The organism is Paenibacillus ginsengarvi, from assembly GCF_003626695.1.
GTDB lineage: Bacteria > Bacillota > Bacilli > Paenibacillales > NBRC-103111 > Paenibacillus_AB > Paenibacillus_AB ginsengarvi.
This window is the reverse complement of record NZ_RBAH01000035.1, coordinates 1-57671: the sequence shown is the minus strand read 5'-3', so window position 1 is coordinate 57671 and position 57671 is coordinate 1. Positions and strand designations below refer to the sequence as shown.

General features: G+C 54.0%; 47 protein-coding genes (1 of these 47 running past the window's edge). 7 read left to right on the top strand and 40 right to left on the bottom strand.

The genetic code is table 11. From position 1 onward, the window contains the following. The 12 genes from D7M11_RS31795 to D7M11_RS31740 all read right to left on the bottom strand — a co-directional run. On the bottom strand, positions 1–1331 hold the 5' portion of the coding sequence (locus tag D7M11_RS31795) for a hypothetical protein (protein ID WP_120751315.1). 574 nt of this gene lie to the left of the window's left edge; only the first 1331 of its 1905 coding nucleotides appear in the window; its start codon is at positions 1329–1331; the stop codon falls past the left edge of the window. A gap of 320 nt (positions 1332–1651) precedes the next feature. Then, complete coding sequence (locus tag D7M11_RS31790; protein WP_120751314.1) at positions 1652–3025, bottom strand: hypothetical protein; 1374 nt, start codon at positions 3023–3025, stop codon at positions 1652–1654. Positions 3026–3194: 169 nt separating this feature from the next. After that, positions 3195–4013: a helix-turn-helix domain-containing protein gene (locus D7M11_RS31785; RefSeq protein WP_120751313.1), complete on the bottom strand. Its 819-nt coding sequence runs from the start codon at positions 4011–4013 to the stop codon at positions 3195–3197. Between the two features lie 67 nt (positions 4014–4080). Next, complete coding sequence (locus tag D7M11_RS31780) at positions 4081–6024, bottom strand: hypothetical protein (RefSeq protein WP_120751312.1); 1944 nt, start codon at positions 6022–6024, stop codon at positions 4081–4083. Between the two features lie 111 nt (positions 6025–6135). Beyond that, entirely contained in the window at positions 6136–6852 is a 717-nt protein-coding gene (locus tag D7M11_RS31775) for an SGNH/GDSL hydrolase family protein (protein ID WP_120751311.1), read from the bottom strand. After that, on the bottom strand, positions 6849–7304 hold the full coding sequence (locus D7M11_RS31770; protein WP_120751310.1) for a NanQ anomerase/TabA/YiaL family protein: 456 nt from the start codon (positions 7302–7304) through the stop codon (positions 6849–6851). Before D7M11_RS31770 ends, D7M11_RS31775 begins: the two co-directional genes overlap by 4 nt. A 37-nt stretch (positions 7305–7341) precedes the next feature. Further along, positions 7342–8559: a mandelate racemase/muconate lactonizing enzyme family protein gene (locus tag D7M11_RS31765; protein ID WP_158606951.1), complete on the bottom strand. Its 1218-nt coding sequence runs from the start codon at positions 8557–8559 to the stop codon at positions 7342–7344. 25 nt (positions 8560–8584) lie between these two features. After that, positions 8585–9595, bottom strand: a complete 1011-nt coding sequence (locus D7M11_RS31760; protein ID WP_120751308.1) for a D-2-hydroxyacid dehydrogenase — start codon at positions 9593–9595, stop codon at positions 8585–8587. Positions 9596–9664: 69 nt separating this feature from the next. After that, positions 9665–10441, bottom strand: a complete 777-nt coding sequence (locus tag D7M11_RS31755) for an alpha/beta hydrolase family protein (protein ID WP_120751307.1) — start codon at positions 10439–10441, stop codon at positions 9665–9667. Between the two features lie 15 nt (positions 10442–10456). Beyond that, the gene (locus D7M11_RS31750; protein WP_120751306.1) at positions 10457–11992 is read right to left on the bottom strand and encodes a glycoside hydrolase family protein; all 1536 of its coding nucleotides are present in this window, start codon (positions 11990–11992) and stop codon (positions 10457–10459) included. A 135-nt stretch (positions 11993–12127) separates the two neighbouring features. Beyond that, positions 12128–13663, bottom strand: coding sequence for a glycoside hydrolase family protein (locus D7M11_RS31745; RefSeq protein ID WP_120751305.1), 1536 nt, complete (start codon positions 13661–13663; stop codon positions 12128–12130). Between the two features lie 64 nt (positions 13664–13727). Then, positions 13728–15113 (bottom strand): ABC transporter substrate-binding protein, encoded by a 1386-nt coding sequence (locus D7M11_RS31740; protein ID WP_147433536.1) that lies wholly within the window; start codon positions 15111–15113, stop codon positions 13728–13730. A 134-nt stretch (positions 15114–15247) separates the two neighbouring features. On the opposite strand from D7M11_RS31740, the gene D7M11_RS31735 reads away from it, so the two are divergent. Beyond that, positions 15248–16186: a helix-turn-helix transcriptional regulator gene (locus D7M11_RS31735; protein ID WP_120751303.1), complete on the top strand. Its 939-nt coding sequence runs from the start codon at positions 15248–15250 to the stop codon at positions 16184–16186. A gap of 499 nt (positions 16187–16685) precedes the next feature. Here the strand turns inward: D7M11_RS31735 and D7M11_RS31730 are convergent, their stop codons facing one another. The 5 genes from D7M11_RS31730 to D7M11_RS31710 form a co-directional block, all read right to left on the bottom strand. Further along, the gene (locus D7M11_RS31730) at positions 16686–17072 is read right to left on the bottom strand and encodes a DoxX family protein (RefSeq protein WP_120751302.1); all 387 of its coding nucleotides are present in this window, start codon (positions 17070–17072) and stop codon (positions 16686–16688) included. A 106-nt stretch (positions 17073–17178) separates the two neighbouring features. Next, positions 17179–17937, bottom strand: a complete 759-nt coding sequence (locus D7M11_RS31725) for an SDR family NAD(P)-dependent oxidoreductase (protein ID WP_120751301.1) — start codon at positions 17935–17937, stop codon at positions 17179–17181. A gap of 41 nt (positions 17938–17978) precedes the next feature. Continuing rightward, the gene (locus tag D7M11_RS31720) at positions 17979–18476 is read right to left on the bottom strand and encodes a MarR family winged helix-turn-helix transcriptional regulator (RefSeq protein ID WP_120751300.1); all 498 of its coding nucleotides are present in this window, start codon (positions 18474–18476) and stop codon (positions 17979–17981) included. A 48-nt stretch (positions 18477–18524) separates the two neighbouring features. Continuing rightward, positions 18525–19547: a hypothetical protein gene (locus tag D7M11_RS31715; protein WP_120751299.1), complete on the bottom strand. Its 1023-nt coding sequence runs from the start codon at positions 19545–19547 to the stop codon at positions 18525–18527. 166 nt (positions 19548–19713) lie between these two features. Next, entirely contained in the window at positions 19714–20541 is an 828-nt protein-coding gene (locus tag D7M11_RS31710; RefSeq protein ID WP_120751298.1) for an AraC family transcriptional regulator, read from the bottom strand. A gap of 186 nt (positions 20542–20727) precedes the next feature. On the opposite strand from D7M11_RS31710, the gene D7M11_RS31705 reads away from it, so the two are divergent. After that, positions 20728–22077 (top strand): ABC transporter substrate-binding protein, encoded by a 1350-nt coding sequence (locus D7M11_RS31705; protein ID WP_120751297.1) that lies wholly within the window; start codon positions 20728–20730, stop codon positions 22075–22077. Between the two features lie 131 nt (positions 22078–22208). Here the strand turns inward: D7M11_RS31705 and D7M11_RS31700 are convergent, their stop codons facing one another. From D7M11_RS31700 to D7M11_RS31690, 3 genes are all read right to left on the bottom strand, one after another. Continuing rightward, a complete protein-coding gene (locus D7M11_RS31700; RefSeq protein WP_120751296.1) occupies positions 22209–24026 on the bottom strand; it encodes a stalk domain-containing protein in 1818 nt (605 codons plus the stop codon). Between the two features lie 337 nt (positions 24027–24363). Further along, entirely contained in the window at positions 24364–25005 is a 642-nt protein-coding gene (locus tag D7M11_RS31695; protein ID WP_120751295.1) for a response regulator, read from the bottom strand. Beyond that, positions 24990–27203: a sensor histidine kinase gene (locus tag D7M11_RS31690; RefSeq protein WP_120751294.1), complete on the bottom strand. Its 2214-nt coding sequence runs from the start codon at positions 27201–27203 to the stop codon at positions 24990–24992. Before D7M11_RS31690 ends, D7M11_RS31695 begins: the two co-directional genes overlap by 16 nt. 222 nt (positions 27204–27425) lie before the next feature. Here D7M11_RS31690 and D7M11_RS31685 point away from each other — a divergent pair, with 222 nt between their 5' ends. Beyond that, a complete protein-coding gene (locus tag D7M11_RS31685; RefSeq protein WP_120751293.1) occupies positions 27426–27974 on the top strand; it encodes a hypothetical protein in 549 nt (182 codons plus the stop codon). On the opposite strand, the gene D7M11_RS31680 is transcribed toward D7M11_RS31685, so the two are convergent. Next, positions 27971–29323 (bottom strand): sensor histidine kinase, encoded by a 1353-nt coding sequence (locus tag D7M11_RS31680; RefSeq protein WP_120751292.1) that lies wholly within the window; start codon positions 29321–29323, stop codon positions 27971–27973. The two genes, D7M11_RS31685 and D7M11_RS31680, sit on opposite strands and share 4 nt — an antisense overlap. After that, complete coding sequence (locus D7M11_RS31675) at positions 29320–30009, bottom strand: response regulator transcription factor (protein WP_120751291.1); 690 nt, start codon at positions 30007–30009, stop codon at positions 29320–29322. The genes D7M11_RS31680 and D7M11_RS31675 overlap by 4 nt, the downstream gene beginning before the upstream one ends. A 204-nt stretch (positions 30010–30213) precedes the next feature. On the opposite strand from D7M11_RS31675, the gene D7M11_RS31670 reads away from it, so the two are divergent. Together D7M11_RS31670 and D7M11_RS31665 are read left to right on the top strand one after the other, a co-directional pair. Continuing rightward, on the top strand, positions 30214–30633 hold the full coding sequence (locus D7M11_RS31670) for a DUF6220 domain-containing protein (RefSeq protein WP_120751290.1): 420 nt from the start codon (positions 30214–30216) through the stop codon (positions 30631–30633). A gap of 26 nt (positions 30634–30659) precedes the next feature. Next, positions 30660–31049 carry a hypothetical protein gene (locus D7M11_RS31665; RefSeq protein WP_120751289.1) on the top strand — a complete coding sequence of 130 codons (390 nt, stop codon included), beginning with the start codon at positions 30660–30662 and terminating at the stop codon, positions 31047–31049. A 213-nt stretch (positions 31050–31262) separates the two neighbouring features. Here the strand turns inward: D7M11_RS31665 and D7M11_RS36605 are convergent, their stop codons facing one another. From D7M11_RS36605 to D7M11_RS31580, 18 genes are all read right to left on the bottom strand, one after another. After that, positions 31263–31568 carry a ComEA family DNA-binding protein gene (locus D7M11_RS36605; protein ID WP_158606950.1) on the bottom strand — a complete coding sequence of 102 codons (306 nt, stop codon included), beginning with the start codon at positions 31566–31568 and terminating at the stop codon, positions 31263–31265. After that, complete coding sequence (locus D7M11_RS36600; protein WP_158606949.1) at positions 31562–31822, bottom strand: hypothetical protein; 261 nt, start codon at positions 31820–31822, stop codon at positions 31562–31564. The genes D7M11_RS36605 and D7M11_RS36600 overlap by 7 nt, the downstream gene beginning before the upstream one ends. A 34-nt stretch (positions 31823–31856) precedes the next feature. Beyond that, a complete protein-coding gene (locus tag D7M11_RS31655; protein WP_147433534.1) occupies positions 31857–32360 on the bottom strand; it encodes a hypothetical protein in 504 nt (167 codons plus the stop codon). A 52-nt stretch (positions 32361–32412) separates the two neighbouring features. Further along, positions 32413–33975, bottom strand: coding sequence for an AAA family ATPase (locus tag D7M11_RS31650; RefSeq protein WP_158606948.1), 1563 nt, complete (start codon positions 33973–33975; stop codon positions 32413–32415). 166 nt (positions 33976–34141) lie between these two features. Beyond that, positions 34142–34438, bottom strand: coding sequence for a YuzC family spore coat inner layer protein (locus D7M11_RS38275; RefSeq protein ID WP_476703840.1), 297 nt, complete (start codon positions 34436–34438; stop codon positions 34142–34144). 193 nt (positions 34439–34631) lie between these two features. Further along, positions 34632–35039 carry a cupredoxin domain-containing protein gene (locus tag D7M11_RS31640; protein ID WP_158606947.1) on the bottom strand — a complete coding sequence of 136 codons (408 nt, stop codon included), beginning with the start codon at positions 35037–35039 and terminating at the stop codon, positions 34632–34634. Positions 35040–35176: 137 nt separating this feature from the next. Continuing rightward, positions 35177–36427 carry a mechanosensitive ion channel family protein gene (locus D7M11_RS31635; RefSeq protein ID WP_120751283.1) on the bottom strand — a complete coding sequence of 417 codons (1251 nt, stop codon included), beginning with the start codon at positions 36425–36427 and terminating at the stop codon, positions 35177–35179. 242 nt (positions 36428–36669) lie between these two features. Further along, positions 36670–37587: an NAD(P)/FAD-dependent oxidoreductase gene (locus tag D7M11_RS31630; RefSeq protein ID WP_120751333.1), complete on the bottom strand. Its 918-nt coding sequence runs from the start codon at positions 37585–37587 to the stop codon at positions 36670–36672. Between the two features lie 81 nt (positions 37588–37668). After that, positions 37669–38130 (bottom strand): RrF2 family transcriptional regulator, encoded by a 462-nt coding sequence (locus tag D7M11_RS31625; protein WP_120751282.1) that lies wholly within the window; start codon positions 38128–38130, stop codon positions 37669–37671. A gap of 221 nt (positions 38131–38351) precedes the next feature. Next, the gene (locus D7M11_RS31620) at positions 38352–40112 is read right to left on the bottom strand and encodes a right-handed parallel beta-helix repeat-containing protein (protein ID WP_120751281.1); all 1761 of its coding nucleotides are present in this window, start codon (positions 40110–40112) and stop codon (positions 38352–38354) included. A 380-nt stretch (positions 40113–40492) separates the two neighbouring features. Beyond that, positions 40493–40705, bottom strand: a complete 213-nt coding sequence (locus D7M11_RS31615) for a DUF3006 domain-containing protein (protein WP_120751280.1) — start codon at positions 40703–40705, stop codon at positions 40493–40495. 24 nt (positions 40706–40729) lie between these two features. After that, on the bottom strand, positions 40730–41776 hold the full coding sequence (locus D7M11_RS31610) for a ComEC/Rec2 family competence protein (RefSeq protein ID WP_240041398.1): 1047 nt from the start codon (positions 41774–41776) through the stop codon (positions 40730–40732). Positions 41777–41880: 104 nt separating this feature from the next. Further along, positions 41881–42552: an HAD family hydrolase gene (locus tag D7M11_RS31605; RefSeq protein ID WP_120751279.1), complete on the bottom strand. Its 672-nt coding sequence runs from the start codon at positions 42550–42552 to the stop codon at positions 41881–41883. A gap of 247 nt (positions 42553–42799) precedes the next feature. Then, the gene (locus D7M11_RS31600) at positions 42800–51301 is read right to left on the bottom strand and encodes an S-layer homology domain-containing protein (protein ID WP_158606946.1); all 8502 of its coding nucleotides are present in this window, start codon (positions 51299–51301) and stop codon (positions 42800–42802) included. A gap of 23 nt (positions 51302–51324) precedes the next feature. After that, a complete protein-coding gene (locus D7M11_RS31595) occupies positions 51325–51690 on the bottom strand; it encodes a cytochrome-c oxidase (protein WP_120751277.1) in 366 nt (121 codons plus the stop codon). A 372-nt stretch (positions 51691–52062) separates the two neighbouring features. Then, positions 52063–54111 carry a helix-turn-helix transcriptional regulator gene (locus D7M11_RS37825; RefSeq protein ID WP_275671751.1) on the bottom strand — a complete coding sequence of 683 codons (2049 nt, stop codon included), beginning with the start codon at positions 54109–54111 and terminating at the stop codon, positions 52063–52065. A gap of 289 nt (positions 54112–54400) precedes the next feature. After that, on the bottom strand, positions 54401–55153 hold the full coding sequence (locus D7M11_RS31585; RefSeq protein ID WP_120751276.1) for an SDR family oxidoreductase: 753 nt from the start codon (positions 55151–55153) through the stop codon (positions 54401–54403). Between the two features lie 45 nt (positions 55154–55198). Then, entirely contained in the window at positions 55199–55687 is a 489-nt protein-coding gene (locus D7M11_RS31580) for a DUF2269 family protein (protein ID WP_240041397.1), read from the bottom strand. Between the two features lie 248 nt (positions 55688–55935). Here D7M11_RS31580 and D7M11_RS31575 point away from each other — a divergent pair, with 248 nt between their 5' ends. Continuing rightward, positions 55936–57138, top strand: a complete 1203-nt coding sequence (locus D7M11_RS31575; RefSeq protein WP_120751275.1) for a hypothetical protein — start codon at positions 55936–55938, stop codon at positions 57136–57138. A gap of 301 nt (positions 57139–57439) precedes the next feature. After that, positions 57440–57671: transposase (locus D7M11_RS31570; protein ID WP_120751274.1), on the top strand; the 232-nt coding region annotated here is incomplete at its 3' end.

The window sequence follows — 57671 nt, the reverse complement described above, 5'->3', positions numbered from 1 at the left end:
ACAGCCTTAGCATTAAGACTACGTCCACCGTTAACAACCAAACCGTCGCAATACTGAATAAAGAAATCTGTACCTCTATGCCGTTCTGTAGATGCTGTAATCGTACAACCTTTTACAAACTGTAAATTAAATGCAGGATACCCTGTGTTAGACGTTGTGTCCGTACCGCAACCATCAGCATGCACGGTAAGAGTGCTGTAAGTAAGACCGCGTAAATCAATGGCAATTTGCTCGCATCTGTCAGCATAGATGTTTGCACCTGTTACAGATGTTCCGCCTCTTATAGCAATTCCATTCTTACATGTAACGGCATAGATTTGATTGACTTGGCTCATCCAGCAATCATCTTGCCAGTAACCATATTCATGCCCCGTACAACCTATATCTCTACGAGTAGCGATTGGTGAGCCTTTCGCATAGTAACCGAAGCCCGTTTTATGGAGTGCAGCCGTTCTTGATAGCGTCATTCCTTGTATATGCTCACCGAATACCCCTGCCGAGCCCATCGCAGTTGTAGGATGGACGAAAACGACTGCATCAATCCCGCTGACAGGGTATTTGTTTGAGATAGGATTGTTGGTAGTCTTACGCAGCTCGGTATTAAAACGTCCTTTTCCAATAAGAGGAATAGCTCTCGAATTGATAACAGCGATCTCAATGGGGTCCGTTGTTTGAAAAAGTCCGCTTGGCAAAGTCACAGGTTTTGGAGTTGCCAAACCGTTTGAAACTATTGCCGCACGATTCTGAGCTTTCATGATAGCAGCACAGTTCCATACCATGGCCTGATCGTCGTTAAGCCCGTAATTTTCTGCTGCAACTTCCGAATCGTTGTTCAAACGAACCCACACGCCACCTGTTGTATTTTGGGCAGTATAGTAAGTATTGAAAGTAGCAAAACCAGGAACGAAAATTGAGGGGTCAATAAAGTAACCGCCGTCATGTAACGATTTACTAGTTGACTCAGACCACATAAAAAGGTCGCCGCCCATGTTCCTTCCATCGTGATAGGAAATAACTTCAAAAATCTGACCGTCAAACATGCCGGTTTGCTTAATTAATGCAGAGATAGAATTTACTTTTCTGATAACGGTTTCATTCAATCCATCCAAATATTGAGGAATACCGCCTATAGCTGTTCCGGGCTGGCCCCGCTCGCTCGCAGCCTCCAGCGAGTAGCCCGTCACCGCCATCGCCACACCGGCCATGCCCATCGAGGCAAGCAGCTTGCGGCGGCTGAGCGTCTTCTGCTCAGCCGGTGTTTGTCCCGGTTGCTTCAGCTCCTCCCCCCCTTCCACATACGCTTTTTCCTCGGAATGGATTCGATTATTCATTTCACACTTCCCCTATCGTTTTAGTAGGTAAAAACTACTGATCTCACCGTACAGCGTCCTGCACTAACCATCCGCTTTATATCTGCTTGCCGCTTTCTCGTTGTTCACGCAACACTTTTCGGTTTACCCGGCGTGTTCGCTAAAAACCCGACCTGTCCTATGCAGAACGCATCGTATATTAGTCCACATCCTTCTGTCGAATACGAAAGTGCGAGGCTAACGAATCGGGACGTCTGCATGGTCCGGCCGGGCTAGAACAGGCTGCTCGTTAATTTCAGTTTGCTCAAAAAATGACAAAGGTTGCTTTAAACGGACATCATTCACAAAGTCTTAAATTGCATGGAATAAATGTCGGCATCATGCAAGAGAAATCGGACTCTGACCGGTTTTTCGGCTAACGCGGATACGTTTTCGTCGTTTCGCCAACGCACGATGCCCTCCAGCTCGTCTCCGTACAGCGGCTCCATGTCGGAAGCCTCGTAGCCATCGAGCGGTCGCCCCGATTCATCCAACAATTCTACTTGAATCGAGCCGGCAGCCGACGTCGCATAGTTCAGCAATAGCCGATTTCCGGAGAAGATCAGCGGACGAGTCGTTACCTCACCTCCCCGGTAGCCTCCATGGATGGAAGCGAAACCGTGCTTCCTTACCGTCAACCGCCGCAAACTAATGTCGTCCCAGCGGTAATGCTCCGTGACGTACAGCGAGAATAGTTCTGGTTCGATCTGCACGATGCCGTGCGCGATCATGTTGCTGCGTTCCGTCCAATTTTTCCGGTCTTGGCCCGGGCGCAGCCAAGCTTCGAGAAACGTCCGGTCCCAATGGATCCCATCCCTGCTGGACATGAACATCGTATCCGAAAGCCCTGAGAACGGATGCTCGGGAACCTTTTTCCGAGACTCGATGAATCGTTTCGGAAACGACAAGTACATATGCTCGGCTCCCGGACATACAACGGTTGCATTCGTATAAAACTGTTCGATCGGAACGTCTGCGTCGTACGTATTGGGCGCAAACGGCTGCCACTCCCGAAAATCCGGGGAGATCGAGCTATGAACGGCCCGAACTTTACGGTCCGCCCAATATCGCGCATAACAGCGGTAAGCGCTTAAGTTCGGGTCCCATAAAACGACATTGTGCGAGTCGAATGGCTGGTCGGTGATGACCGGGTTCGCCTCCATTTTCGACCAGTGGATGCCATCCGGTGAATGCAAAGCATTGAGCATTCCTTCTTCCCATGGCGTTCCTCTCGGAGCAACACCGCCCACGGCCTTGAACAAGGATTCCTTGGCTGCTGACGGCGAAGCGTCTTTCATCGGCGCAAAGTTATGCGATTCTAGACCGCGCCATACGATGTTGTTGCTGCTCGAGCCTTCATACTCGTATAGTCCGAGAACCGGCCTCTCAAAATGGATGCCGTCCTCGCTTTCCGCATAACATGTCGCCTGTTGGTCATCGTGATCGTCCGTGGGCGCGTTTCCCCGGTAGTAAAGCCGGATTTTCCCCTCATCCTGAATGACGGTGAAGTAACAAGCGGCTTTTCCTTCCCACCGCTTATCGAGCTTCAGCACAACTTCGCGCCGCTCGGGCGGTGTCACCCGCAGTTCGATCCCTTGCTGCTCATCGATCAACCAGTGGTCAATAAACATCTCGACTCTGGAGCCGATTTGTGCGACATCTTTACTTCTTCTCATTACAAGTCCACCGCTTTCCTGCTATTTGAATACGATGACGACTATCTTTCCAATCATTCCCCATGACAAGCAGTCGTTCGCCTATACCGAATCGGTAGCCACAAGCCGCTCGATGTCACATTCTTGGCCACAGTCAGTAGTGTGGTATTCTACTGGGGCGCGGAGATGGTCAGCAATGGGGAGATTGATCCTTGATCAAGTGCGAGTTTTGACTATTTCTCCAAAAGGAAGGGGAGGTGCCTTCCATGCTTTTGAACCATAGAGAGAAGGAATGCAGCCGGTGGAACCCAACCTGTTCGGCGATTTCGATCATGTCTTTGTTTGTCGCGCTAAGCAGCCATTTCGATTCCTCCAATCGGCATTGCTGCTGGTACTGCTTGGGACTCATGCCGTATATTTTCTCGAACGCACGGCGAAAGCCGGCAACCGTTAGTCCGGTCAGCTCCGCTAAATCGATCATCTGGACATTCTCACGCAGAGAATCGCGAAGAAAGTCGGCTGCCTTCGCAACTGCCATCGCTTGCAAATCCGTCTGAGCATGCTCATGCAAGTACATCAACATCAGCTCGGCCCACACGACGAGCGTTCGCTGCGAATTTTTGAGCGGCGAGGCGAGGACATGGAGCCACTCGCGAAAAAGTTTCAAAAACCGGTCGCTGTCGATTCGGGACATTGCATAAATGCGAGGTTGTCCGAATCCGCACGCCAGCTGTCCCGCCGCTTCCTCCAGAGCAGGAGGCATATGCTGCAAATGAAGCACCCCGAGGCGGATTTTCGTTACGGCGGCAAAGCGGTGAAGGATGCCAGGCGGAATTACGACGATTTGGCCGGCTTCGACGAAAACTTTGCGTTCCGGCCATTCGAATAAACCGCGGCCCTCCAGCACAATTTCGATTTCCAGTGTCGAGTTATGGTGAAAGCCGACATCGTACCAGTCTTCATTGTATGTTCCGATCGAGCTGCGAATATAGAACGCAGGCTGTTCCATCCATGTTCCTCCTCCCCGTTTGCCGTCGCAAGAAAACCGCTGCGAATGTGGTTTTCGCACGTTCCCGCTATTTATTAACCACAAAACCAAACTCAAGGTTATTGCCAGCTGTTTGCACAGTTACAAGCAACCAGCCGTTTGCGTCAACATAGCCGTAAAGTGCATAGCGTTGCGATTCGGTAACACCGCCATCTGCGCTGTCAACGACTCCATTGATGTACAGACTTGTACTCAATTTAGTCGGGCTCGCGCTGTTCGCGGATATTGACGCTTTTGCTATCCCTATATCGGGGAAAATATACATTCGGTCATGAGCCGTATCCGTGCAAATGGCGGAAACAATCTTAATCCGCGCCGTATCTCCAACATACGCCAGCTTTTTGAACGAACCATTCTGCAATTTAACTTGTGACGAAATTACACGATTGATTTCTGAATAGGTGCTATATTGCAAATCACCCATAAATCTAAAATCAGCAACATAGACGGGGAAATCTTTGTATGCAGGGGACATCATGCATGCTCTGAAGGCAATATTCGTGCCAACCGCATCTTTTGTTAAAAGCTTGTATTTGTCGGCTTCCGCTTGCGATAGCTGATTAAGTGAATTTCTCCAACTGTACCCCTCAAATAAAACGGATGATGCGGAAGCTTCGATTTTAGGAATAACACCGGTTGCTATAGCCGCCGTTCCGTAGCTGCGGCCGGTGATGATTAAGCCCTCACATGATTTAAAGTAGAACTCTGTCCCCTTGTGAAATTCTGTGGACGCCAATAATCTTGTACCAATCGTGCGATCACATTTGATTGCATAAGTACCATTTACGCTGCCGCCGCCACAAAGATCGGCGTGAATACCGAGGTCGCTGTACGTTAAGTTTGTTAAATCAAAGCCAACGCCTTGACAAGTGTCCGCATATAGATTCCGGCCGGTGACAGACGTGCCGCCACGAATAGCAATTGCGGTTGTAATCGAGTTGGTAGCCTTAATGTTATTGACTTGACTCATCCAGCAATCATCCTGCCAGTACCCGATATTGCATTGAATGCAGTTCAAATCCGTACGCTCGCCGTAAATCGACTTATAACTGAAATATCCGTACCCCTGCCATTTTGCCACACTAATGCGCATGAGTTGAAAGCCTTTTACGACCTCGCCCATCAAGTTTTCAGAGGCGTTATCTAAACGTCCGGATGCAAAGATTACGGCGTCAATATTGTCGCCAGCGCGATAAATACCGCTTGGAATTGTGCTGTTTGCAACCTTCCATATTTCGGTGTTTAAACGCCCTGCCCCGATTAACTGAGGTACGCGAATAGTATTGCCGTAATTAGGGTATGTCGAAATGATGATAGGATTTGTTGTTTGATATACACCAACACCTACATGCACCTGTTTGGGCGTTGTAAATGCCGCTGCTTTGTGTAGCGCTTGTTGAATGGCTGCACAGTTCCAAACCATTGACGTTAGCGGAATGGCGCCGTAGTTTTCAGCATCAACATGGCTCTCGTTGTTCAAGCGAACAAATACGCCGCCGCCAGTATTTAGTGCGGTGTAGTAAGTGTTAAATACAGTGATACCAGGAAAAGGAATATTGGGGTCGATAATATAGCCGCCGTCATGCAATGATTTGTCTATCGTTGCGGACCACATGAATAAATCGCCGCCAATCTTTTGATCAGCATGAAAGGAAACAACTTCAAATATTTGACCATCGAACCTATCTGATTGCTGAATTAATGCAGATATAGAATTAACGGATCTGATTACGGTTTCATTCAATTCATCTAAAAATGGAGGAACACTGCCTATAGCCTTTCCGGGCAGGTCCCGCTCGCTCGCCGCCCCAAGCGAGCCCGTCACCGCCATCGCCACACCGGCCATGCCCATCGAGGCAAGCAGCTTGCGGCGGCTGAGCGTCTTCGGCTCAGCCGGTATTTGTCCCGAACGCTCCAACTCCTCCCGTTGATTTATATTAGCCTTTTCCCCGGAATAGATTCGATTTTTCATTTCATACTCTCCCTATCGTTATAGTGGGAAAATTAATGGAAACGAACTCACGGGTCGCACACTGACCGATACCGGTCGATAATTCCGGACGAATAGGCCCGCAAATCGGTTTCATTTTTCTGCTATCCGTCTTCCTTTTTTGTTCACTCGTCTATCAAGCGCCAAAGCGTCCCGCAAACATTGAAAAATCGTATCATGCCCTTGTTGCGTAAAGTGTATTGCGTCATAAAACCAACCGGATATTTCCGTTCCACTTTCCCATAATCTACGAATGACGCGTTCAGCATCCGCGAGGATAACACGATGCTCAGCCGCCAAGTTTCGCAGCGTATCGTTATATTCCTCAAAACGATGGGGAAACGAGCTATCCTGCATCGGGCTCTCGAATCCGTAGCTTTTTTCGCTTGCCGCCGCGACTGGTCCGCTCGTCCATACGACACATTGGCATCCAATCCGCTTCGCTTCCAGCATGATCTGATCCATCGCCGTTTTGTAAATGTGTAACGGAATTTTGTTCGTCCAGTCGTTAATGGCGAAATTGAGAATAAGCAAATCCGGATCGAGCGCCGCGACTCGTCGTTCGAAATGATCTCGCCCTTGGTAGCTTTTCCAACCCGGCATCCCTTGATTGTATATGACCGTTTCCGGATCCATTTGCATAAGCCATCGTCTTAGTTGAGAAAACCAGGAGCCGTGAATGAGCTCCCAATCGTACCCGGCTTCTTTCGCCTCATGCCAGCCGTTCGCGACGCTTCCGTAAGTCCAACTGTCGCCATAGGCGACGACGGTATATGCCTTTCGCTTCGGCTTCGCCGCCCTCTCCCTCACGGTTCGATCAACACCTTGATCACGATTTTTTTAACGGATTGAGCCGTTTCAAGCTGAATGCAGGGCATATGCACATCATGCGGGGCGAACAACGCGAAGTGCCCTTCCCGGAGCGTGAAAAAATCGCCCGCTGCCGCGAACAACGCATAATCGCCGTCTTTGTCATAGGGGCGAGTCACTTCCGTCCGATCGATCGGGATATAGCCCAGCATCTCGCTGCCTTCCGCCATATATTGCACGTCCAAATATTGCCGATGCGCTTCCCATAGCCCTTTCTCCTTCGACTTCGTTTCGTAATGCTGAACAAGCGCATACACGCGATCGCCGTCTATTTCGTATTTGCCCGGTTCCAATGTTTTGCAATCATGAGTTTCGAGAAATTGCGCAGCCAGCTTCAATCTGAAGCTCACGCTCGAATATTGTCCGATATGCAGTAACGAATCTGTAATCATGCAGCTTCTCTCCCTTAATGTGTGTCGTATAATTGGCTTACGTCGTCAACACTTTCCCGGGAACCGAATTAAATTCGCCGCTTCCCGGAACGAACGAATATTTATGTTTAATCTCATCGGTCAGTACAATGCCAAGGCCGGATCCCTCCGGAGGCCATATGTAGCCGCCTTCCATCCTGAACGAATCGCGGACAATGTCGCTATGAAGTCCTGCGAAATCTGGCGGAATTTCCAAGATGAGCGTATTGCCGCTTGCGAAGCCGCAATGAATGTTTTGCATCAGGCAGCCACCCGCCCCCCAAGCATGGGTCGCAATTTTGCGTCCGCTTCCTTCCAGCATCGCCGCCACTTTCATAAATTCGCCGAGTCCGCCGGTGAAGGCGGCATCCGGCTGCCCGACATCAAAACAGTTCAGGTCATCAAACATTTTCCATTCGCAGCTACCGGTCAAACATTCGCCGCCTGCGATCGGAATCGTCGTTTTTTTGCGCAGCTCCGCATAACCCGCAGCGTCCGTATAATGAAGCGGCTCTTCGAAAAACAACAGATCGTAAGGTTCGAGCGCCTGCAGCACCGTAACGGCCGTGTCAAGATCCCACGTATGGGTCGGGCTGTTTCCCATATGACCGTCGAGCATAAGGTGGACGTCGCCCCCGACGTGCTTACGGACGAATTCCAGCTTATCGGCTTCGAATTCGGCGATTTCCCCTTTCGACCTCGGCATATGCCAGCCGCCTCGGCTCGTATCGAGACATCCCGCGCCCAGCTTCACCCCGTTGAAGCCAAGCGATAAATAATGATCCAGCTTCGCCGCCAGCTTCTCCTTCGGATAGTTGCTCGGACCTCCTGTGGCATAACATGGGAGACGGTTGTGCTTTCTTCCGCCGAGCAATTCGTAGACCGGCAGCCCGTACATTTTCCCCTTCAAATCCCAAAGCGCGGCTTCGATACCGTTCAGTACGGAAAGACCCATGCCGACTCTGCACCAAAAGTTGCCGCTATGGTACATGCGCTGCCACAGCTCGGCGATGTTATCGACCGATTGTCCGAGCAAAATCGGTTTGAAAAAATCGACGATCGTCGGCACGCTTTCCGGAAAAAAGTAGCCGATGTAAGTCTCGCCGATGCCGACCAGCTCCGTATCGGTAATCACTTCAATAAATGCGGCGCTGCGCAGCTTGCGCGACTCGCTTAAAAATGGATCGTTCGTGCACGGTCCTGTCAGCAAAACCGTACGGACATCGATAATTTTCATATCGCTTGCGCTCCTCTCTACGGCGTTACTGCCCCGCCAGCTGGCTTGGCGACAATTCGTTCCATAACGGATCCCCGTCCATATGCCGGCGAACATTTTCTATAAAAATCGACCATATACGTCTTTTAAAATGCGTGCTTTGCGACGACCCAGAAATGTGCGGCGTCATAATCACATTCGGAAAATCCCATAGCGGATGTTCCGGCGGCATCGGGTAATGGTAGTGCGTATCCAATGCGGCGCCGGCGATCCATTGCTCGCGCAGCGCCCGAAGCAAAGCTTCCTCGCGGATGATCGGCCCGCGGGACGGATTGAGGACGAAAGCATGCGGCGGCAGCGCCCGCAGCTCCTTCTCCCCGATCATGCCTTCCGTCTGCTGGGTTAAAGGGACGGCCACGATCAGCGCATCCAAATCGCGCAGAAACTCCGTCTCCTGACCGCTAATGAATACCCGGTCCGGAAGCGCGCCTTGCGGGTCGCCGGTACCGGACACGCAGTACGTATGGCCGCGCTCCTTGACACGATCCCGCACGAGCGTCTGAACATACATGCCCATCGCCTTCGCCAGGCGTGCCGTCTCTCGTCCGATTCCGCCATAGCCCCAGAGTCCAATGTTCATGCCGCGTATTTCCGTCTGAAACTTTGCCGAGCGGTCCCATATTTTGTGCTCCTGGTTGCGAAACATCCCGCGCATATCTCGCGCAAGTTGGAATATCATCGCGATATTCCATTCTGCGATCGGAACGTCGAACACGCCCTGCGCGTTGCATGCCTGCACGCCTCTTTCCTGCAAACCGATATTGACGATCTGGTTATAACCGACGGAGCTGATCTGGATCATACGAAGCGCGGTGCAATCGTTTATGTTGGTTGGCGGAAACGTGCAAAACAACACGTTTACCTTTTTCGCCAGTTCGTCTGGCAAACGCTCCGGCTTTTCGCGCGGATCGATCTTTGTAACATGTACGCCGGGCAAGCTTTGAAGCTGCTGCAGCTTTTCGTCGTCTACCGGCATATCGATTACGATATTTAGCATTGAAATCTCCCTCGCCGGTCCCCCAAAAGCCTCATCTATTTGCTATTTTTGGGGACCCCTTACGTTTATTTACCCATTCAACAAAAATGTTGTTCCTTTGTCGTACCAGTAATCGCCCATCGTATGGCCGCGATCGTCCGTACAATAAAACTCGACCAACGACTCGGGGTAGCCGCGCGACAAATTATGTTCGGTCAACTCGGTGTACAGCTTGCAGCAGCTTAATGTGCTGACGCGACTGTCGTCGTTGCCGATCCCGATAAACAATCGTTTCCCGCTCAAGCGGTCAACATAGTTGTGGAGCTTGAGCGCCTCCACGTCAGGCCTCTCCTTAATCGAATCGAATTCGTTCAAAGCACGCCAGTCGGTTACCGGGGCGAATCCCGCCGCGCAAGCGACTCGCGAGTCGGCTACGAGCAGCCGGAAAGCCAAGTACGCACCCCTGGAAGCTCCGCAAATGACAATTTTGCCGGGGAACGCAAAGCCCAAACGAATACAGTCGTCGATGACTGCGGTGGCGTCGCGTACGAATCGTTCGAATGGATCGTCACCGGCTTGCCAGGCGTTACGAAACCCGTTAATGCCTTCCCCGTAAGGCTCGACGCGCTCCCCGTGACAAGGGATATCGAAGCTTAGCGCATAGTGGCCGTTGGCTAGAAAGCCGTCGGCTGTAGTGCGATATGGCTTAGTCAACAAAGGCGTTTTCCAGTCCGCCCCGACCGTAATGAGCAGGAGCGGCTTTTCATGTAAGCGGGCATTGTTTGGACTTCTCAGCACATATTTCAGGCTTTCGCCGCAGCTTTGAACCCAGTGCTCGGATAGGCGTTCTTCGTGCTTATCATTCATCGTTTTCGCTCCAAACTATTTCACAAGGTATACGGCATACACTCTGGGATCAACCTGATCCTTTTTCTCCAGCTTCAAGCGCATCCGGACCGTTTTCCCGGCCAGCTTGAGCAGTTGATTCGTCGGCCATTCGACGATTTGATCCAAGCCGTCCTTGGATACGATGCCGCTGTTCTCGCCCGAAAACTCGGGAATCGTACGGAAATGCTCGTCAGTGAACTCGACGCGTATTCCTTCGGCTCCATCGGCATTGATCGCGAGAGAGAAGTCTCTTTCCGGAAACGTAATCGGTATGGACAACAGCGAGCCCTCCTTCTGGTTCGGATTTAATCCGATTGCTCCCCAGCGATCGCGCGGCAATATCGCAAGCCCGACCTCTCCAGAATAGTCGTCCGTCACTCCTTCCGGAACCCACGCATTCCGCCATCTGCCATGATAGATCCGCGTCTCGTCGCCGACATTAATAATGCCGTTCGACTGGCACAAATTCGTTTTCAATTCTTTGCCGGGCACGGGGGTCGCGTGCGATTCCTGCGAGCTGATATACACATGTCCTTTCACCGGCTCGCGAAACGTCAATCCGTCATTGCTGATCAACAGGCCGAAATCGCAAGATGTTTCTTTAAATGGATTTTGCTGATGATGCCACAACCCGTACAGCCCGACGGCGACGTTGTCGTAAACGATCGGCGCCGTACCTAGATGAACTTGATCGTAAGCAAAGTACGTCCCTCTTTGGGTCGGATCGTGAGGATCCGCGAGCCAGAACGAATCCGCGCTTTCCTTCATCCAGTTGTCAAAGTCGGTTGAAATCCACGCCGTCCCTTGTCTTCCCGTTGCGGCGCCGCCTTCGCTTCTGCGGAAGCCGCATAAACATTGGCCGTTCAAAACGTAAAGCCCGTTATATTTGTAAAAGGAGGCATGCTCGACAAACTCGGGAATCGGTCCTCTCGCCCCCGCCGTCCAATGGATGCCGTCGGGACTTGTCGCAACGCGCGCAGTTTGGAATCCGCCGTTGAATTCCGTATTGTATATATGCGTATATACCATTTTGTAGCGCCGCTTCGGATCGGGATCGTCCTCGTCTTTGATAACGGTCGGTGAATGAACGAACGCATCCGGCAAATCGATTCCGTTATTATTCCGGTTTCCTTTATAGAGCAGCTGACCGAGATTCGGCTTAACCCAGTCGATTCCGTTATCGCTTTCCGCATAACAGATCGGTCCAGACATAATGCCTCCGAGCGACCCGTTCGTTTTTTTACGGTGCAATTCAAGCTCTTGGGCAGGCATATCCGGATTAAGGCCGAGCGACATCCCGAGATACCACATCCGGTATTTCCCTTCGTCGTACAACACCGTTCCGTAAAAGTGGGCGGCTAACGAATCGGGAGCGTCAACACGATCCGATCGGGTCAAAACAGGCTGCTCGATAATTTCCGGTTTGCTCAAATAATGGCAAACGTTGCTTTTCAGCGGAAAGTAATAATCGTCCATTGCGAATAAGACCGGTTGTTTGGATGCGACCCCTATCGTTTTGAACTGGAACATGCGTGACCTCCATTTTTCATGATTAGTAGATCGTGCTGAACATGATCTACAATGTTGCAGCTCCGAAGCCAGCCGGGTGATGCGAAACGGCGGCTAGTAATGCCAGCTTTCAGAGCCACAGATGGCAGAGATGTACTATTTCACAAGGTATACGGCATATACTCTGGGATCAATCTGGTTCTTTTTCTCCAGCTTCAATCGCATCCGCACCGTCTTCCCGGCCAGCTTGAGCAGTTGATTCGCCGGCCATTCGACGATTTGATTCAAGCCGTCCTTGGATACGATGCCGCTGTTCTCGCCCGAAAACTCAGGAATCGTACGGAAATGCTCGTCGGTGAACTCGACGCGTATTCCTTCGGCTCCATCGGCATTGATCGCGAGCGAGAAGTCTCCTTCCGGAAATGTGATCGGTATGGACAACAGCGAGCCTTCCTTCTGGTTCGGATTTAATCCGATCGCCCCCCAGCGGTCGCGCGGCAATATCGCAAGCCCGACTTCTCCGGAATAATCGTCCGTCACTCCTTCCGGAACCCACGCATTCCGCCATCTCCCGTGATAGATCCGCGTCTCGTCGCCTACGTTCAATATCCCGTTGGATTGACACAAATTCGTATGATAATGCTTGCCCGGCACCGGGGTGGCGCAGCTCTCTTGCTGGCTGATATACACATGTCCCTTCACCGGTTCCCGGAACAGCAGCCCGTCGTTGCTAATAACGAGGCCCAAATCGCACGACGTATCCATAAACGGCTTCTCGCAGTGATGCCACAAACCGTACAAGCCTACCGACACATTGTCATACACGATCGGAGCCACGCCGAGGTGCACCTGATCGTAATTTTTCCGTGTTCCGCGTTCGGAAGGGGCTTGATTTTCGAGAAGCCGGAAAGAATCGATGCCTTCCTTTAACCAGTTATCGAAGTCCGTTGAAATCCATGCGGTGGCCTGTCTCCCTAACTCAGCGCCGCCCTCGCTTCTCCGTTTGCCGCTTAACGCTTGACCGTTAATGACATAAAGTCCATTCACTTTATATAATGACGAGTGCTCTAACGCTTCTTCAGTCATCCCATACTTGCCGGCTGTCCAATGAATGCCGTCCGGGCTCGTAGCCGTGCGTGACGTATGTGAACGTCCGATATTGCCGTTGTCATAGATATACGTATATACCATTTTATAGCGCCGGTTCGGATCGGGATCGTCCTCGTCTTTGATAACGGTCGGCAATTGGACGAACGCATCCGGCAAATCGATTCCGTTATTATTCCGGTTTCCTTTATAGAGCAGCTGACCGAGATTCGGCTTAACCCAGTCGATTCCGTTATCGCTTTCCGCATAACAGATCGGCCCTGACATAATGCCTCCGAGCGATGCGTTCGTTTTTTTCCGGTGCAGCTCAAGCTCTTGGGCAGGCATATCCGGATTAAGGCCGAGCGACATACCGAGATACCACATCCGGTATTTCCCTTCGTCGTACAACACCGTTCCATAAAAGTGGGCAGCTAACGAATCAGGAGCGTCTTCGCGTTCCGATCGGGTCAAAACAGGCTGCTTGATAATTTCCGGTTTGCTCAAATAATGGCAAACGTTGCTTTTCAGCGGAAAGTAATAATCGTCCATTGCGAATAAGACCGGTTGTTTGGATGCGACCCCTATCGTTTTGAACTGGAACATGGTGAAACCGCCTTTTCATAGATTTGGGAGTTAGGTACGGATCAATATTTACATTCATCAAAGGTTACTTGAATACGTTCGGATTGACTTTGGCGCGGAAATCTTCCACCTGCTTTATCGTTTCTTCTTCTGCCTTGCGAAGCGCCGTGTTCATATCGGTTGTGCCGAACATGACCTCGTAGGCGTACTTTCGATAGATGTCCCCTACCATTCCGTCCATCGGGCCTTTGTACGGAACCGGCGCCGCTTGGTTATAAAATGCTGCGCCCCAGTTGAGGTTTTGAAACCCGGTGTCCGTTCCGTACGCTTTCTTGACGCTGTCGCTTTTCACGACCGGCATTAGCCCCTTTTTCGCCAAATCGGTCTGCGCTTCGTCCGATATTAAAAATTTCAGCACTTCCATCGCCGCATCTTTATTTTTGGCCATCTGCGTAATCCCGAGATAGACCGGATACGGCATCGACCCTACTCCTTTCCGATCCGGCAGCGTCGGAGCGGAAACAAAATCGAACTTTACCTGCTTAAACCGGTCCGCCCAGCTTTTGACGACCTGTGGAATATAGACGACCATCGCTTGTTGCCCGGCAATAAATTTCTCGAGAACTTGGACGGCATCCTTCGGCAGTTCGCCTCGGGCCGCTCCGGCCACCTCGCCCGGCGGTACGATCAGCTTTTCGAAAAATGTTTTCCATTTTGCATCCGTATTGATCGTCGGCTTCAACGTGTCTTTGTCGAGGTTCGGAATCGAGTAGGGGTTCATCCGAACCAAATAATCGATCATTGGCGCGTACCCGACATAGTTTACGCCCCCCTCGTTTCTCGTAATCCGTTTCGATACAGCATACAAATCGTCCCATGTCATCCCGTCTTTCAAATGTGGAATTCCGAATTTATCGAATAGATCTTTGTGGTACAGCGTGACCAAAACGTCCTGATGAATCGGTAGCGCAAACAGCTTGCCACCCACATCGTTTCTGAACCCTTCGATCGCCGCCGGTTCGAGTTTGCTCAAATCGACACCGTGCTTTTTGGCCAAATCGGTCATATCGTACTGAATTTCAACGGGTAACACTTCGTACAAAAATCCATAGACGGAGTTGAAATAAAAGTCGAAATGGGTTTTGCTGGAAACCATATCTGCCAGCAACGTTCCCGGACCTGTGCGCTGAATGTACTTGATCGTATAGTTCGGAAATTTTTTTCTAATTTTGTCCCCGTAAACTTCGTTGAAAAAAGCCTCCGATGACCCGTTCTGGGAGTAAAAGACGAGCTCGACCGGTTCCGACGACTGTTGTTCTACCGCAGATGCTTTTTCCGCCTCGGCTTTGTTGTTTCCTGCGTCCGTTGTCGTTCCTTTGTTGCTGCAGCCCGCTGCAAGAGCAAGAGTTGCAAGCGTAACGGCGCCGAAAGTCCAAAGTTTGTACGTTTTTGTTTTTCTCAGTTTAACCATTCCTTTTCGTAGAATGTTCGGCAGGCCGCGCCAATCCAAATGCAGACTGCGCCGGATATTGACGAATTGCTCTCTTCCTGTGTTACAATGGGGACAATTTATACCGCGAACTTGATCGTATAGGAGGAGCTCATGTGACGAATCCGCAAATTCAGACTACTCCTGTCGCTTGGGATCAGTTGAACATCAAAGTCCGATTCGGCTCGCTGCTGTTCGATATATTGCTCGACGGCAACATTTACCCGATGAAGATTGTCAGCAACAAGAAGCATAATCATGCGGTGATCGAGATGCAATTCATCGATTCCGGCATCGGGACGCTCGTTATGAAAGATCGCGAACATCACCTCGAAAGCGGTTCCATCCATATCATCGGACAACATATCTTCCATTCGTTTAAGCCGGACCCCATTGTTCCGGGGGAGCGCTCGACCATTCGCTTCACCTTTCAGGAAGTTCCGACGCTCGACCCTGGTTTTCCGCAAGAAGAGGCTGAACAGATCAAGGCTGCGCTGTCCCGGCTGACTTACTGCCAGCTAACCGATTCCATTCGTAATCGCGCCATGTTCCGCATGCTGGCCGAAATACGATCGGAAATCGAATCGCCCTCGGTAGGCTCCTACACTAAAGTACTTAGCCTGTTTGCCCAAATCATCATCGAGCTTGTGAGAGCCATTCAGACGGAACGTAACACGAGCGGCACGTACACGATGCCCCACAAAGAAAGGTACGATCAATGGTCACCTCAGATTGATCTGTTTTTTACCAATTGCCAGCAAGAATTAACACTCGAGATGCTGGCGGCCAGGCTCAACTTGAGCACGAAGCAAACGCAGCGGCTGCTCAAGAAGTATTTTAATACGTCTTTTAAGGACAAGCTCATGAATACGCGGGTAGAAGTTGCCAAAGACTTGCTGCGGACGAGCGGGCTTTCCATCGAGCGGATCGCTGGCGATGTCGGCTACTCGTCGACTCAATACTTCTGCTACCTGTTTCAACAAAAGACCGGCATGACCCCCTCGGATTATCGATCCTTGGAATTAAGCGGAAATACTGCGCAGAGCAGCACCTGATGCAGAAATGGGCGATGTTTCGTCACCTCCTCGTATTACGGTACACGCGGACGTTTTCGGTTTCACAAAGTTGGATTGGTCTCTTTCGCGAGTACGTTAAAACAAGTGTAGCGGAAGATAGTGATGAGCAACAACAAGCTAAGCGGACATCTTTTTTCGGATATTGTCTTTATACAGGAACAACTCGTGGTGGGACTTGTCCATCTGCACGCAGAAAAGGATACATGCCCTTGATCCGGGATCAAGAACGTGTATCCTTAGCTTTCTGATAGAAGGCAACTTTTTTTACGGAAAAAATATCCGTTAATCCAAGACAATAACGCGAGCCGAACCCATTAGCGGAACGGAATACCGCTATCGACGCAAAAGGCAGCTTCGGAGAGGAAAATGGAACATATAGCGGAAACGGATTCCGCTAACCATGGGAAATAACCGGGAAATGATCCATTAGCGGAAAACGATTCCGTTATGGAAAATCGAGCGGTTGCCCCGCCGGCCTCTAAAGCGAAAACAATCTCCGCACTCTATCGTCTCGGAGCCAAATCCCACCCCAAACGAAAATAGCCAAATAAACCGAAAACAGCACATTGGAAAACAGCGGAGCATCCATCCGAATTTGCGTCGCGATCGCCCCGCCGAAATAGCCGGTAAGCAGAATCGCGCCAAGCGGCGCCGTTCGGGGAAACGCATACACAATCGTCGAGACCAGGCCGAGTATGCCGATAATGAGCACATGGTGCTCGGCATACCCAAGAGCGATCGATCCCTCCACGGACTGCGACACTTTCAGCAATTTGGATATACTGTCGAACAGCATGAACAGCACGGCGATTCCGCTTAAGATTCGCCCCGTCCACAGACGGCCTCGAGAAATCGGAGTATTCATCACACAACCACCTTTTCAAAAGTTTTGCAATAACCATATCTTAGCATAATGAAGGTGCCCCGATTTCTTTTCGATTGCTCTATTCGTCGCCATTACGTGCCGGAAACTACCTTCTTCTCCCCACATACGGATAAATCGGATCTCTTAGTTCAAAGTCATACGTCGCGCCATTCACAATGCCAACTATTTTGTCACTATCGTACAGCTCCAGCAGAAACCCGGCCATCTGTTCGGCTGTATGGTATCGGGGAACTACGCCCTCATAACGAAACTCGTCAAGATTCAGAGCGCTTTTGATAAATTCGGTCGCTGTGGAGGCAGGCGCCAGTACTTTGGCTTGCATGGCGGCTCCCCGCTCCTTCAACTCTTGCGCCAGCCCTTCCGTAAAGGCACTTACGTAAAACTTCGACGCGCAGTAGGCCACAGAATTCCCAACAATCTGGTAACCACCGCCCGACGAAATATTGATGAGCTGTGTCCCTTCCACATCTGCATAATCGCGCGCATACAAAGTCGAGAGGATTGTTAAGGCCTCGATATTCAAATGCAGCATCCCCGTAACCCGATCCAAATCTTGTTCTCCGACAGTGGCAAAGCTTCCGCTCCCCGCGTTGTTGATCCAGGTTTCGATCCGGTACTCCCTCACACTTTCGTACAGCTCGTACACAGTTGCAGCCACAGAGAGATCGGCCGCTCGGATGACCACATCCAGATTCGGATAGCTGGCCGCCACCTTGTCACGCAGCTTTTCCAATTCCTTCGTTCTGCGGGCCGTCACAATCAGGTTTTTGCCGCGTGCGGCAAAAGCAAGAGCCGTTTCATATCCGATTCCCGAGCTGGCTCCCGTAATGACCGTATAGTTCATATCTCTTCCTCCCGAGTGTAGATGCAATCAAGCGCGTTCGCTCATTTCTCGTTACTGCCGTCCGCCGTGAAGCCGCGGATATACAGTTCCTGCTGCTTGAGCAAATAATCCGAAGCTTTTCTCATCATTTCGGCAAAAAGCAGGCTTTCCTGCTCCCCCAAATGGGCGACGAGACCGGCGAACATTTGGAGTCTGGCCTCATTGATGCGTTCGATGTACGCTTTTCCTTTGTCCGACAACCGCACCCGGACCACTCGCCGGTCGGCGGGATCGGCATGGCGCTCGACGAGCTGCTGGGCTTCCAGACTGTTGATATGCTGCGTCACCGTCGGCGGTGTGACGTTCAGTTTGCCGCTTATTTCCGAAACCATCAATCCCGAGCTGTTTTCCTGAATGTGGATGCTGATAAAGTACAGCACCATGATCTCGCCCGGCTTCTGATTGTTTACGACTCGATTCTGCATCATATTGCCGCTAACTTGCGACTGGAAGTACGATTCCATTAACTGCCGTGCAATGTCTCGCTGTTCCTCCGTCACTCCGGTTTCCTCCTCGTAGTACGATTGACCGCCTCGCGGCGTAACTTTTTAAGCCCCCTTTAACGCTGCATAACGGGCGGCAATGGTGTAAAATACGTCCTTCGGCTCCCACGGCATATCCAGGTACGTCGTACCGTGGCCTTGCTTCAGTATCCTCACGATCCCGTAGGATGCCTTGTCGAAATCTTGATCGGGATCTTCGTCGTACGGCAAGTTGTGGGAAGCGAACGTACACCAAAATGCCGTGTCGACTCCGGCCTCCTCGAAAATAGCGACGCTTTCGTTAAAATAGCCGCTTTGTTCGGACTCGCTCCGCTCGAAGCTGCTTGTAAGCCGTATGGCACGAGGGCCGTCCCACTCGACGATAAACATGCCGCGTGCGCCCAAGCCGCGCGCCCCATTAAACGTCGTACATCCGAACTCGGAGATGACGAGAGGCTTGCCCGAGCCGGCCAGCTTCTTGATCGAATCCGCATAAAGATGGGCAACCTCGGAGGAATGATAGGCATCGACGGCGATGAAGTCAAACAGTTCCCAGTTCACCGGTTCGGTCGGCAAAGCGGCGTACGTTACGCGGCCTCCGAATCGGGCACGCACCGCTTCGACTGCACTCGCCAGAAAGCCGTTCAGCAAAGCCGGCAGCTTCGCAAACGCAGGACGGATAACGTCCGGCTGCGACAAAGCCGCGAGGCGTTCCTCAAGCGTCTCGCCGGGCAGAAATCCGCGGGTGAAAAGCATCAGCTCGGCCCCGGTTACCATGACAACCTCCGCCCCCGCAACCCGGAGCCGTTCGGCGCGACCGGCACAGTCCGCAAGCAGCGCCAGCAGCTCCTCCTGTTCCAGGTCGTTCGTAAAGGGAGAGATCCATACCTCAAGACCAGCAGCAGCAGCCGCATGGGCCGCTATCTCCAGGCGGTCGGGCTCGCCGCCGGTAACCCGCACAGCCGTGCAGTGCAAGTCGCGTCTTATGATGCCCATCTCCTTGTATACTCGCTCCCGATCGAAGTCGGGGTGCGTGCTGGCCCCTTCGCTTAAGAAGCCCGTATCGTACGTTACACCACACCTGCGCATTAGCGACAACTCCTTTTAGATTAGCGTAAAGAATTGAATCTAAATAATTCGGAAAACTAATATTTCGGTAACCTAATTATATGCAAGTCACGGCAATTCGTCAACATACAAATAACCCACATGCGAGAGAAGCCGCATTGTGGGTTATTTGCTCCATTCCTGCCTTTCATAAGGCTTGCATTCGAAACTGTTTCGGCGACACCCCGTATTTCTTGCGAAACGCCCGGTTAAAAAAAGAGTATTGCTGAAAACCGGACAAATCCGCCACCTCCTGCAGGCTGTAGTGGCTGTAGTGAATCAGCGAGCAAGCATGATTCAGCCTTACGTCCAGGGCGTACTGGACGATGCTTTGGCCGAAGGCCGACGTGAAAAGATGCGACGCCCGGGATTTGCTTAAGCCGACATGAGCCGCCACCTCGCCTACAGCCGGTCTGGATAACGCACGATCCTCGATATACAGCTTCATCCGCTGCGCAGCCGCGAGCTCGCGATTCGTACCGCCTGTTGCCACGCCGATTTCCCGGTCCAGTCCAATCAGCAGCATCCGCAGCAAATACCCGGCCGCCTCGGCCCAGTTTTTCTTCGTGCGGGTCATCTCCAGCTCCAGCTCCTTGCACAGATCGAGCAGTCTGCCGTTCAAAGCAATCTTCGCTTTGAGCGGCCTCTCCGCCGCGTCCCACCAATGATCGAGCCAAGCTCCCCGACAGACGATATAATAGTTGCCGCTGAGTACCTGATTTGTTTTTTTGTTCGGCGTAAAAGACAGCTGGCACCGGTCTCCCGGCCGAAACAGGAACAAGTCGCCGGGGTAGATCATTTCCCACGTTTCATTGTCGCCGATCCGCGCCTCGCACTGTCCTTCCACCTGCAAGCGGATATAGTAGTTCAGAAACGTTCGGCGGTTCGTGTTCGTATGATACGACTTTTCGTGCCTGGAGTACATCGCATGCAGCACCTCCGCAGCCATCTCCGACTGCTTTGTCTGACCGTCCATCTCCCTCCTCCTTACAGCAGCAGTTTAGTACATCTTTTCAGTTGTCTATGATATGTCTATTATACAAGCGCGTTGCTATAATGGAAAGCGTATTCATCCCCTTTTCAAGCAAACGCGGGGGTCAAGAGAGACAAGAGATTAGTGCAAGTTAATTAGACACAGCTCATACCAGGAGGAGGAAACAAAATGACCATTCGAGCGTTATATCCGATCACGGCCCTGCTGCTCGCATCCGTGACGCTTGGGATTTTGACCGGTTGCGGAAACGGACAGGCGGAGCAGAGCAGTCAAGGAAGGCAGACGCCCGCGAAACCGCCTGCGGAGCCGGTTACTTTAACGTTTTTCAACCCGGTGAACGGAGTCAACACGGACCGATTCAATAGTGAGTACGGGGACGCGATCCGCAAAAAATTTCCCCACATCACGACCAAATTTATCGGCGTCGACACGGCTAACAAAATACTGCTGCCGGAGAGGATCGCCGCCGGCGAGCAAATAGACATCATGTACACGTCGGTCGGCATGATCCATGAGAACGTGCTGAAAAGCGGCCTCGCCTACGATATGTCCGATCTGGCCAAGGTGCAGGGTCTCGATCTGACCAAGTTTGAACCTTCAACGATCGAGTTGATCCGTCAAATCTCGTCCGGCGCTTTGTACGGCATTCCGACGGCGAACAGCTACGCCTCCATCGTGTACAACAAAGATTTGTTCGATAAGTTCGGCGAGGCGTATCCGGTAAACGGGCTCACCTGGGACGACTTGTACCAGAAGGCGCGCAAGCTGACGCGCAGCGACGGAGGCGTGCAGTATCGCGGATTCGTTGCCTCGTTTAATCATTTGGCGCTGACGAACCAGCTGGCCGCCAGCTTCGAGGATGCCAAGACGGAGAAATCGCTTATTAATAGCGAAACGTGGCGAAAGCACGCGACGAACCTGGCCCGTTTCTACGAAATTCCCGGCAACGAAGTAACGCTAACCTCCGCAGCGCTGACAGGACAAAACAACTTTTTCATCAAAGACCGGATCGCCGCAATGTACGCCAACGTTTTCCCGTTTACTTACCTTGATCCGGAAAACGCGGCGACTAAAGGCATGAATCTGGATGCGGTCAGCCTTCCGGACTACCCTGACATGAAAGGAACCGGCTCGCAGTCTTACCCGACGTTCTTCAGCGTTACGGGCATGAGTAAGCATAAGGAGGCGGCGTTCGAGGTCATCGCCTGGCTGGCCAGCGAAGAGTTCCAGACGATCCAGTCGCGCAAAGGCATCCAGACCATACTCAAGAACGACAAAGTGCGCAGCGAATTCGCCAAAGACCTCGCTTATGCAAACGGCAAAAACAAGGACGCCTTTATGCCGGTCAAGCCGGCCAGCCCGAGCGTCGTGACGATCAACAACTCCGTTGAAGCGACCACCTTTATGACCTACACGCACAAAATCGTTTCGAAAGAGCTCGACATCGTAACCGCTCTCCGCCAAGCGGAAGAGGATATGAACAAAAAAATCGCCGAAGCTAAAGCATCAGCGAAGTAAGAAAAACGTCTATCGACGCATTTTGTTACGCTTTACCAAACTTAAACTTTCTTTATCGTTGAAAGACAAGAAGATCGTCAAGGCCGCTTGACGATCTTCTTTGCGTTTTGTATTTACTCCCCTGCTTCCCGTTAACTGCCCGGCTTGATGTCAAACTCGTTGACAAATATCGAAGCCGTCCCAAACGGGTTCTGGAAATCGAAATCGATCGACGACACGAACTTATCGCTTCCCTTGACTTTTACTAGCATAGGCACTGGAGTATGACCCTCCGGCTTCCATACGGCGGATATTTTGTACCGGCCGAGCGGAATCCGATCAACGCCGTGACCGCCTGTCGGAAGAGCACCGGCACGTGCCGTTATGGACTTACCGGAGCTGCCGTCAAATAAAGGTCCGACGGGAGTAAGCGTTATTTCCAAATCGTTCATCTGAAGTTTCGGCATATTATCGTCAAATGACCAAAAATCAGGATGAATTTCAATATGTCCAACGACATCCTTGAGCGTAAAATGGCGAATCGCACCCGCACTCCCTGCAAACGGCAGATCAACGTCGGATCTTAAATAAAATCTCTGATCCTTGCCGTTATAGCTGCGGGTAAAGCTCGTCGACATGATCCATGTCGTAGGAAGGTGAGCAAGCTCGATCCGGTAGAAGCCATTCTCGTCGGTCACTCCTCCCAAGTTGCTATCGTAGAACAATTGGTTGTCGGCGTAAATCGTAACTCCCGAAAGGGGCTGGCCTTGCGCGTCGCGCAAATAGCCTTTAACGATATAAGGCTCGACTTCCCCGGCGGACGGTGCGGGTGTCGGGATCGGCGCCGGGACTGGGTCAGGGATGGGTGCCGGAGTTGGTGTCGGTACCGGGTCCGTAGGCGTACTCGTATCCGTCACGGCTTCTTCGATCTGAATCGACCATACGTTGCCGCTGCTGGAGAAGGCGACCCGATAGCCGCTGTTTTCCGAAACGAACCGAAGCGGCACCATCGTACGCCCATCGATGATTTGGGCAGGAACGTCGAGTCCAACTGTTTTTCCGTTTACCATGGCCTGCGAACTATCGATCGTCAATTCGATGGAAAGCCCGTTTTTCTTTCCAATCGCTCTCCGGGCGTTCCCGTCCTCCACCCAATTTACAGTAAAGCCCAGCGCTTCAAACAAGGGACGGAACGGAACGAGCGTCCGGCCTTCCTTAACAACCGGCTGCGCATCGCCAAATTGAAGCTCGCTGCCTTTGAAACGGACGTGAATCGCAATATCTTTCGCTTCATCCGCAGGAGCGGGAGAAGGTGCCGGAGCCGGAGTTGGTGTCGGCGCCGGGTTCTGTACAGGCGATGGACTTGGTACAGGCGCTGCCGATCCCTCCGCGGTCGCCGGTTTTTTGTATTTTATCGGCTTGGAAATAACCGTGCCCTGCTGGGTTTCGATTTCCAGCACATAGTGCTGAGTTTCCTTGATCGTGCCGTTGTCGCTCGCGTACAAGTTGAACGTAAGTTCGCCTTCGAATTCGCCGACAGGCTCTTTCACATCTTTACGGAAGCCCGGATTTATGATGATGTTTTCATGGGCAATCCCGCTTGCAGTCGTCACCGTCTTGTCTTGCACAATGCCGAGAATCCAGCCGGTTGTCACACGATTCGTTCTCCATACCCCCTGATAATTATCTTTCCCATAGTCGTCGGTGGAACGCAGTACTACGGCGTTAATCGTTGTTTTCTTATCTAGGCTGAGCTGCAGCTTGAAATGACCGTCCTTCTTCCCTTCCGGCGTAAAATCCGCAGAACCGACAACGTCCGTAGCCGTGTCCAGCAAGCTAAACTCCTTGATCTTTACGCCTTCAGGCGGTGTTTCCCCGAACGCGCCTGCCATTCCGTTAAATGCGATGCAGCCTGCAAGCACAATAGCTATCCCCGCCATTTGTTTCCTTTTGCCGAATATGTTTCTCATTCCTCATTCTCCTTTTCCCAAAAGTTTCGTGCTTTGTACTGATCAGCCTGCCTCCGGCTTCGCTTCCAGTTTTTGAATATCCTCCATTTCGTCGTTTGCTTACTCGTTCATCTTACCGCCGCAGTCCATCCGGTTTCATGAGTCATGGCTGGGAAAAACAGCAGGAATAATCCGGGAGCATACTGGGAACGCATCAGGAAATGCAACCGGCAAATTGTCCCGTCTCGGACTGTTTAAGCAACGGCTGCCTACGCCGACAAAAAAACTCCCGCTCCACTGTCAAAGTGGCGTCCGGGAGTCTAGTCGTACGGAATATAGATTTGCAAGCGCATTTGGTTTAATCCTCACGCACTTTCTGAACCAGTCGTTTCGCAGCATGGCGGTCCGAAACCTGCAGCTTGTTAAGAATGTTGGAGACATAGTTGGCTACCGTTTTGCTGCTAATATGCAACCTGGCGGCTATTTCGGCGTTACTGTCCCCCTCCGCAATACGTTCCAGAATTTCTACCTCGCGCTTCGTAAGCTCTGAAAAGGCAGGATCATCCGCCGGGACCGTACGCGATTCCGAAAAATAATTCATCATTCGGCCAGCTATATCCGAGCTGAACACGGCTCTGCCGTTGCCGACCATCCGGATCGACTGAAGCAGCTCCTCTTCGTCCGAATCTTTCAGGATGTAGCCTTTGGCGCCTACGCGCATTGCGGTAAAAACGGACTGGTCGTCCCTGAACATGGTCAGGATCAGCACCTCGGTCGCGGGATACTTCTCTTTGATCACCCGCGTCGCTTCAATCCCGTTCATCCCGGGCATGCGGATATCCATAAGCACGAGGTCGGGTTTGAGCTGCTCTACGAGAGCCAGTGCTTCCTCCCCGGATACCGCTTCCCCCACCACTTCCAGATCGTCCGTCGTCTTCAGCAAATTACGCACACCGCTGCGAAATAACGGATGATCTTCTGCAATTACGATTCTGAGCATCTTGGCCCCTCCTTCGGTTGTATCGGCAATATAGCCCGCACTCGTGTGCCGCCGCGCTCCGCCTGCTCGATCGAGCAATGTCCGCCCAACTCCGCCGCCCGTTCCCGCAGCGATTGGAGGCCGATACCGCCTTTGCCTGGCAGCCTTTGCCTCTGCGCATAGGCGGAGGACAGACCGGTGCCGTTATCCGTCACTTCGATCGCCAGTTGCCCCGAAGACGACACGTCGAGCTTGACCGTACACTCCGTAGCCTGGCTATGTTTGATCACGTTGGCCAGAGATTCCGTTACAATTCGGTAAGCCGCAACCTCCACGGCGGCGGATAAATCCGGAAGCGGCGGCGGTTCATGCAGCCGGATATGCAGCGGCGGCGTCCCCTGCTCATCCGCAAGCAGTCTTACCGGCTTGTTCAGCTCGCTGATTCTTTCCTGAATCGCGCCGATTAAGCCGAGTTCGTCCAGTGACGGCGGACGCAGATCATGTACGAGCGTCCGGATTTCGTCGACCGTCATTCGTATCGTTTTTCTAAGGTCTCCCAGCATTTCTATGGCGATATCCGGCTTCTTCATAACGTACTTCTCCGCCGTGGCGGCATTAAGCGCAAGTGCCGCAAGACGCGGAGCCAGATCGTCGTGCAAATTTTTGCGAATTTGCCGGCGCTCCTCTTCCCTGGCGAGAACGAGCTTTTCCCGGGATTCCTGCAAATCGTTCGCCAGCAGCTTCATGCCCAGCGTCATGTTCACATTTTCCACGATTGGACCCGCCTGATGCAGGAGCACATCGAGGAATCTGTTGTCCTCAGGCGAAAACGCTTCGCCCGGAGAACGGGCGGATAAGTAGAACGTACCCATGGTTTCCCCGCGGTGAACGATCGGAAACGACAGGATCTCGTGAACGGGCGTCCCTGCCGCAGCGACAAAAGCGTCCTGTTCTCCAACTCGTATACCTATGCCCGCGTAAGGCAGTCGCAGCGATTGTTTGACGGTGGAAGCGAGCGCTTCCAGCATCGCCTCCGGCGCCATCGGCCTCACAAGCTGGCTTCCCAGCTCCAGCAGCACCTCGTAGGGATCGTCGTGGCGTCCTTTCAGCAGCCGGTTGATTAGCCGCTGAAGCTTTTCCTTAAGCGGGGCAAAGGCAACCGCCACGATCGCCGTCGCCGTCAACGAGACGAATAAGTTATGGCCTGTTGCGAACAAACCGCTCAAATAATAAACCGTAAAAATATATATCGCGGCGACGCACAGAGATAAGGTTCCGTACAGCAGCGTTCTGTTGACAAGCGGATCGATTTCCCATAACCGTCGCCTAAGCACCGCCATCGTTAATGTGACCGGTATGGCCAGCAAACTCAAATTAATCATCGCATTGAGGTACACATAAGTCAGAGCGCTCCCGTCATTCAGACGGGGATTAAACAGAATGCTCATCCCGATAAATCCGGTCATGCCGACAACAAGACCATAGACCACCCATTTCGTCTGCTGCCGCTGCGCAAGCGAAGAAATTTTCAAATAGCGATGGATTTGCGAATAGATGAGAATCGAAGTCGTCCCGATATACCAAGCTGCCAAGAGGTATTCGGAGCCGCTCATATCGTTCCATATCAGACCGCGATTGAAGAAGCTGGCGACATCTATGATCAGTATCAGAATAAAGACCGCTGCCGTCCATCTGGGGACAAATCTTCCGTTCGGAAAAAGCAGAAACAATAAGGAAAGCCCGATCCATCCGAGTGTCGCGACAAATGAAAACCACCACTCCTCGCCGGCTATGCCTTGGAAAGCGATCGAGCTTAACGAAGGAAAGGACGTGCCGAAGGCCACCAGGGCCACCGCGGCAACCAGGGCCATCGGCTCGCGAAATCCTTTCCATAACAGCAGCAGCGCGGCCGCATAATACACATACGTAAAAATAACATCGATGCAAACGAAGAGGAATGCATACGTCTCCAGGGTCAGATGAATCGATCCCGCGTTCTCGAGCGGCATGGCGGGTACTAAGCTGCCGCAGCCATCAACTATACAAGTGGAAACGAGCTGTTCGTAGTATTTTGGAATTCCTGTCGAATACAATACTGCCGTTAACAGAGAGAAGCAGGCGGCAAGAAGCTGAAGGCAGGCAAGGAGCCCTTTCCGCCATGTCCGGACTGCGGGCTGTCCCCCCTCTCGAGCGGCGACGCGATCTTGCGTTAGTGGCATGTGATCCCCTCCGATACCAAACCCACCTCCATTATAGCGGGCATCGGGCGGTCTGAATACGGAGATCCCGCAACTTCCCGGGACACTTCCCGGATTTCCCGAAAATATCCCGAACCTGCTTCCCCAAACATTGTGAGTCCCCTTCTCTGTCGGCCATGATGGCCCGGAGCATATAATCAAAATCGTTACCAATAACGACGCCCACGGGAGGTTGCAATCAAAATGAATGAAACAAGAGTGACGCAGTGGTTGGGGATGATTTGTCTGCTGGCCGGGATCAGCCGCATGGGGATGACACCGAGCGCCTTCATCTGGGGGACGGACAGCACCCCGGAGCTGATCTTCGGGATCGTTGCGAGTGTGCTGATGTCCGTTGGCACTATCGCGATATTTATGGTGCAGTCGAGGGAGACGGGAGTCTTGGGATTGATATCCGTACTTGCCATCTCCGTCGGTAATATCGCGACGGCGTGTATGCTGTGGTCTTTGTTACAGGCTGCGAATCAGCCGATAAGTCAGGATGGCCTGGCTCTCACCGTCTTGCACCTTCTTATTCTAATTGGACTTACGGGAGGAACGCTGGCTTTTACGGTGCTGGCTTACCGGGCGAAAGTATTTCCCCGCTGGGTGATCGTGCTGCTCGTAATGATGCCCCTATCGATGTTCCTGCCGGTGGAAGACAACAAGTATATCGCCTTTTTCTGGGGATTATCCTATGTCGGCATGGGCTACACGATCTGGTCCGGCACTTTGCGGGCGAAGCGCGCTTAGGAGCGAGGAAGCCGGACGATAAAAGAGGTTCCTTGCCCGACGGCGCTCGTCACCTCGATCGTGCCGCCATGCGCTACAACCAGACCTTTCGCGATTGCGAGACCAAGCCCTGCGCCGCCGCCGCTGCGCGACCGGGCTTCGTCCGTCCGGTAAAAGCGGTCGAAAATATGCGGGAGATGCTGCGGCTCGATACCCTGGCCCGTGTCGGAGACGATGACGCGGATGCCTCCCGACTCGCCTTCTCCCGTACGTTCCTCTTGAATCGCCAATTCAATCTGCCCGTTCGGGGGTGTATAGCGAAGAGCATTTACCGTCAAGTTCAGAAATACTTGCGTGAGCCGATTCGCGTCCGCGAGCAGATCAGGGGAATCTGCCCTGCATACAAGCGTCATGCGGATTCCCTTCTGTTCGGCTTCGTGTGTGAGCCGTTCGACGATGCGGCCCAACAGCTTGCCGAGATCGGTCGGCTTTCGATCAAGCGGCAGCTGGCCTGCCTCGGCCAAGCTTAACTGATGGAGATCGTCCACGAGACGGGTCAGACGAATCAGCTCGTCCTGCAGAGGCAGCAGATTCTCCGGATCGATGGGTTTATTCCGGTGCTGCGCCAGATCGAGCTGGCCGCGAATGACGGTGATCGGCGTCCGCAGCTCGTGCGCCACATCCGCCACCCATTGCCGGCGCTGGGTTTCTCCCTCTTGGAGCAGCCGCGACATCGTATTGAATGCAATCGCCACTTGACCGAACTCGTCGCGCGAAATGACTTGTGCTTGCACGCCGAACTCGCCTTTGCCCAGTCGTTCAATAACGGCCATTAACCGGCGGAGCGGTTCGGTCAACCGCCGGGACAAACGCCAAGCCACGACCAAGCTGATGGCGATAAACAAAGCCGCACCCGGAATGAGCAGCGTCAGCACGGAGATGGGAAGACCGATTCGCAGCTTGGACAGCATGGCGACGTCCGGGTCGTAATAATACAGCAAGCCGATCGTCTCGCCTTCCCACTCAAGCGATCTACGAATGCCTAACCTCTGAATCAGCGCTTCCGACGGTGTACCGCGATGCAGCAGCGTTTGATGATGGGCAGACTGTAGCAGCAGTCCCTTCTGCCGCTCTGCATCTTCAAGGCTTTCCCCGAATGAGACCTGCCCGATACCGTCCCATGTCCGGCCTTGTTCCGCATAATACGCAACAAGCGTGTCCGACAAAGAGGCTACCATTTCGCCGCGATTCGAATCCACCGCCGCATTCACCCCTTCCCGAACGATCCATTGCGTGAGTAGACCGTACAAGACGCACATCGCCATAATAAACGAAGCCATTGCGAGAAACAGCTTGCGGTTCAGCTTCATCGGCGGTCACCGAAGCGATACCCGAAGCCGTAGACCGTCTGGATGTACTTGGGATGGGAAGGATCGTCCTCGATTTTTTTGCGTATACGGCTAATATGGGCGTCGACCGTGCGTTCGTCGTTAAGAATATCGTCATCCAGGGCAGACTGAAGCAGTTGCAGTCGGCTGTATACAATTCCCGGCCGGGAAGCGACAGTCAGCAGCAGCTTGAATTCCGTCGGCGTAAGCGGTACTTCCCTCCCCTTCTTCCATACGCGGCATTCCGCTTCCGATACGACCAGCTCTTCGTAGCTGTATACCGGCATCGATGCGGCACCGTGCCCATCAAGTCTGCGGAGAACGGAACGAATCCGGGCGGACAGCTCTCGCAGCGAAAAAGGCTTCGTCATATAATCGTCCGCACCCATCTCAAGCCCTACGATCTTGTCCGCTTCGTCCGAGCGGGCCGTTACCATAATGATGCCCGTAGGGCCCATACTGCGCAGCTCCCGACATACATCAAGCCCGCTCTTCTCCGGCAGCATCCAATCCAGCACGACCAGATCGGGTCTGTATGTCCGCGCCTTCGCGAGCGCCTCTAGTCCCGATTCCGCCGTTAGCGTCTCATACCCTTCGCTGCGAAGAAAAGGTTCCATAAATTCGAGAACCTTGCGTTCATCGTCCACCAGCAGCAGCTTCTGTGGCATGGCCTGCCCCCTTTCCTCCGATTTTCTAACAGTATACTGAAAATTGTGCCCGATAAGGAGGTTTCTTCGCAATTTCACGGGAACCGCAAACGATCGCAACAAGTTCACAACATCTGGCTGTTACGATGATACACAGAATACGGGACACGGAAGCCGGCACACGGTTGGACGGTTGTCCCAATTGCGACAAGGGGGTTGCTCGACATGTCTGATCCACTAACAACACCAAACCGCATCAACCGAATCGGCGGCATCGTTTACACCGGTTTGGCCTTTCTCTTCACCGTCTGCATAACGGTGCAAATTTTTATCGCCGGAATGGCGATCTTCATCGATGCCTCGCACTGGCGCGAGCACATCGTGTTCGTGCGCATTTTCGAACTGTTTCCGCTGCTGCTGCTGCTTTTTGCGTTCGTCGGAAAGCTTCCGCACTGGTTTCGCTGGATGAGTGGAGTTATTTTCCTGCTGATCTATGCCCAATATTTTACCGCCCATCTTCCGGTAGTCGGCGCCTTTCATCCGGTCATCGCAGCCGTGCTGTTCGGAACTTCTGTACACGTGTCGGTCCGGTCGGCGCAGTATGTATTTCCAAAGCGGCAGCATAAGGAGAAAGCGAAGGGATGAAACTTCAGCGAAAGGAGAGTAGAGGAATGGAAGAAGTGAAACAGCATAAGGCGCTTATCGTTGTTCTGGCCGTTATCGCCTGCTTTAGGCCGCTTATGAACATACTGGGCCTGTCTGCGCAAATCGGTCAGCCGATGGCAAGCGTCTCTGCCACGGTGATCATTACGCTGGCCTGGATCGCAACAGTCGTATTCGTCCGCATTCGCCAGCCGGTCGTCGTTCTAATGTTCGCCGGTATCGTCTACGTCATATTGGCTATTGTCCTGAGTGCCGTTCTATCGCCGATATTGACCGGTCATTTGCAAGGGCCTATCACGAATCCGTTCGCTATTGTCGGCGTGCTCGTCACTAATGCGGTATGGGGCATCATCGCCGGGTTTTTGGCCACTGTGTTGATGCGTGTATGGAAGCTTTGAGAGCTACAGCTCCATAACAATCGCCGCTCCGTGCAAGAACCACATGAGCGGCGATATGTCATTTCGTGCACCCAATTAGCGGTTGTCGTCTATCAGTTTATGATGTTTGCGCCGCTGGAAGCCAATCGTCACGTACACGTTACGGACCAGTGAGCTCGAGACGAATTCGCGGCCTGCATAACGTAGCATAAGTATGGAGACATTGGTTCAAATTCAAGCATCAACAACAGCCACGCCAACCTCGTGCAACGAGACGTTGTACAAATAAGGCCTGAACTGATCCAGAAAGCGGGGCGGCAGCTCCAGCAACAAGCCAAAATGCTCGATCGAACGGAAGCCCCCGATCTGTTCCCGAACCTGCAGCGTCCGAACGGCCAGCTTCTCGGTAAACTCCGGGATACGGAGCAGGTCGGCCAGCTCGCATTCGTTCAAATGCACCGGCGGGACAGGCTTTCGGCTCCGTTTGATCCGCTCAAGCAGCTCCACATACACCAGCACCTGCTTGCGGTACACTAGCACTGCAAGAACGCCACCACCGCTACAACCACCATCCCGCACAAATGTAGGCCCACCCCGCCGAGCCACGGCACGAGTGCAAAATAAAGCAGGGCCGGCAGCGTATACAGCACTGCGGTCTTGATGCCCCAGCGCCGGTTTTGCAAGAGCTGTCCGATCCGGTAAAAGGACATTCCGGCTAAAAATCCGGTCCATGTGTATGTAATCCACAGACTTCGGCTTCGCTCCCACTGCGGTCCTTTTTCGGTGATCCTCATTCTTGCTTTCCCCCTCCCTGCCGCAGCGGCGGCTCTAATAATCTACGATTCTTGCCTGATAGCCGCTAAGACTTACCGTCTCTGCCGGTTCGGCCTCTTCGTTAGCCGCATCGCTGCGTAGTAGGAATAGGCCATCTCGCAAATCGATGATAAGCCGGACCAGTCGGTCCGCCGGAAAGCTGCTTGTTGTCAAGAACAGTTGAAAGTCCCCGAACCACATACCGAATCGGCTCGCCAGATCCGGTTCCGGATGATTCAGCAGCGTTTCCCAATCGACTCTGCTCTGCTTGCCGTCGGAGACGAAACGCGGATTTTTCATGACGATGCCTTCCGAAGCGATGACGATCCCCGTCCGCCAATGGCCTATCGGCGTCGTATCCAGGTAAGCGAAAACGTCGCTAGTAGCGTCAAGACGAAACGAACGGCGCAAGCGGCTGCGCTTCCTTTTCGTCAATTGATCGCCGAGCGCATAGTTCGCCCCTTCGTACAACTCGCAAATGGCGCCAAGTCGTCTTGCTTCCTCTTCCCCTAGTGTCAATATGGCGCTCCGCTCCTTTTGTAGTTCCGCTGCTGCGGCTCCCTGCTCGTGGTCATCGGAAGCTGCCCGGACGGGTGATCTGCACCAGATTTTCCTTCGAAGTAGCCGGGATCGCCCGCATCTCCGCCCAGCTTCGCAGCTGCTGAATCCGCTCGGCCTGCGTGACGGATAACGGTACCGTGGACCGGATCGCCAATAGGATATCGTCCAGCACGACCACTCTGCGCTCCGCGAACGCCTCGAAAAAGCCTGACACAATCACCTGCTCCAGCTCCGCGCCCGAAAATCCTTCGGTCTGCTCGACGATCTCCTGAACGATCGACGGCTCCACCTGCCGCTTTAACCGTTTATGCAGATGAAGGCGGACAATCTGCTTGCGCTCCTCGCGGTTCGGCAGATCGACGAAAAAGATCTCGTCAAACCGGCCCTTTCTCATCATTTCCGGAGGCAGGTTGCTAATATCGTTGGCGGTGGCGATGACGAACACCATCTTCGTTTTTTCTTGCATCCATGTTAAAAATGTGCCAAATACGCGGCTGGCCGCCCCGCTATCCCCGCTTGAGTTCACTCCTCGAAAACCTTTCTCGATCTCGTCGATCCACAGCACGCATGGGGCGATCGCCTCGGCGGTCTGGATGGCGCTGCGTATGTTCGCTTCGCTCGTCCCGATCCACATGCCGAACAGCTTCCCTACATCCAGACGCAGCAATGGAAGCTTCCACAAGGAGCTGACCGCCTTGGCGACCAAGCTTTTGCCGCAACCCGGCACACCGGTGAGCAGCACGCCCTTCGGAGCGGTCAATCCGTATTGCACCGCTTGCTCCGACCACGATCCGTTTCTTTTGCCTAGCCAAGATTTGAGCTGATCCAGGCCGCCCACTTCATCGAGCTGGATACCCGCGCCGATATATTCCAGCAAATTCGACCGTTTAATAATTTGCCGCTTCTCCTCGAGCACAATGTCCACATCATCCTTGCTCAAACGCCCGTCCTTGACCATCGCCAGCGCATAGGCGTTCTCCGCCTCGCCTAACGTAAGGCCCAAAGCCGCCTGAACGAGGCGCTCCTTGTCGTCTGCATCCAGATCGATCTGAATGCCCGCCATTTGCTCGTTCGCTTCGATCATCGAATCCAATACCTGCTCAATCTCATTTCTGCTGGGCAGCGGAAAGTCGATGACGGACACCTCTTTTTCCAACTCCCTGGGAAAGACCGCCGTTGCCGACAAGAAGATGATATTGATCGGTTCCTTCGCCCGTTTTACATAGGGTTGAATCATCTTGAGGCCCCGTACCAGCTCGTGAACGACAGAATTATCTGTAAAAAAGTAATGGATATCCATAATGACGAAAACGGAAGGCACCGTCGATTGTTCGATATGGCTCAGGAAACTCAGCAAATCTTTGGCCGGGCTGTCTGTACACCTATCGTATTTCCCATCCGCATGCAGCAGGCTCCATGTGAAGACCTGGCGTTTCGTTTTGATAAGCTCACTGTTCTCCGCTACGAACTTGATTGTCTCGAGAGCTCGTCCTTCCTCCCACGACAAAACGTGGATGAACGGAAATCTCGCTCTCATCATATGGCCTAGCAACCGCTGAAAATGTTCCATCATGCTCCTCCGCGCTCGTATATTCCCATTCACTCCCATATTATAGTAGACGGACGGAGAAGCTGTAAACGATAACAAGTCCAAGCGGTGCAACTTGTCTACCAAACTTTTTTACAACGAAAAAAGCCAAGCCCCCTCTTGGAGAGAACCGGCTCCTACTCGCAACGGTTTACCAGCATAAAGCAACACGAATTTTGAAACAGATGTCAGCACCCGGAGATCGGAACTCGATCGAGATGCCGTCCGGCGTTACGTTAACTAGAAAAGGCGTGTGGATTCCGAGCGATTGGATCAGGCGCTCGACCGCAGGCTTATTGCTTTCCGACGCGGCCTTTTTCAAATGTAGGGAAAAGCTTGCATTCGAGGAGATCACGTTTAACAAATGTACCAATTCCGACGTGGCCGTCAATGATTGTTTGGCGGATTGCTGAAACTGGCTCACATCTGACGGATCGCCTAATGGCATCGGCCTTTCCGTATACGGCCACAGCGGCCCCCATCCGTAGTAGTAATACACCGCTGGATCATCGTCCCTTCCTTCATCATGCTTTACTATATGGGCGATTGGCGTAATGGTGACCGTCTTCTGAGCACAAAAAAAGAAGCTCCTCTGCCGTATGACGCAAGGCTATAGGGCTTCTTTTTTACAATCTGCAAACCTACGACACCGTCTTTTCTTTAATCGTGATCGCACCGTAATACATGTACATGTCGCAGTGGAACTTATAAGTTCCCGGCTCCAAATTGTCCAGCGTTACGAGGTTATTCCCCTTTTTCAGCGGAACATCCAGCTTGATGTCTTCGGCTATCATGCCTTTAATGCAAGTAAAACCGGTTGTTTTTTTGAAATTGATTTTGGCCGGAACCCCGGGGATGAGTTCGATCTGATTCGGTACGAAGCCGTCGCCAGTCACCATAACCGTAACTACCTGGTAACCTGCAGCCTGCTCGGCGATTAGCGGATCGACCGGATCGGGTTTACTTGGAAAAAAGATCAATACCAGCGCTATGCAAAGTATGCCCAATCCGGCAAAAAGCCATGCCGGTTTGCGAATTTTCGCTTTCATGCCTTCCACTCCTTCTGCACTGCACGCCTGTTCCATGCGGATACTTCAAGTATAGCGGAAGGCGTATTCGAAAGTCGGCGCATATTTGACACATTCGCGGCAAACCCTTGAAGATTCGTTGGCGATTGCAGCGTAAGTTAACTGCCGGACAACATCTCTGCGCGTATCGCCTGCTTGAAGTCGTGTCCGCTCGGGTTCTGGAAGATGCGCAAGCCGAAGGTCGGTACGGCAGCGAAAACATGGTCGAAAATATCGGCCTGAACCGACTCATAGACGCCCCAATTCGTATCGTTTACGAACGCGTAAATTTCCAGAGGAAGCCCGTTCTCCACCGGCGCCAGCTGCCGTACGATCAGCGTCATCTCCTGATGAATCCTCGGGTGATGTTTCAAATATTGTTCCATATACATGCGAAACACGCCGATGTTCGTGAGCTGCCGTCCGTTTACCTTCATCGTTTTGTCGATCTGATTGCGGGCGTTGAAGGCGGCTATTTCCTGTTCTTTGCTATCTATATAGTCGGTCAAATAATGAATTTTGCGAAACCCGCGGATCATCTCGTCCGTACAGAAGCAAATGCTGCTTTTGTCGATCAGGACGGAACGTTTGATGCGCCGGCCCCCCGCCTGCTGCATTCCGCGCCAATTGCGGAACGAGTCGGAGATGAGCGCATAGCTGGGTATCGTCGTAATCGATTTGTCGAAGTTTCTCACCTTCACCGTATTGAGCGAGATGTCGATCACGTCGCCATCGGCGTTGTATTTCGGCATGTCGATCCAGTCGCCGACACGCACCATATCGTTGGAAGACAGCTGTACGCTGGCGACAAGCCCCAGAATCGAATCTTTGAAGATGAGCATGATAACCGCAGACAAAGCGCCAAGGCCGCTTAGCAGAATGAGCGGACTCTCCCCGATCAGGTTGGCGATAATAACAATGCCGCCGATCACGAAAACAAATATTTTAACGACCTGGGTGTAGCCGCGAATCGGCTTCACTTTGGAAATCTCGAAGGTGCTGTAAATATCGTTGCAGGCGTCCAGAAACGCATCGATTACGATCATGCCCACGACGATAATATAAACGGCGACGCCTTTTTCGATAAGCGTTTGGTAGCCGGGAAAGATCGAAGCGAAATAATAAATAATGAGGGCCGGGACAATATGAGAGATTTTATGAAATATTTTTCGCTCCAAAAATACGTTGTCCCACGTGAACCGGTTTTTCGTAATGATAGAGGTGAGGATTTTTAATACGATTTTTTTGGTTACGAAATTCGCGGTGACACAAACTCCGGCAAGCAGGACTAATACAATCGCATTCGCCAAGTATGTAACATAGGGTTCTGTCATTCCCCGTTCCGTTAGCAGGTTATAAACAAAATTCATACTCTACTCCTTACCTATTAGAATGTTTATTTATTATAACATCTAGAGGTCCGGTGAATAACTACACTACGGGAAAATTCGGGAACAAAGGCGACCACTCCGTTTCTCCGGCATCATTCGAAACCCTCCGTTCAGTTATTCACCGGCCTTCTAGATCATGCGGGTAAAGAGATCGCGATTTCATCTCAAACGCAGAGCAAGGCTGCCGATGTTTCGACAGCCCTCTCATACGCGGGAACCCGTTATCCTTCTCGCTTCCATACCTCCAGATTGAGTTCATTGTTCATGGCCGCTGCGGCAAAAGACCCCATTGCGGCAGCTGCTATCGACTGATGCAGCCGCGAAGCCGCATCCCCGGCGCTATAGACGCCTGCAACGCTCGTCTTCCCGAATTCATCGACGGCGACCATTCCCGTTTCCGTCATGCGGCATCCGAGAAGCTTCGGCAGCTCCGATCCGGTAACGAGCTCCGGCTTGAAAAAGATTCCTCTGCACGGGATGGCCTTCCCGTCTTCAAGCACGACTCGCTGGACGATCCCGTCCTTCGATTCAATCGCTCGCACGGGCGAATCCCATAATGGCACTTGATGACGCTGCAGTTCCTCCCGCTGAGCATCGGTCAGCCCGTCAGGGCCGTTCGTGCAGATCGTAAAACGGCTCGTCCAGCCGGATATCAAAGGAGCGAAGTGCATCAGTTCCGGTCCTTTGTTCAAAATAACCAGAGGCTCATCCCTTAGCTCCCAGCCGTCGCAATACGGGCATACGAAGGCGCTTTTGCCGTAAACCTCGGCCAAGCCGGGAATGTCAAGCGGCCGGTCTTTCATGCCGACGGCAAACAGCACCTTTTTGCTTACATAAGCGTGTCCCTGCCCTGTGGTTATCTGAAAATTACCGTTCTCCCCCGCAATAGTTACGGCCGTATCCGCTACGATAGAAACCGACGGGTAAGCCTGAATTTCCTCCTGCGCAATACGCCGGAACTCGCCCGGACTTATTCCGTCGCGGGTCAGAAAGCCGTGGGCCTCGCGGGTGACTGCGTTGCGGGGACGTCCTTCATCGATTACCGCCACCTGTTTTCTGGCGCGTCCCAGGACGAGAGCTGCGTTTAACCCTGCCGGACCGCCGCCGATAATCGCCACATCCAGCTGCTGTTGTTTCAATCTCATAAAAATAGACACCTCCATAGATCTGTAATATCCATAATTAAGGGAAATGAAGACAAGAAGCAGATCACTTCTTGTTTACTTCATTCTCTCTGTCATCTCATCCAGTACCGTCTGGATCGTATGCTTCTGCAAATAGTCGTGCAGATGCCGCTGTGCCCCGTCCATCACCTTCTCCACCAGGCACCCGCTTCCCCGCTGAAGCTCCGGCTCCGCATGCGCCTCATCGCCAAACAGCTCGTGCTGGCGCGAATTCGCATTCGAGCATTCGAACAGCTGCTGTCTGCCTTCCATCACCTGGATGACTTCCAGAAACGAAATATGCTCTGCCGCCCGGGCCAGCTCGTAACCGCCGTTCACCCCCGGCACGGCGCGAACGATCCCGTCCTGCCGCAGCTTCGACATAATTTTCGACAAATAGCTCTCGGAAACGCCGAGCGAGGCGGCCAATTCCTTGATCCCGACGTTATGCCTCGGAGTCGAATGCGCCAGATGTATCAAGGCGTGCAGAGCGTAATCCGTGCTCTTGGAATATTGCAAGCTTCCTTCTCCCTTCCGCTATCGTCATCATTATGGACCTTCAATATCCATAATAAACAACATGGCTTCGAATTGCAAGCTCGTAGTTGCCGCAAAAGAAGAAAGAAGATCGCCCGTGATCCTGCCCGATCGAGCCCGGATACAAACGATCTATGCGTGCAACTTTATAATAGCTGAGGACTGAACCATTTCACTTCGCCAAGCTTGCGGCTAGCAGAGCGTTACACAATCGTGCTCGTCACAAGCTCTCCCGTATCTGTGACCGTAACCGCATACCTGCTTCCTGCCGGAGACTTCAGAATAACCCGCGCTTCGCCGACGATGCCGAAAGGCTCCCAATTCCCCGGCGAACCGCTTGCGACACAGATCCATCCCATACATTCGGCTGAGGAAGCTGCCGTCTTATACACGACCGATCCCTGGATCCAGCTTCCGCTTGTTGGCACGCTATTCGCCCAACTGACCGAGACGCCCTTAGTTATCGCCTCCGGAGTCATCGGCTTCAGCAAATAGGCGGGATTGCCGACAGGAACGCCGTCATTTGCGAATACATTGTCCTGAAAAATGCGAATGTCCGAGCCGGCAGCCGTCGCCTCCAGCTGGATGCAGGCCCGCTTCGAATCGATATGGTTATTCGACACTATCATGCGACTCGCAACCGTTTCGAATTTGAGCCCGTAATCCGTATCGAGAAATATATTATCCGTAACGACGTTCCCTTCCGTCGTCTCCGGGCCTGCAAATCGTACGGCTCCATAGCTGGAGTAAACATGGTTGATCCGGTTGCCATGAAAAAGAAGGCGGTTACAATTACGGAATGAAGCAGCGATGGCACGAACGGCATCGATCACATTGTGGCTGACAACAGCGTTATCGGCATTCGATATATTCCAACCGGAGCTGCCTGTCCCGTAGTCCCGGTTGCCCCGAATGACCAAGCCCTTCTGAACTCTCGACGAGGTGAACATGCGGGCATCGCCTACCGAGCCGTAAAATTCATTATCCGCAATGCAAACGTCCTCGGTATTGCCCGTCTCTCCCGCAATGCTGCGAAAAAAATAACGGGATTGCCCTTGATTGCCGCGGATGGTCAGCCGTTTATTCGGAAATCCCGCATTCGGACTATATGTATTAATAAAAATGCCGGCGCAGTCGAAGACATTGTCCTCGATCCAGATGTCTTCAACGATTTCCGTCCCGCTGGACGTTTTATTCGGTTCGATGTCGATTGTCGCAACGTAATCGTGCGCATCGCTGATGATATTGTCGCGTACCCATGCTTTTTTGACCGACACCAGGGCGACCGCGCATCGCCTTGGACCGATCATTTCGTTCTGATACACATGGACGTTCTCGCACGGCCGAATATAGTCGGCACCGAAGTAGACACAGTCTCCGTAAGCCGTGTTAAACCGGTTATGATGAACGTAAATGTTGCCGGAATCAATGACCCTCAGCAAATGCGATTGCTCCCCCACCGTTCCGCCCGTGTATTGCCCGTTCAAATGAAGCCCGCTGACATGAAGAGCCGCTCCCCGGTATGACTGAATGATAAACATGCGCTTGTTCGCCGACCCGTCCGCGCCTTCCATCCGAACCTCAGGCGTGCCGATCCCGTACACGGAGTTCGTTAACGTAATCGGTCCGCTTACTTTGTAATAGACCGCTGGTTTCGGAACGATCATCATCTTCCCGGTTTGCGCCGCATCCCGGAACGCCTCGGTATCGTCGGTTATTCCGTCGCCGATCGCCCCGTAATCCAGGACGCTGATCGCCCCGTTAGCCCGCAGCAAACATTCGGCCTCCTCCGGATCGCCGCCATAAACGGCGTTCGTAACGGTACCTCCTAGTCCCTTATCGTTTGCTTTCGCCGAGAGCAGCGTCCCCGAATAGAGCGATAAGCCTGCAATTCCTGCGGAAGCGAGCAGCTTTCTCCGTGATAACAACCGTTCCGCGGGCGCGTTTTCCCCATTTGATTTCATAATCCATGCCTCCTGGTTTTTGGCTTTTGCCAGACAATACCCGTCATACTGGATGCATTCGGTTAATCAAGACATTACATGGGTAGGCTGCATTTCAAAAATGCAAGCGCTTTTATGTAGGTACGAGACGATAATAACAAACGTGTGCACATTCTGCAATACTATTTATAAAAAAATTATGCATCGGTTTTTTACCCAAATGGAAGTACTTTTATTAATTCAACTTTATATAAAAATAAATTCCTTTACACCATTATATACACACGTTTGTATTAGAAACTGTTTAGCAACTGAAAAAAGCGGACCTTCCGCTTTTGCAACGGATGTCCGCTTTAGTCAGGTAGAACCATGCTAGAGGCAGCTATGCACAACCGGGCGCCTCAATCGTTCCACACATCTTCGATCAGCTTTTTCATATACAGGGTTCGTTTCTTCGTAGCTTCGCGATCGACGACCCATATCCCTTTGTGAAGAATTACGCAGTCTCCGACCTTCACATCGAATGAAACCGCGCTGCGAGGCACATCCTGCGCCTTGCCGGCGATTTCGATCACGGCATAACTGCCTTCGAATCGTTCCACGATTCCTTTCATTTGGGCGGCTCACCTCTTACGTCCCTATTTCGCTTTTCCCTTTATGTATTCCCACGGGTCAAGCTTGATGTCCAGCGACTTGCCGTTTGACACGAACACGATGTTGCCCGACGTATCGTTGCGAAGCACCGTAATGTTTTTGCCTGCCAGCTTCGCCAATATTTCCGGCGTCGGGTGCCCGTAATTGTTTTTGCCGGACTGGATGACCGCATACTTCGGACCGACACGCTCCAGAAACGGATCGCTTGTCGAGGAGTTGGAGCCGTGATGCCCGATGAGCAAGACGTCGGCTTTCAGATTCGTGCCGCTTGCCACGAGATCCGTCTCGCTCTTCGATTCCGCGTCCCCCGTGAGCAGAAACGACGTTTCCCCGTACGCTACGCGGATTACGGCGCTCATCTCGTTCGTATCCGAGTAGTCGCCGATCGGAGCAACGATACGCGCGGTTGCCCCCGAATCCCACTTCAGATTCACATCCGCCTTGGCGCTGTCCACCTTGATTCCCTTCTTCTTCGCCGCAAGCAAAACGTCCTCGTACGTCTTCGTATTGGACTGCACCTTCGGCATGTAAAACTGCCCGATATCAAAATGATCGATGACCGCATCAAGGCCGCCGATATGATCGGCATCCGGGTGCGTGCCGACCAAAATGTCGATTTTCTTAATGCCCGCCCGCTGCAAATAAGCGACGATCATTTCTTCTTTATCGTTGTTGCCCGCGTCGATCAGCATCGTTTTCCCCGTCGGACCGACAAGAAGTTGCGAAGCTCCTTGCCCGACATTGATGTAATGCACGAGCATTTCCCCCTCGGCCCGCACATACGGGGCGCTAATCGTCGTCCCGGCGACCGGTTTGCCTCCTCCGTCCGTCTGACCGGTTTCATCCGGCCGTTCTTCGAAGTAAAGCAGCCCGATCAGGACAACCGCGAACAGCAGCGCGCCCAGCCATAACGGCGAACGCCCCTTCTTCTTCTTGAACGCATTTAGCTTCCCTAGCAGGAGCCCTGCCGCGCCTGCGATCACAGCGCCTATCAAGGCGGTTACAAGGTCGGCTCCCATCCATTCTTCCATATGTATCCTCCCAGCCTCCCATACAAGGAATTATAGGGGAATTCGCTCCGGCCGACAACAGGCAGCCCGGTACCAGCTAGGGCAACCATACGGTTATTTATCGGTTATTCCAATAACGGTATTAAATCGGTCAGCGATTGAACCATAAAATCCGGCGAGTAATGCGAAGGCGCCTTTCTATTATTGCGGTTGATCCAGGCGGATTTGATGCCGACGCTTTGCGCCCCTGCAATGTCGCTGCTCAGCGAATCGCCGACATGCAGCACCTCGCCGGGACGAAGGTTGAACGTTTCGAGCGCCATATGAAACATTTCCGGCCTCGGTTTATACGCTCTGGCGTCCTCGCTCGTAATCACATCCTCAAGCGGCAAGGAATGGTGGCGAATGGCCGACTGAACGTCCTTGCGATCGATATTGGATACGACAATCCGAGGTTTTTTCAGACGATCCAGAAATGGCCGCGTATCTTCGCATAAAGCCGGGGCTTCCCAATAAGCATATAAGATTTCGCTTAACTGATCCGGGCTTTCGGACGATTGAAAATGATGTAAAGTGTCCTTCAGGGAAGCAAGCTCGATTTCGCGCTGAGTGTTAAAATGTTCGCCGAAGGAGGAACGGCATGTTCTCGCAAAACAAGCCGACCAATAGGTCCCGATCTCGCCGGATGCCGTTCGGAGCGATGACGACTCCGAGATTCGACTGCATATTCGCTGTAAAAATACTTCGTCCTCTTGCACCAAAGTGCCGTAAAAATCAAGGAAAACAGCTTTAAACATGCGGCACAACCACCCCTTTATCACATTATCAAACTAACACATTAACGCTTTACCATAATAAATTAACTAAATGATTTCGTCAACCTCTTTGGGATAGCCGGGTTAACGGTGCTCCGCCAGCCATTAGCGGATCTTTTGCCTCCGCTTCTCCCCGAGGGAATTATTTGTTCATTAAACATACAAGCGGGCGGCTGCGGTATACCCAAAGGTATCCTCAGCCGCCCACAGGGCTTTTGCAAATATAGCTCTATTTCTCAATCGCTCCAAGGGTAGTCAGCACTCGCAGCAGCATCGTCGCCGCTTGGCCGCGGCTTGCTTCGCCGTGCGGCAGCAGCTCGCTGTCCGTCACACCCTGCATCCATCCTTTACGTACGGATGCGGCCACCGCTACCTTCGCCCAAGCCGAGACGGCCTGCGAATCGGCAAAGCGGTTCATCGGTTCCTGACCGGAAGCCGGTTCGAGTCTGTGCCCTTGCAGGGCAGCAAAGCGGCTGAACAGAACCGCCAGCTCTTCGCGGGTGATGGCGTCGTTCGGACGGAAGCGATTGTCCGCCCCCTCCACCAGCCCCAGCTTGACGGCATCCGCGACAACGCGCGCGTACCATGCATCCGGAGATACGTCGGCAAATGCGGACACTGCCTCCTTCTCTCCTCCCGGCGCTTTTCCTTGGCCTTGCCCAAGCGCCTCTACCAGAAGCTTCGTCATCTCCGCCCGCGTAATCAGGCGGTCCGGCTCGAAAAGCTCTTCGCCGGCGCCGTCCACCATATGCCGGCTTACCAGCACATCGACGGAGGTCCGGCTCCAATGAGCCTTCATATCCGCGAACGGACGATCGTACATCATCACGGCATATTCGCCAAACGCGTCTATGCTGGCTTCGACCATGCGGCTGGCGACATCGACGACACCGCCGTAATACGTCCAGCCTCCCGAAGTGGAAGCGTCGCTGCGATACAAACTGAAACGTCTTGCGTCAGCTTCTCCGGCAAGCGCCGGATTGAGTTGCATGGCCAGAAGCAGCGGTTTTACAGGCGCGGCGCCATCCGAGACCATTTCCACGGATCCGGACATCCGCATATAGCGGGAAGCGAGCCGGTCATCGGTGCCGGTTGCCTTCAGCGTTAGCGTCAGCTTCGTTTCTGCGGCAAAAGCATCCTTCGGCACGGCCAGCTCCGCCAGTCCGTCGAATAGGCGGAAGCTTCCTCCTTCCGGTCCAAGCTTGACTTCCGTTTGATTCGGGTTCGGTTCGGCCGCCGGTCCTCCTCCGTAGCCGCCGGATACGCCTCCACCCTCGTACTGCGTTACTGCGGCGGTTTTCGTCCGCACGGCGATGGAAGCGGCCACGGATTCATTACCGCTGCGGTCCACCGCGACGATCGAGAAGTTATATTCCGTATTCGGAGTAAGCTCCCCAGCCGTAAACGTTTGTGCGCCCGGAAGCGCTTCGCCCTGCTTCTTGTCGTCCGGACTACTGCTGCTCGCCCAGGTTAGCTTCAGCTTTGCCAGATCCGGTGCGGCCGGATCGGTCCAGCCCAGAACGACCTGCCGCTCCTGCACCGCTTGCGCCTCTAGGTTGCCGACGGCAAGCGGCGGCAGCCGGTCGGCGGACACTGCCCAGTTCGCGGTTGCGCCCGCCGATTCGTTGCCAGCCTCGTCGACGGCGGAAACTTGAAACTCATAACCCGCCGCTTCCGGTAAGCCGGGCATTTGTACCCAACCGGTGCCTCTGGCTACTTCGATCGGAGCCGAATAGCTTGCATCGCCCGCTTTTTTCCAACGAACGAGCGCTTTCGCATAATCATCGTCGGCCGGATCGTCCCAAGCGACCGTCGCCGTTCCGAAGGTGATGCCCGCCGTTACATGAGCCGGAGCTGCCGGCGGCGTAACGTCCTGATGGGTTACCCGGAACGGACGCTGTACGTCACTTCCCATCGGAATGCCTGCATAGCTGGCAATCGCTCCACTTATAAGCAGCTTGTAATCCCCATCGGCCAGAGGCGCTGCTGGCGTGTAACGGAGAGTAGTCGCAAGCAGCAGGCCGTTTGCTTCGACCGGTTGTTTGGCCTGGACCGAGCCCTCGACCGGCTTACCGTCCGCGGACTCGGCCGTAACGGAATCCGGCGTCAGCGAACGCGTATCGATCGGCTTGCTGAAGACAATATCCACATACCCGCCGCCTGCGGCGGCCTTGACGCTCTCCACCTGCGGAGGGCGATACGATACAAGCGGGATATTCACTTCTAGCTGCGGCGGCGGCACGTCAAGCTCGTCGCTGTACGTCGTCTCGTAGCCTTCCTTCTCGTATCTGACCTTCCACTTGCCCGGCGGCACATCCCAGGCGTACCGGCCTTGGCCGTCGGTAAGCAGCGGGTTTTGCTGGAGATACCAATCGGCATCCCATGCGCGCCATTCTCCGGTGCGCGAGTCCTGTTCCAGTACGGTAGCCGTCACGCCTTCGATCCGGTTATCCGGAAGCCCTTCGTACACATAACCGCTCGGGTCCCAAATATAGACCGGATCGGCGACAGGCTTCGGCGGTTTCTTCTTGACGCAATTCAGCTCGCTGAGGTAGGGCCGCAAATGCGTTTCCAGCTCGGTCAGTTCGTCGTTCGCCACCTCGTCGAGCTTTTGTCCGATATAGTAGCCTTCCGCCCAGAAGGCGATGCCCCACAGGCCGGAACCGAACAAAGTTCCGAGAGCGCCCACATTCAGTTTGACCTGCTCGTGAGCGAAAATGTCCGTTTTCACTTCCCAGGCGAAATTCAAATAGTATTCTCTCGCCACCGGATCGCAAATTTGCTCCGCCTGCTCGATGGCCCGATTCACCCGATTCATGAAATTATCCGAATCGAAGGCGTCCATCGTTCCTGCGATCACGTCGCGGAAGCCGAGCGCCTGGCCGACCTTGCCGATCGTGAACTCGATCGTTTTTTTCGCGAGCGTTTGCTCCGCTCCGAGCGTTCTTACCCGTCCCGAATTCGCGGCGGACGCCTTCGCGGTGGCAGCGTTATCCGGTACATAACCGGAGATTTGGATCGTAATTTCCGAATCGCTTTTCTTCCTGCTGATCGTTAGTCCGTACACGGGCAAGCCTGTTTCCCCGGCATGACGGACGTCCCCGTCGCTCGGCTTGAATGTGCCTGCCGAAGTGGTGGATACGTTAATCTGGGTCCACAAAAACTCGTTTACCTTGAAACGGGCCGAAGCCGCTCTTTCCGGCATGACGGAACCGGACGGCGTTTTTTCTCCCGGACCGGCGACCCATTCCATGCTGTAGTCCGCCATCGTAGACGGAAGGCTGCTGCGGAATTCCTCCTCCGTTGGAACGGGCCCGGGGGTCTCCACGCGGTCCCGTTTTTTCGTATAATCCACGACGATCGGCCCCACACCACGCGCGATGGGTACTAGCGCCCGATAGGCGCCGTTCACAAGCTGCGCTTCGGCAACGCTGCCGCCGACGCGGACGAATACATGTTCGACACGCGCTGCGTCCCGGAACTTCAAATCAACCTGGACCGGGTAGCCCGGAACGACCACGTAAGGAAATACGGCGGTCCCATTGACCGTATCGAACTGGACGACACGGCCGTCATTCTGCACCAGCGAAACCGACGACAACCCGGGATCGTTCGGATCGTACTCGACATAGGCGCGCTCCCCGGGCACCCGGACGCCGTTTAGGTTCGACTCCGTCGACAGCCGATGCTTCTTCGCGCCCGAGTCGGCAAGCTCGACCGGAAGCGTCCACGTACCCGCCGGCGACACAGGCGCCTTGCCGATCGGCGCGCCGTTGTCGTACAGCGTTACCTCCGAGCCGGCGGGAGCGTAACCGTTCACCTTGAAATGCGGATCGGCCACGATCTCCGGCGCGCGCAGCGTAACCGGCAAAATGCCGACGATGGCCGTACCGAGTATGTCTTCGTGCGGAAGCGGATTGTTGTACCGCATTTTGCCGACAATGGCAATGTCGGTACTGCCCGGCTGTTCCCGTAAATGCAGCTGCAGCCGAACGCTTCCTTCGGCATATAACGGAACGCTGCCGATCGGCACCTCGAGCGTCCGCCCGACCAAACGCGGCTCCGCCGCTTTACCGTTTTGTACGAGGGTGCCGGGAACGTATTCCGCTTCGTTCGGCAGCTCGATGGCCAGGACCGCATCCTGCGGTTCCAATTCATAGCTGCTGCGGGCGTTGTTCTTATATACGGCGCGCAGCGTAATCCTTCCGCCCGGCGTCGACCAGTCGGAGGAGCTCTCGATTCCGTTGCCGCTGCCGCTGAATGTCCCGGCGGGTTGCAGTCGGATGTCACCCAGGTTCACAACTGCCCCCGGCCGGACAGCGAAATCGACCGAAGCGACGGCGTCCGCATAAGGAGCGCTCAGCAGGAGCCGCTGGTTCCCGCTGCCTCTGAGCGGAACTACGAACGATTGTTTATCTTTATCGTAGCTAAGATAGCGGGAATCCGCCCGACTGTCGTCCAGTTGCTGAAGCGTCGCATTGAGGCCATAGAGCGGAGTGCCGTCCGGTCGAATCGCCCGGAAATAGGCCTGACCGCCACTGTTTTCCAGCCGGATTTCGATATTCGCTTCATTACTGTCGCCGATCACCGTATTCTCGCATTTGGAAGGCAAACCCGCCTCCACACCGTTTACACAGAAGCCGACCGTATCGCCTGTTGTAGCCAGCGTCCGGTACTCCCGGCCGTTTTGGGCCGTTACCTGAAATGACGGACTGACGTTCAGATGCACGGTAGTGCGCCAGTCCAAATCGATCGGCCCTTCCCAATCTCCTCCGCCCAGCCTGGTGTACAAATTCAGCGTCACCTTGGCCGGCTCTTTCAAGGTAAGGTCGACGGTTTGGTCGCCTTCGATGGCGAGCTTCCGGGTCGGAGAAAAGCCGCCCAGGCCGCCGCTCCTCGTTGCCCGCAGCTCGACTTCGCCGGCGGTCAATTTCAGGCTGTATGCCCCTGCCCGATCCGTGCGAGCCGTATACATCCTGCTGAAGCCGTCCTTCGTCAGCACCGCAGAAACGATGCTGTCTCCTGCCGGAGTACCGTCCGGGGCAAAAACGCGTCCCCGCAACAGCGCTTCCGGACTTTCCGTCAGCGTGATCTCCACCTGCTGCTCTAGCAGCTCGGTATCAAAATCGACGGCAGCCACCTCGTAGGCGGGACTTTGCGGGATTATCGTCAACCGCGGCTTGGGCGACGCATCGACTCCTCGCAGCATAGTAACCATACCTGCTACTGTGCCGTATGCTCCGCTTTCCCATAGTACCGTACCGTTTGCTCCGTCACGCAGCTCCGCTTTGACAAGCGGCGTATCTGCCGTTTTCGTCTTCACGTTTATGTTAAAGGTATAACGGTATTTGGGTAGAAACGTCATCTCGGCAACTTGACCGTATCCCGGCGACATCGTTTGCTGCTGCGTGGCAACCAGCTTGCTGCTGCCTGAGGGAACGAGTGTGAACCAGACCGAAGTCTTCTCGAACGGAACGTCGAACTCATACGACAGCGTCTCCGGACTGGCCGCTCTCTGCTCGTTATGAAACGATCCGGCCGCACTGTATTGGGACAGGTGGAACTGCGTTTCGCTTAACATAGCGGACCAGACGGATGCCGCCGGTACGCCGATCGTAAGACGCAGCCTCGGCGCTACATTCGTGCGAATCGGGTAAGCGCGGGGAATCGGAGTCCCGTTGATCTCGAACGTCATCTCCTCCAGCCTTGCGGTCCCTTCGGTTATGCCGAACGTTCCCTTGTACGTTCCCGGCTCCTCAGCGGTTTCGGCCAAATCGAGCCACTCCGAATCGGCTTCCGGAGCGTCGCCGCCTTTCCACACGCTCTTGCTGATCTGAGCGCGGATCGTATGGCCGGATTCCGCTTTCAAGGTGAGAGCAGCCTCGCTGCCGATGACAGGCACTTTGGCGCTCGACTTGCCGACCTGGCGGGTATAATCCAGCGTGTAGCCGTCTATCGTTTCGTTCCATTTCTTCAGCGATACTTGCAGCGGCGTTTTTCCTATCCCGAGTCTTACCTTCGTCTCCTTGGGCGTTTGATACTCCGCGGGAGGGGCAACGGCTACCGTTATGTTCTCGCCAGCCAAACGTCCGTCCAGGAGCGCGATCCCGTTCGCATTCGTCGGGATGCGTCCGAGCGAAACGCCTCGTTCGTCCTTGAAGGTCAACTCGGCGGCTACAGGCGTACTGCCATACAACACCTCGACCGACAAGGAAGCAGGGAACACCGGAACGAGCCGAATCGTCGTCGTGCCGCCTTTGCCAAGGCTCAGCCCGCTTTGCCGCGCATATACCGCGCCGCTTTTGCCGTCCTGAAGCTCAAGCTCCAGATCGTCCACATGCCGCCAGTAGAGCTCGTAATGCGTTTGTCCGGCGGCAAGCGGTTTCGTCGTGCGGCTCGCTCCCGAGCTTTGCAGCACAAACTGCAAACCGGACAGCAGGTCCGGGTGTTCGGCAGCTACATCGATAACCAGTTTGCCGGCCACATCAACCGGCAGCCGGGCCACCGCTTTTGAAGCGCCGCCGCCCTCCGGCCTTGCCTGGATGCTATCGATCTGCGTCATTCCTTCGAGCACGCGGAAGGCGGCGCGGTACACCCCGGAGGAAGCGGGCGTTTCCGTCATCGCGACCGTTTTCGTCACATTGCGTACTTGGGCCGGATCGCCTTGAAGGATCTCGCGGTATGCGACATCCGCAACGATCGTTTTGTTCGGCTGCCCGGTAGCCAGGATCGTCATATCGCTTCCCGGATTGAGGCTGCCTGACGTCATGGCGCTGTCCGGCGCCTGCCATTCCGCCGAACCGAGCGTTTCGTCCGGCTGCTTCTGGCGGCATTCGCCGTAGCAGTACGTGTACAAACCGTCCGATCGGACATAAACGATCCGGTTGCCGGCTTCGTCGATTTTGGCATTGTCCGTGTTATAGCCCGGGTTGCCGACCACATCGACAAGCCCTGTCTCCCGATCCATACGTTCGGTGTAATGATTCGTATAAATGCTGCCAGACGGATTATGGTCGAGTAGAGAAGTTACCACATACCGTCCGTCGCCGCTCAGCGACGTCTTTTCATATACTTTGTCTTTTCTTTCGCTGCTGGGACGGCTGTCGGGAAATTCATCCTCGCTCCACAAACGGCTGTCTTCGCTCCTCAAATCGAATGCCTGCACTTTGGCAAAGCCCCCGCGGGTGGCGCGGAACACAACGTATTTGCCGTCGGCGCTCATGCTTATACTGCGGCTCAATCCGTTATATCCGTGGAAAAAAATATGGGTGTCCGCGGCGACATCGTATACGGCGACGGCATTGGACGAAAACGAGCCCATGTCCTCCGTCCCTTTCAAATTCGTTGACGACGTCTCGTAGGCGATCCGCTTGCCGTCCGCGCTAATGACCGGCGATTCGGAGGCCTGGTCGCCAGGAGCGCCGTCTGCGGCCTTGCTCACGAGCGTTTTCGTTCCGTTGCCGAAATCGTACATATAAATCTGCGAGCCTTCGGCCCATACGATCCGGCTGCCGCCGGCATTAAGGCTGGGCTTGCTCGCCTTCTTCGCCGGGTCGGAGATGAGCTCAAGCGTACCGGTACCGGCAAAATAGATATATACGCCCTTATTCGCTCCTCCTGACGGCTTCGCCGCACGCAAATTGGTCGCGTCCGACGTAAAGGCCAACACCGTGCCGGTCCGATTAACCGCCAAATCCGCGATCGAACCGTTCGGCGCCTGCCCGTCGTCCGTTAAGTTCACCGGCGAGCTGACGCCTGTCGCCGTATCGACGATATACAGGCGGCTATCGGCTTCGGCCTGGTAGAGAACAGTGCTTCCGTCGCCGCTCAACGCCGGCGCCACGTCGTACATCGGTTCGCCCAGCCTCACTTCGTTCGCCGGCGAAGTACCGGCATAGATCCCGGTGGAGCTCGACTCGTTACCGGCGGCATCGAACGCTCTGACGAGGATCGTGTACGGACGGGCAGGCTGCAAATCGGTAAAAATCGCCTGCTGCTCTACCGTTTCCCGAAGCAGCGTACCGCTTTTGTCGTACAGGCGGTAACCGATCACGGACGGATCGTTCATGCGGCCTCCCTGGCCGTTTGGCACGGTCGGCGCCGACCATTGCAGCAATAGACTCGTATTCGCCGGATACAGCAGCCTCCAAGTTTCATTCTCCACCCTGCCGGGCGGCGTACGGTCCGCATGAACGGTAACCGGCTCCGACGCTAGGCTGTTCACCCCGCCCCTTTCGGCCGTCGCCGTAATCCGGTACTCGCCCTCTTCCGTCAGCGGAAGCTCGAACGAGAAGCGCTGCGAAGCATCGGTCGCGGTCGTTCCCTCCTCGACCGGCTCTCCGTTATTGAGCCTGCTGCTGATGGTAACCGTAGTTCCGTCCTCAGCTCTGCCCGTGACGACGATGCTCGGCGCTTTCGAATAAACGGGCAGCGGGTCCAGCACCGGCACAGCTGGCGCATAAACGGAGCGGGTCACGCCTGTCAAGCCGGACTTGTTGCCCGCGACCGCGTCGCCGCTTGTTTCTTTTGCGGCCCTGGCAGCGTCCGCGAGCGACTCCGGCGTCAATTCCGTCAGCAGACTGCGCAGCCCGTCATCGGCGAGCTTCGCATCCGCCAGCGGTGAATCCGCTGCGAAGCCGCTGCTCGCCTGCGGCAGCAGCCCTCCCAATCCTACGGCAAGCGCCAACGCCAGACTGATCGTTTTACGCCATATACGATTTCGATTTTTCATCTTTGCTCCTTGGTTTTTCATCGTTACAACACATGCCGAACGGCATTAATGGAAAACAAGATCGTACCAACGACGACGCACACGCCCCCGACCGAAACAAGCGCTACGAAAACCGTGCTTCCCGTCAGCAGCATACATGCCAGTCCCGCCATCATGAGCGGAATGCCAAGCATGTGAAGCCAAAAATGCCACTTGCCGAGCCTAGATCTGGCGGCATCGGGAAACTGATGGTACATAAGGCCCCCAAGCGCCAGCGATACCCATCCCAGCAAATTAATGTGAGCGTGAACCGGAGATAATGTGTAGTTTTCCGTCATGGACATCGCCATTCCCATAACAACGCCTATCACGAAGTAAAAAGTGGAACCAACGATCATTTTTCTAGCCAAAGCAATTCTCCTCCTCTAATGAGTTATATCGTTTCTTTCCTTGCGCCGGGCATCGGCAGCGTAATCCGGCAGAAGCTCCCGCGCTCCGTTCGATATTCGTCCGAACTGTTCAAATGGATCTTCAACTCCCGCTATCGTGTATTCACGAGGCCAGTAATCCCGTCCGAACCAACACGCCCCTGCCCGGCGACCGCCCTTTCGCATGAAAGCGGCGGCCCGCATGCCATTCAATGTATCACGCCCGGCTTCATCCCGGTATTATACGATCGTATAATCGTGGTCATGGACGGCCTATCTGCGCTGCCGCGCCGCAACATGCAAAAAAGCCCGCATTCCGAATGGAATGCGAGCAATTGGCGGTACTGCCCTTTGTCAGCCGATGCGCGGCTTACCGGAGAATAATTTGATTAGCTGGCCGCGTCCTTTCACCGACAGCTTGCCGTAGATCGAGCTGACGTGCTTTTTGACCGTAATTTCGCTGACGAACAGCGCTTTGGCGATCTCGCCATTCGTCAGACCGTCGAGTACGAGGGCCACGACTTCCCGTTCCCGTTCCGTAAGCTGACTGCCCGGCCCTTCTTCGAACAAGTCCAGTTCGTCCGGGAGGCCGCCGCGCCTGAGCAAGAAGCGTAGAAACGCCTCCAGCTTGTCCCCCCGCGTATCAAGCACGAACGTCGGGGTCGGCGTCTTCCCGTCATAACTCCGGTGAACGACACCTTCTGCCGGCTGAAAGCCCAGATTCAGATGCGACACGCGAAAAAACTCCATCGGCGGCGGAGAAGCGAAGAACAATCCGCCCGAGCACATATACGAGAACATCAAATACATCGTCTCCAGCACCATGTCCTGGTTCTGCCAATCGGCATAGTCGATCGTCCGGATGAACCAGCCCGCTTGTCCGGGAAGCTCGGCCTCCAGAAGCCGGAGCTCCGGCGGTGTCAGCGAGCGCAAGTACGGACCTGCGAACGGATCGCGGATTAAGGCAGGCAGGGTTCCCTTATGAATCGGCACGATAACGGCAAGTCCGATCGCTTCTCCGTTCGCGGAACGAAGCAGCATGGCCGACTGCTGGTCGAGCTCGATCCAGGTGCGCAGATCCAGATGTTTGATTGTCATCGTCATGTCTTCCTTGCCGACGAATTCGCTGTAGCGCTCCTCCGTTTCCGGGTCCATGCCGGATATCATCAGCGGCGTAGCCGCTTCCAGCCGTTTGCGCAAATACGTCTCCCCTTCGTCCAGGTTCACGGACGTCACCAGCTCCCACGTATACCGGCCGCGGGAATACGATTGAAGCAGCGAGCGGATGAGCGGGATACCCGTGTAATAAAACAGCTCGCCAACTTCCCACTCCGTACTCCGGTAAGGAGCGGATTCGCGGATTCGCGCCGTATAATATAGCGCCGCCCTGGCGCGAAGCCGCTCGAAATAGGCCGGCATCCGCTCCTCGAGCTGCTTGCGCGTTGCGAAACGCATCAGATCGTGGAGCATCCAGCCGCGCTCCGTCTTGCGGACGAATGACAAGGACAGGAGCTGCCCGAACGTCTCGTCGTCAATATCCCGGTCTATGACGGCTTGAAGCACTTCCCTGTTCACGTGCAGCAATACGGCCGCCGTCTCGACCACTTTGCGCAGCAAATCGTCCGGCACTTCCCTAAGCCACGTCTTGGCCAGATGCTCGAACCACTCCGTCCAATCGCCGGATCGGCCGGTCCAGTCCTCTTGCGGATATACGACGGACGCCAGCGACAGCGCGAGCGGATGGCCGCCCGTCCTGCGACAGACGGCGTCGATCCGTTCCTCGTCCTCCATGCCGCATTGCCGCAAATAAGCCGCGCTTTCCGGCCCTGTCAATTGTTCTAGCGGCAGGAACAGGATGCGCTCCCGCAGCGCGGGGGAAAGAATCCATTTGTCCTTCAGCCGGTAGCGGCCGGCCACGATGAGCAGGACACCGTCAGGCAGCCGTTTGATCAAACGTTCCCTTATCCAGCTGTCGAGGTCGCCCATCTCCTCGTACGTATCCAGCGCGATAACAACCTTCGTTTCTGCGGCCAATTGCTCCAAGCGGGCAACGACCGCTTCCAGCGGGTCGGCAAGCGGCGGTTTGGCGCTCGGCAGTTGCCGAAGCAGTTGCCGGCACAGCAAATCTCCTTTATGGTTAAAATCGCGGCTGTCCACCTGCAGCATCACCGCGGCCGCCCGCAGCGCCTGACGACGGAACGCATCGAGCAGGAAGCTTTTGCCGATGCCGGCCGTTCCGTACAAACTCCAGATCGTCCGGCCTTCCGGCTCGCCTGACAAAAAGCGCTGAAAGTAGGTAAGCGGCTCGCTGCGGCCGGCGATATATTGATCTTCCCTCAGATCCATCCTGTTCATCGATTCCCGCCCGTTAAGCGCGGCGGATTTGTCCATGTCGTTCGGCACCTTTACCATTCCCCTTGTTTCAAAGCGATGTCCGATTTCCCTGAATAAACGATTCGCCGCACCCGCTCCAAATCCTTTTTGTACCCGAAAGCCGGATGACCTGGCTGACACGGAACAAATCAGGTTAAACGGTCAGAGCCTCTGAACATAGCAAAAAAGCCGCGTAGGGCGCGACTTGGAAAAGAGAAAAAAAACGTCAAAATCGCCCTTCCCTGGCTGACTGATCCAGAAAAAGGCGATATGATAGTCTGGATACGCGCCTGATCGGCCGCTTGTCCGGCCCCCAGACTCAATCCATATAAATGCCGCCGTTCACTTTCGTGCAGGTTCCGGTGACGAAGCGGCTCTCCTCGCTGGCGAAAAAGGCAATCGCGCCCGACATGTCATCCGGCAGAGCTATACGCTGCATCGGCGTCATAGCCGCGAGCTGCTGCTTGACCGCTTCCGGCGTTACGCTCGACGCTTCCGTTTCGACCAGTCCGGGCGAAACGATATTCGCGGTCACTCCATACGGAGCGCTCTCCAACGCCACATATTTCACAAACGCTTCGAGTGCCGCTTTGGCCGAGCCGTGTGCAGCCATATACGGCAATGGAGCATCGGCCGCATTGCTGGAAATGTAGACCATTCTTCCGTATTTCCGTTCGATCATGGCAGGCAACACGGCTTGGGTCAAAGTAAAGGCAGACTTCATCTCGTCGTTCAGCTTCTGGGCGAGCTCCTCCCACTGCATCCCCATTACCGGCTTCATGACGAAGGACATATGCGCATTGTTCACCAGAATGTCGACATCGCCCCATGCCGCCCGAATGGAAGCCAGCGCTTCTCCTACTTGTTCGGGATCGCGGACGTCCGCCCTGGCGAGCATCGCCTCTCCTCCGGCTTGCCGGATGCGGTCCACGACAGCCTGCGCCGCGTCCTCCTGGCGCACATAATTTACCGCAACCTTGGCCCCGAGCCGGGCCAGCTCAAGCGCGGCTGCCGCTCCGATCCCGCGGCCCCCTCCCGATACGAATGCGACTTTTCCCTGTAAACGATTCATACTATTTCCTCCCTGGCAGTATAATTAATATTTTTGGTCCAAACGTTAGCTCCACACCGGCTTTAAGATCATAAGCACGAAAAGTACAATGCCCAGAATGGATGCCGTATTGTATAACCGGCTTGCTTTGGCGAGCAGAACTGAACTACTGTCCGCCGCTGCCGGATCGCGCTCCTGATGATCCCCGGTCCCGCCTAGCGATTGGACGAGCTGTTTCAACACTGGCCCCATCATGGCCACCGCCACCACCTGGATGAGCACATACAGGAGCAGGGAGCCGGCAATCCACAAGTCCGAGAACTTCCAGCCCGACAGTGCAACGAGCACAATCCCCGACACAACGGCGATCGAGCCGCCGATTTTTGGAAAATAGTTGAGCAGCCCGAACAGCGACAGCGACCCCAGCAGTTGTTCCCGGCTCTGCTTCTTGCGCAGTAAAATATGACCGAAATACGTCGGCCCGATGCCAATCACCGCTGACAGCACATGAATCGTTACAAGCCACTGCATCATAACATCCGCCCCATTTCTCATCTTTCCTTTCCTCTGATCTGTCATTCAATGTATCACGGGGGGAACGGTTCCGGTATTATACGATGGTATAATTCGCGGCGTATCCGATTGCCCGGGGGAAAGGGGACATCAGAGGCATTGCATAGCACAAGCGCAAGTATGTAGGAAACGCAAAAATAATTCGGCAATAAAATTTCCTGGACTCAATTTACAACCTACAAAAATCGTTATATATTTTAATTAGTAAATTATATGGCGAGGTGAACGATTTGACCGGAACCTTAATGGCCGCGTTCGGTAAGGTGAACATCACCCCGGAGGAAACGATGCCTTTGCAGGGCTACGACCCGTTCCAGTATGCAGCGAACCCGGCAACGGATATTTTGGACGATCTGTACGCCAGAATCGTCGTGCTTGATGATGGGCCTAACCGCTGCGTCATCGTTTGTCCGGACTGTGGTCTGTCGAACGAGGATTTCGTGCAGGTGCCCGATCCGTCGGGACGTCCATGGCTGTATCGGGGATTCAGCAATACGTTTCCGTCCGGCACGAGACGGTCGTGGGCGGAAGCGGCAGGCACCATGGAAGATCGCGTGTCCGTCAATGCTACGCATACGCACAGCGCCCCCGTCCACTTCAGCGAGAAGTATACAAACCGCATAGGCGACAAAATACGCGAGCTAACCGCAGCGCTCGTCCCAGTGCGGCTGAAAGTCGGCTCGGGGACTTGCAGCATATCCGCAAACCGCAGGCCGGCTCTAAAAGCGAACGATTCGCTTCCGGTAGACCGGACGCTGCAGGTGCTGATCTTTGAATCGTTCGAAGGCAAGCCGATCGGCAGTTTCGTCAATTGCGCGGTACATCCGACGATTGTTTGGAACAAAGCGAACCGGATCAGCTCCGAGATGGTGGGATTAGCGATGAATACGGTCGAGAACGAATACGGGGACGGGTTTGTTTCGTTGTTCCTGCAAGGTTTTACCGGGGATGTCGGCCCGCTCGTTTGCGGTCCTACAAGCGGCTGGAAGGAAGATACGTATCCGCTCGTGATCGAAGCGGGGCAGCGGCTGTATGCCGATATCGCCGAAACGATTCGCCGCGTGGAAACCGTAGCCGCCGTGCCGCTTGATGCGATGCAAACGATCGTGAAGCTGCCCACTGTGAACGGATTTCACCGTTCGCACCTGGACGTTACGCTTGTGGGGATCCGTATCGGGGATTTGGCCATCCTGACGGCTTCCGGGGAAATATTCAACGGCTACGTCGGCCATATCAAGCCGAGATCACCTTTTGCCCATACGCTGTTTTGCAGCCTCGGCAACGGATACACCGGCTACTTGCCGACTGCAAAAGCGTTCGCCGACGGCCTGGGAGGCTACGAGATGAAGACGACGCCTTATACGGCTTCGGCCTGCGAGCCTTTTACCGAAGCCGCCGTCGGACTGCTGGAACGGTTGATGGCGCGGGACTGAATCGGGTCGGCTGACCCGCCCATTCCCATGCGCGAATCCCGAGTGCACGTTGGCGGCTTACATGATAGCGGTCGGAGATAGTGTCGATAGAAGGCCAAGTACGATCTGCATTGGCAAGCCGCACGCAGTACGGGGGCGACGGACGCCGACGGCAGCGCGTAACGGTAACGGAACTGGAACTTCCGCTAATCGCTGCATTTCCTTACACCTCTCCGAATAACGGAACAAGATGCTGTTAGAGTAAATAGTGGACACCAGCTTAAGAAAAGCCTAATAATAAGCTTATCAAGGAGGTGTTCACATGAGTGAACAACGGCAGCACTACAATGAAGAATTTAAACAGCGGACGGTGAAGTACATCCAAGAACAGACGAAGTCGCTCGGGGACATCGCTCTTGAACTGAATATCCCGACCAGCACGCTACACAAATGGCTGGCGAAGTATCGGCAGTTCGAGAACGAGCCTGTGGCCAGCGCCCAGCGCATGCGTGAATTGGAACAACTTCTCCAGCAGCGAGAACGCGAACTGAAAG

What these genes read in the sequence shown, in the direction of transcription:
- D7M11_RS31685 (WP_120751293.1), top strand. Translation starts at nt 27,426, where the DNA reads ATGAATGAAACAAGAGTGACGCAGTGGTTGGGGATGATTTGTCTGCTG.
- D7M11_RS31615 (WP_120751280.1), bottom strand. Translation starts at nt 40,705, where the DNA reads ATGAAAGGAATCGTGGAACGATTCGAAGGCAGTTATGCCGTGATCGAA.
- D7M11_RS31710 (WP_120751298.1), bottom strand. Translation starts at nt 20,541, where the DNA reads ATGGACGGTCAGACAAAGCAGTCGGAGATGGCTGCGGAGGTGCTGCAT.
- D7M11_RS31635 (WP_120751283.1), bottom strand. Translation starts at nt 36,427, where the DNA reads ATGAATTTTGTTTATAACCTGCTAACGGAACGGGGAATGACAGAACCC.
- D7M11_RS31780 (WP_120751312.1), bottom strand. Translation starts at nt 6,024, where the DNA reads ATGAAAAATCGAATCTATTCCGGGGAAAAGGCTAATATAAATCAACGG.
- D7M11_RS31690 (WP_120751294.1), bottom strand. Translation starts at nt 27,203, where the DNA reads ATGCCACTAACGCAAGATCGCGTCGCCGCTCGAGAGGGGGGACAGCCC.
- D7M11_RS31715 (WP_120751299.1), bottom strand. Translation starts at nt 19,547, where the DNA reads ATGCGCAGGTGTGGTGTAACGTACGATACGGGCTTCTTAAGCGAAGGG.
- D7M11_RS31680 (WP_120751292.1), bottom strand. Translation starts at nt 29,323, where the DNA reads ATGAAGCTGAACCGCAAGCTGTTTCTCGCAATGGCTTCGTTTATTATG.
- D7M11_RS31765 (WP_158606951.1), bottom strand. Translation starts at nt 8,559, where the DNA reads ATGAAAATTATCGATGTCCGTACGGTTTTGCTGACAGGACCGTGCACG.
- D7M11_RS38275 (WP_476703840.1), bottom strand. Translation starts at nt 34,438, where the DNA reads ATGCCATTAGGCGATCCGTCAGATGTGAGCCAGTTTCAGCAATCCGCC.
- D7M11_RS31740 (WP_147433536.1), bottom strand. Translation starts at nt 15,113, where the DNA reads ATGGTTAAACTGAGAAAAACAAAAACGTACAAACTTTGGACTTTCGGC.
- D7M11_RS31790 (WP_120751314.1), bottom strand. Translation starts at nt 3,025, where the DNA reads ATGAGAAGAAGTAAAGATGTCGCACAAATCGGCTCCAGAGTCGAGATG.
- D7M11_RS31705 (WP_120751297.1), top strand. Translation starts at nt 20,728, where the DNA reads ATGACCATTCGAGCGTTATATCCGATCACGGCCCTGCTGCTCGCATCC.
- D7M11_RS31585 (WP_120751276.1), bottom strand. Translation starts at nt 55,153, where the DNA reads ATGAATCGTTTACAGGGAAAAGTCGCATTCGTATCGGGAGGGGGCCGC.
- D7M11_RS31600 (WP_158606946.1), bottom strand. Translation starts at nt 51,301, where the DNA reads ATGAAAAATCGAAATCGTATATGGCGTAAAACGATCAGTCTGGCGTTG.
- D7M11_RS31750 (WP_120751306.1), bottom strand. Translation starts at nt 11,992, where the DNA reads ATGTTCCAGTTCAAAACGATAGGGGTCGCATCCAAACAACCGGTCTTA.
- D7M11_RS31640 (WP_158606947.1), bottom strand. Translation starts at nt 35,039, where the DNA reads ATGAAAGCGAAAATTCGCAAACCGGCATGGCTTTTTGCCGGATTGGGC.
- D7M11_RS31695 (WP_120751295.1), bottom strand. Translation starts at nt 25,005, where the DNA reads ATGCTCAGAATCGTAATTGCAGAAGATCATCCGTTATTTCGCAGCGGT.
- D7M11_RS31700 (WP_120751296.1), bottom strand. Translation starts at nt 24,026, where the DNA reads ATGAGAAACATATTCGGCAAAAGGAAACAAATGGCGGGGATAGCTATT.
- D7M11_RS31760 (WP_120751308.1), bottom strand. Translation starts at nt 9,595, where the DNA reads ATGCTAAATATCGTAATCGATATGCCGGTAGACGACGAAAAGCTGCAG.
- D7M11_RS31610 (WP_240041398.1), bottom strand. Translation starts at nt 41,776, where the DNA reads ATGGAAGAATGGATGGGAGCCGACCTTGTAACCGCCTTGATAGGCGCT.
- D7M11_RS36600 (WP_158606949.1), bottom strand. Translation starts at nt 31,822, where the DNA reads ATGAGGATCACCGAAAAAGGACCGCAGTGGGAGCGAAGCCGAAGTCTG.
- D7M11_RS31580 (WP_240041397.1), bottom strand. Translation starts at nt 55,687, where the DNA reads ATGAGAAATGGGGCGGATGTTATGATGCAGTGGCTTGTAACGATTCAT.
- D7M11_RS31650 (WP_158606948.1), bottom strand. Translation starts at nt 33,975, where the DNA reads ATGATGGAACATTTTCAGCGGTTGCTAGGCCATATGATGAGAGCGAGA.
- D7M11_RS31755 (WP_120751307.1), bottom strand. Translation starts at nt 10,441, where the DNA reads ATGAATGATAAGCACGAAGAACGCCTATCCGAGCACTGGGTTCAAAGC.
- D7M11_RS31725 (WP_120751301.1), bottom strand. Translation starts at nt 17,937, where the DNA reads ATGAACTATACGGTCATTACGGGAGCCAGCTCGGGAATCGGATATGAA.
- D7M11_RS31605 (WP_120751279.1), bottom strand. Translation starts at nt 42,552, where the DNA reads ATGTTTAAAGCTGTTTTCCTTGATTTTTACGGCACTTTGGTGCAAGAG.
- D7M11_RS31665 (WP_120751289.1), top strand. Translation starts at nt 30,660, where the DNA reads ATGGAAGAAGTGAAACAGCATAAGGCGCTTATCGTTGTTCTGGCCGTT.
- D7M11_RS31620 (WP_120751281.1), bottom strand. Translation starts at nt 40,112, where the DNA reads ATGAAATCAAATGGGGAAAACGCGCCCGCGGAACGGTTGTTATCACGG.
- D7M11_RS31730 (WP_120751302.1), bottom strand. Translation starts at nt 17,072, where the DNA reads ATGAATACTCCGATTTCTCGAGGCCGTCTGTGGACGGGGCGAATCTTA.
- D7M11_RS31675 (WP_120751291.1), bottom strand. Translation starts at nt 30,009, where the DNA reads ATGCCACAGAAGCTGCTGCTGGTGGACGATGAACGCAAGGTTCTCGAA.
- D7M11_RS31670 (WP_120751290.1), top strand. Translation starts at nt 30,214, where the DNA reads ATGTCTGATCCACTAACAACACCAAACCGCATCAACCGAATCGGCGGC.
- D7M11_RS31785 (WP_120751313.1), bottom strand. Translation starts at nt 4,013, where the DNA reads ATGGAACAGCCTGCGTTCTATATTCGCAGCTCGATCGGAACATACAAT.
- D7M11_RS31745 (WP_120751305.1), bottom strand. Translation starts at nt 13,663, where the DNA reads ATGTTCCAGTTCAAAACGATAGGGGTCGCATCCAAACAACCGGTCTTA.
- D7M11_RS31770 (WP_120751310.1), bottom strand. Translation starts at nt 7,304, where the DNA reads ATGATTACAGATTCGTTACTGCATATCGGACAATATTCGAGCGTGAGC.